The 57,671-nt window shown below is 57.2% G+C and carries 52 protein-coding genes (2 of these 52 cut by a window edge); 18 read left to right on the top strand and 34 right to left on the bottom strand.

Going from position 1 to position 57,671, the window contains the following annotated elements; genetic code table 11:
- From EDB95_RS17700 to EDB95_RS17690, 3 genes are all read left to right on the top strand, one after another.
- Positions 1-1,486, top strand: the end of a protein-coding gene (locus EDB95_RS17700; protein WP_133995436.1) for a VPS10 domain-containing protein. Its footprint begins 2,231 nt before the window's first position; 1,486 of the gene's 3,717 nt are visible here — the last part of the coding sequence; its start codon lies off the left edge, out of view; the stop codon is at positions 1,484-1,486.
- Positions 1,483-1,974, top strand: coding sequence for a hypothetical protein (locus tag EDB95_RS17695; protein WP_133995434.1), 492 nt, complete (start codon positions 1,483-1,485; stop codon positions 1,972-1,974). The genes EDB95_RS17700 and EDB95_RS17695 overlap by 4 nt, the downstream gene beginning before the upstream one ends.
- A 70-nt stretch (positions 1,975-2,044) precedes the next feature.
- Positions 2,045-4,540 (top strand): TonB-dependent receptor, encoded by a 2,496-nt coding sequence (locus EDB95_RS17690; protein ID WP_162852663.1) that lies wholly within the window; start codon positions 2,045-2,047, stop codon positions 4,538-4,540.
- Positions 4,541-4,745: 205 nt separating this feature from the next.
- Here EDB95_RS17690 and EDB95_RS17685 read toward each other — a convergent pair whose 3' ends face one another.
- The 4 genes from EDB95_RS17685 to EDB95_RS17670 form a co-directional block, all read right to left on the bottom strand.
- Positions 4,746-5,042 carry a hypothetical protein gene (locus EDB95_RS17685; protein ID WP_162852662.1) on the bottom strand — a complete coding sequence of 99 codons (297 nt, stop codon included), beginning with the start codon at positions 5,040-5,042 and terminating at the stop codon, positions 4,746-4,748.
- Positions 5,043-5,114: 72 nt separating this feature from the next.
- Positions 5,115-5,945 (bottom strand): orotidine-5'-phosphate decarboxylase, encoded by an 831-nt coding sequence (gene pyrF / locus EDB95_RS17680; protein WP_133995428.1) that lies wholly within the window; start codon positions 5,943-5,945, stop codon positions 5,115-5,117.
- 12 nt (positions 5,946-5,957) lie between these two features.
- Positions 5,958-6,578, bottom strand: a complete 621-nt coding sequence (locus EDB95_RS17675; protein WP_162852661.1) for an FMN-binding negative transcriptional regulator — start codon at positions 6,576-6,578, stop codon at positions 5,958-5,960.
- 4 nt (positions 6,579-6,582) lie between these two features.
- Complete coding sequence (locus EDB95_RS17670) at positions 6,583-7,680, bottom strand: Mrp/NBP35 family ATP-binding protein (protein WP_133995425.1); 1,098 nt, start codon at positions 7,678-7,680, stop codon at positions 6,583-6,585.
- A gap of 117 nt (positions 7,681-7,797) precedes the next feature.
- Between EDB95_RS17670 and EDB95_RS17665 the strand changes: the two genes are divergently transcribed.
- From EDB95_RS17665 to EDB95_RS17655, 3 genes are read left to right on the top strand one after another with little or no spacing between them, the layout of a single operon-like run.
- The gene (locus EDB95_RS17665) at positions 7,798-8,460 is read left to right on the top strand and encodes a carboxypeptidase-like regulatory domain-containing protein (protein ID WP_133995423.1); all 663 of its coding nucleotides are present in this window, start codon (positions 7,798-7,800) and stop codon (positions 8,458-8,460) included.
- A gap of 7 nt (positions 8,461-8,467) precedes the next feature.
- Positions 8,468-9,364, top strand: coding sequence for a 3-hydroxybutyryl-CoA dehydrogenase (locus EDB95_RS17660; RefSeq protein WP_133995421.1), 897 nt, complete (start codon positions 8,468-8,470; stop codon positions 9,362-9,364).
- Positions 9,361-10,419, top strand: a complete 1,059-nt coding sequence (locus EDB95_RS17655) for a carbohydrate-binding family 9-like protein (RefSeq protein WP_133995419.1) — start codon at positions 9,361-9,363, stop codon at positions 10,417-10,419. The genes EDB95_RS17660 and EDB95_RS17655 overlap by 4 nt, the downstream gene beginning before the upstream one ends.
- A gap of 33 nt (positions 10,420-10,452) precedes the next feature.
- Here the strand turns inward: EDB95_RS17655 and EDB95_RS17650 are convergent, their stop codons facing one another.
- Positions 10,453-11,061, bottom strand: coding sequence for an IMPACT family protein (locus tag EDB95_RS17650; protein ID WP_133995417.1), 609 nt, complete (start codon positions 11,059-11,061; stop codon positions 10,453-10,455).
- Positions 11,045-12,088: a bifunctional diaminohydroxyphosphoribosylaminopyrimidine deaminase/5-amino-6-(5-phosphoribosylamino)uracil reductase RibD gene (gene ribD, locus EDB95_RS17645; RefSeq protein WP_133995415.1), complete on the bottom strand. Its 1,044-nt coding sequence runs from the start codon at positions 12,086-12,088 to the stop codon at positions 11,045-11,047. Before ribD ends, EDB95_RS17650 begins: the two co-directional genes overlap by 17 nt.
- Positions 12,089-12,114: 26 nt before the next feature.
- On the opposite strand from ribD, the gene prmC reads away from it, so the two are divergent.
- Positions 12,115-12,951 (top strand): peptide chain release factor N(5)-glutamine methyltransferase, encoded by an 837-nt coding sequence (gene prmC, locus EDB95_RS17640; RefSeq protein WP_133995413.1) that lies wholly within the window; start codon positions 12,115-12,117, stop codon positions 12,949-12,951.
- On the opposite strand, the gene EDB95_RS17635 is transcribed toward prmC, so the two are convergent.
- The 5 genes from EDB95_RS17635 to EDB95_RS17615 all read right to left on the bottom strand — a co-directional run bounded on the left by EDB95_RS17635 (position 12,952) and on the right by EDB95_RS17615 (position 16,779).
- Complete coding sequence (locus tag EDB95_RS17635; RefSeq protein ID WP_133995411.1) at positions 12,952-13,353, bottom strand: ExbD/TolR family protein; 402 nt, start codon at positions 13,351-13,353, stop codon at positions 12,952-12,954.
- A gap of 5 nt (positions 13,354-13,358) precedes the next feature.
- Positions 13,359-14,069: a MotA/TolQ/ExbB proton channel family protein gene (locus EDB95_RS17630; protein WP_133995410.1), complete on the bottom strand. Its 711-nt coding sequence runs from the start codon at positions 14,067-14,069 to the stop codon at positions 13,359-13,361.
- 61 nt (positions 14,070-14,130) lie between these two features.
- Positions 14,131-15,084, bottom strand: a complete 954-nt coding sequence (locus EDB95_RS17625) for an SPFH domain-containing protein (protein ID WP_133995408.1) — start codon at positions 15,082-15,084, stop codon at positions 14,131-14,133.
- Between the two features lie 13 nt (positions 15,085-15,097).
- Entirely contained in the window at positions 15,098-16,351 is a 1,254-nt protein-coding gene (gene pepT / locus EDB95_RS17620) for a peptidase T (RefSeq protein WP_133995406.1), read from the bottom strand.
- Positions 16,351-16,779 carry an FKBP-type peptidyl-prolyl cis-trans isomerase gene (locus tag EDB95_RS17615; protein WP_133995404.1) on the bottom strand — a complete coding sequence of 143 codons (429 nt, stop codon included), beginning with the start codon at positions 16,777-16,779 and terminating at the stop codon, positions 16,351-16,353. The genes pepT and EDB95_RS17615 overlap by 1 nt, the downstream gene beginning before the upstream one ends.
- Before the next feature lie 61 nt (positions 16,780-16,840).
- Here EDB95_RS17615 and EDB95_RS17610 point away from each other — a divergent pair, with 61 nt between their 5' ends.
- A complete protein-coding gene (locus EDB95_RS17610) occupies positions 16,841-18,001 on the top strand; it encodes an exo-beta-N-acetylmuramidase NamZ family protein (protein ID WP_211352157.1) in 1,161 nt (386 codons plus the stop codon).
- A gap of 48 nt (positions 18,002-18,049) precedes the next feature.
- Positions 18,050-18,997, top strand: coding sequence for a methionyl-tRNA formyltransferase (gene fmt / locus EDB95_RS17605; RefSeq protein ID WP_246073732.1), 948 nt, complete (start codon positions 18,050-18,052; stop codon positions 18,995-18,997).
- Between the two features lie 6 nt (positions 18,998-19,003).
- On the opposite strand, the gene EDB95_RS17600 is transcribed toward fmt, so the two are convergent.
- Entirely contained in the window at positions 19,004-20,080 is a 1,077-nt protein-coding gene (locus EDB95_RS17600) for a LysM peptidoglycan-binding domain-containing protein (protein ID WP_133995400.1), read from the bottom strand.
- A 113-nt stretch (positions 20,081-20,193) separates the two neighbouring features.
- Between EDB95_RS17600 and EDB95_RS17595 the strand changes: the two genes are divergently transcribed.
- Positions 20,194-20,835 carry a ribonuclease H1 domain-containing protein gene (locus EDB95_RS17595; RefSeq protein WP_133995399.1) on the top strand — a complete coding sequence of 214 codons (642 nt, stop codon included), beginning with the start codon at positions 20,194-20,196 and terminating at the stop codon, positions 20,833-20,835.
- Between the two features lie 7 nt (positions 20,836-20,842).
- Here the strand turns inward: EDB95_RS17595 and EDB95_RS17590 are convergent, their stop codons facing one another.
- The 4 genes from EDB95_RS17590 to EDB95_RS17575 form a co-directional block, all read right to left on the bottom strand.
- Positions 20,843-22,183 carry a methyltransferase RsmF C-terminal domain-like protein gene (locus EDB95_RS17590; RefSeq protein WP_133995397.1) on the bottom strand — a complete coding sequence of 447 codons (1,341 nt, stop codon included), beginning with the start codon at positions 22,181-22,183 and terminating at the stop codon, positions 20,843-20,845.
- 1 nt (position 22,184) lies between these two features.
- Positions 22,185-23,168: a GlxA family transcriptional regulator gene (locus EDB95_RS17585; protein WP_133995395.1), complete on the bottom strand. Its 984-nt coding sequence runs from the start codon at positions 23,166-23,168 to the stop codon at positions 22,185-22,187.
- Positions 23,169-23,311: 143 nt separating this feature from the next.
- Positions 23,312-24,922 (bottom strand): ammonium transporter, encoded by a 1,611-nt coding sequence (locus tag EDB95_RS17580; RefSeq protein WP_133995393.1) that lies wholly within the window; start codon positions 24,920-24,922, stop codon positions 23,312-23,314.
- Between the two features lie 59 nt (positions 24,923-24,981).
- On the bottom strand, positions 24,982-26,115 hold the full coding sequence (locus tag EDB95_RS17575; protein ID WP_133995391.1) for an outer membrane beta-barrel protein: 1,134 nt from the start codon (positions 26,113-26,115) through the stop codon (positions 24,982-24,984).
- 515 nt (positions 26,116-26,630) lie between these two features.
- Here EDB95_RS17575 and EDB95_RS17570 point away from each other — a divergent pair.
- Positions 26,631-27,149: a hypothetical protein gene (locus EDB95_RS17570; protein WP_133995389.1), complete on the top strand. Its 519-nt coding sequence runs from the start codon at positions 26,631-26,633 to the stop codon at positions 27,147-27,149.
- A gap of 303 nt (positions 27,150-27,452) precedes the next feature.
- Here the strand turns inward: EDB95_RS17570 and EDB95_RS17565 are convergent, their stop codons facing one another.
- From EDB95_RS17565 to hemH, 6 genes are all read right to left on the bottom strand, one after another.
- Positions 27,453-29,642 carry a glutamine synthetase III family protein gene (locus EDB95_RS17565; RefSeq protein ID WP_133995387.1) on the bottom strand — a complete coding sequence of 730 codons (2,190 nt, stop codon included), beginning with the start codon at positions 29,640-29,642 and terminating at the stop codon, positions 27,453-27,455.
- A gap of 135 nt (positions 29,643-29,777) precedes the next feature.
- Entirely contained in the window at positions 29,778-31,145 is a 1,368-nt protein-coding gene (locus EDB95_RS17560; protein WP_211352156.1) for an NAD(P)(+) transhydrogenase (Re/Si-specific) subunit beta, read from the bottom strand.
- The gene (locus tag EDB95_RS17555) at positions 31,145-31,459 is read right to left on the bottom strand and encodes an NAD(P) transhydrogenase subunit alpha (RefSeq protein ID WP_133995383.1); all 315 of its coding nucleotides are present in this window, start codon (positions 31,457-31,459) and stop codon (positions 31,145-31,147) included. The genes EDB95_RS17560 and EDB95_RS17555 overlap by 1 nt, the downstream gene beginning before the upstream one ends.
- A 1-nt stretch (position 31,460) precedes the next feature.
- On the bottom strand, positions 31,461-32,576 hold the full coding sequence (locus tag EDB95_RS17550) for an NAD(P) transhydrogenase subunit alpha (RefSeq protein WP_133995381.1): 1,116 nt from the start codon (positions 32,574-32,576) through the stop codon (positions 31,461-31,463).
- The gene (gene hemG, locus EDB95_RS17545) at positions 32,573-33,838 is read right to left on the bottom strand and encodes a protoporphyrinogen oxidase (protein ID WP_133995379.1); all 1,266 of its coding nucleotides are present in this window, start codon (positions 33,836-33,838) and stop codon (positions 32,573-32,575) included. Before hemG ends, EDB95_RS17550 begins: the two co-directional genes overlap by 4 nt.
- Positions 33,835-34,905, bottom strand: a complete 1,071-nt coding sequence (gene hemH, locus EDB95_RS17540) for a ferrochelatase (RefSeq protein ID WP_133995377.1) — start codon at positions 34,903-34,905, stop codon at positions 33,835-33,837. Before hemH ends, hemG begins: the two co-directional genes overlap by 4 nt.
- A gap of 145 nt (positions 34,906-35,050) precedes the next feature.
- Here hemH and hemA point away from each other — a divergent pair, with 145 nt between their 5' ends.
- From hemA to hemL, 7 genes are read left to right on the top strand one after another with little or no spacing between them, the layout of a single operon-like run.
- Positions 35,051-36,277: a glutamyl-tRNA reductase gene (hemA, locus tag EDB95_RS17535; RefSeq protein WP_133995375.1), complete on the top strand. Its 1,227-nt coding sequence runs from the start codon at positions 35,051-35,053 to the stop codon at positions 36,275-36,277.
- 15 nt (positions 36,278-36,292) lie between these two features.
- The gene (gene hemC / locus EDB95_RS17530; protein WP_133995373.1) at positions 36,293-37,279 is read left to right on the top strand and encodes a hydroxymethylbilane synthase; all 987 of its coding nucleotides are present in this window, start codon (positions 36,293-36,295) and stop codon (positions 37,277-37,279) included.
- A complete protein-coding gene (locus tag EDB95_RS17525; protein WP_133995371.1) occupies positions 37,279-37,986 on the top strand; it encodes a uroporphyrinogen-III synthase in 708 nt (235 codons plus the stop codon). The genes hemC and EDB95_RS17525 overlap by 1 nt, the downstream gene beginning before the upstream one ends.
- Positions 37,983-39,014, top strand: a complete 1,032-nt coding sequence (gene hemE / locus EDB95_RS17520) for a uroporphyrinogen decarboxylase (RefSeq protein ID WP_133995369.1) — start codon at positions 37,983-37,985, stop codon at positions 39,012-39,014. The genes EDB95_RS17525 and hemE overlap by 4 nt, the downstream gene beginning before the upstream one ends.
- A complete protein-coding gene (gene hemF / locus EDB95_RS17515) occupies positions 39,002-39,904 on the top strand; it encodes an oxygen-dependent coproporphyrinogen oxidase (RefSeq protein WP_211352155.1) in 903 nt (300 codons plus the stop codon). The genes hemE and hemF overlap by 13 nt, the downstream gene beginning before the upstream one ends.
- A 12-nt stretch (positions 39,905-39,916) precedes the next feature.
- Positions 39,917-40,894, top strand: coding sequence for a porphobilinogen synthase (gene hemB / locus EDB95_RS17510; protein ID WP_133995367.1), 978 nt, complete (start codon positions 39,917-39,919; stop codon positions 40,892-40,894).
- A gap of 3 nt (positions 40,895-40,897) precedes the next feature.
- On the top strand, positions 40,898-42,184 hold the full coding sequence (gene hemL, locus EDB95_RS17505) for a glutamate-1-semialdehyde 2,1-aminomutase (RefSeq protein ID WP_133995365.1): 1,287 nt from the start codon (positions 40,898-40,900) through the stop codon (positions 42,182-42,184).
- On the opposite strand, the gene EDB95_RS17500 is transcribed toward hemL, so the two are convergent.
- The 12 genes from EDB95_RS17500 to EDB95_RS17445 form a co-directional block, all read right to left on the bottom strand.
- Positions 42,181-42,936, bottom strand: a complete 756-nt coding sequence (locus EDB95_RS17500) for an O-methyltransferase (protein ID WP_246073730.1) — start codon at positions 42,934-42,936, stop codon at positions 42,181-42,183. The two genes, hemL and EDB95_RS17500, sit on opposite strands and share 4 nt — an antisense overlap.
- A 47-nt stretch (positions 42,937-42,983) precedes the next feature.
- The gene (locus tag EDB95_RS17495) at positions 42,984-43,487 is read right to left on the bottom strand and encodes a dihydrofolate reductase (RefSeq protein ID WP_133995362.1); all 504 of its coding nucleotides are present in this window, start codon (positions 43,485-43,487) and stop codon (positions 42,984-42,986) included.
- The gene (locus tag EDB95_RS17490) at positions 43,484-44,278 is read right to left on the bottom strand and encodes a thymidylate synthase (RefSeq protein ID WP_133995360.1); all 795 of its coding nucleotides are present in this window, start codon (positions 44,276-44,278) and stop codon (positions 43,484-43,486) included. Before EDB95_RS17490 ends, EDB95_RS17495 begins: the two co-directional genes overlap by 4 nt.
- Positions 44,279-44,334: 56 nt before the next feature.
- A complete protein-coding gene (locus tag EDB95_RS17485) occupies positions 44,335-45,546 on the bottom strand; it encodes a proline dehydrogenase family protein (RefSeq protein ID WP_133995358.1) in 1,212 nt (403 codons plus the stop codon).
- 9 nt (positions 45,547-45,555) lie between these two features.
- The gene (locus EDB95_RS17480) at positions 45,556-46,875 is read right to left on the bottom strand and encodes an aspartate kinase (protein WP_133995356.1); all 1,320 of its coding nucleotides are present in this window, start codon (positions 46,873-46,875) and stop codon (positions 45,556-45,558) included.
- An 81-nt stretch (positions 46,876-46,956) separates the two neighbouring features.
- Positions 46,957-48,048: an Ldh family oxidoreductase gene (locus EDB95_RS17475; RefSeq protein ID WP_211352154.1), complete on the bottom strand. Its 1,092-nt coding sequence runs from the start codon at positions 48,046-48,048 to the stop codon at positions 46,957-46,959.
- A gap of 2 nt (positions 48,049-48,050) precedes the next feature.
- Positions 48,051-48,368, bottom strand: coding sequence for a DUF3467 domain-containing protein (locus EDB95_RS17470; RefSeq protein ID WP_133995354.1), 318 nt, complete (start codon positions 48,366-48,368; stop codon positions 48,051-48,053).
- A 283-nt stretch (positions 48,369-48,651) separates the two neighbouring features.
- Positions 48,652-49,614, bottom strand: a complete 963-nt coding sequence (locus EDB95_RS17465; protein WP_133995352.1) for a DUF1735 domain-containing protein — start codon at positions 49,612-49,614, stop codon at positions 48,652-48,654.
- 11 nt (positions 49,615-49,625) lie between these two features.
- Complete coding sequence (locus EDB95_RS17460; protein ID WP_133995350.1) at positions 49,626-51,215, bottom strand: SusD/RagB family nutrient-binding outer membrane lipoprotein; 1,590 nt, start codon at positions 51,213-51,215, stop codon at positions 49,626-49,628.
- Positions 51,216-51,226: 11 nt separating this feature from the next.
- Positions 51,227-54,394, bottom strand: coding sequence for a SusC/RagA family TonB-linked outer membrane protein (locus tag EDB95_RS17455; protein ID WP_133995348.1), 3,168 nt, complete (start codon positions 54,392-54,394; stop codon positions 51,227-51,229).
- 151 nt (positions 54,395-54,545) lie between these two features.
- Positions 54,546-56,015 (bottom strand): SusD/RagB family nutrient-binding outer membrane lipoprotein, encoded by a 1,470-nt coding sequence (locus EDB95_RS17450; RefSeq protein ID WP_133995346.1) that lies wholly within the window; start codon positions 56,013-56,015, stop codon positions 54,546-54,548.
- Between the two features lie 12 nt (positions 56,016-56,027).
- Positions 56,028-57,671, bottom strand: the 3' portion of a protein-coding gene (locus EDB95_RS17445; protein ID WP_133995344.1) for a SusC/RagA family TonB-linked outer membrane protein. Its footprint extends 1,608 nt past the window's final position; 1,644 of the gene's 3,252 nt are visible here — the last part of the coding sequence; the start codon falls outside the window, past its right edge; the stop codon is at positions 56,028-56,030.

The raw sequence follows: 57,671 nt of genomic DNA, 5'->3' as shown, positions 1-57,671 counted from the left end.
GTTCACCTTCGACGGGTGTACGCTGTATGCCATGGCCGAGTCCCCCCTCAAAGACGGTCTCTTATGGACAGGGAGCAACGACGGGCTCGTCCACGTCACAAAGGACGGTGGCGCCCACTGGGACGACGTGACCGCACACATCCCGGGGCTGCCCAAATGGGCGACGATCCGGTCGATCGATGCCTCCAATTTTCACGAAGGAACCGCTTATATTTCGGTGGATGCCCAGTTTATCGGGGACTTCCGCCCTTATATCTACAAAACCACCGACTACGGCCAGACCTGGACCTCCGTCAGCGGAGACCTGCCGCCCTCCAATTCTTCGTTTGTCCACGCCATCAAGGAAGACCCGGACAAAGAAGGCCTGTTGTGGGCGGGAACGGACAACGGGCTGTACTTCTCGCCCGATGACGGGAGCCACTGGGTACACCTTAAAAACAACCTTCCCCCCGTACCCGTCTACGGGATCGCCGTCCAGTCCAACTTCAGGGACCTGGTGCTCGGCACTTACGGCCGCGGCTTTTACATCCTGGATGACCTTACGCCCATCCGCGATTTTTCGGCAGACGTACAACGTTCGGAAGCCTATCTTTTCCCACTGAGAAAAGCGTATCGCTTTCGCGAAAAACCCGGCATCCATGGTGAGCGTTCGATGACCACCGGCCAAAACCCGCCCTATGGCGCCAGTATCAACTACTACCTCAAAGACAGCGCAACCGATACCGTCAAAGTCATCATCCTGGACGGGGAAGGCCGGCACCTCCAACAGATCGAGGGCACCAATAAACCGGGCGTCAACCGGGTGTGGTGGGACCTCGGCCTCCAACCCTACCGCCTCCCGCCGCTCCGCACCCGTCCCGAAGATGCCGACTGGGTAAAACTCGACTCCACCGGCGAACGCGCCATGGTGATCTATGACCTCGACATCGGCCCCGGTCTCCAGGCACCCAAAGTACTGCCGGGTACGTATACGGTCGTCCTTAAAATCGGGCAGAAGGAATGGAAACAACCGCTTGACGTCCTGAGAGATCCGCACACGCAAGGGTCGGACCAGGACATTGCGGACCAATACGCCTTTGGCCAGAAGATCTATACCTCCATCCAAAGCACCCTTCACATGATCGATACCCTGGAGACCCTACGGTCTAAACTGCTGGCCGCCGCGGAAAAAACGACCGACAAAAAGCAAAAGGCAAGGTTGTTGAAAAAAGAAAACGAGCTGTATCTTGTGGAAAGCCTCCTCCACGACGTCCACCAGACGGGCGCGCGGGAGGATATCTTCCGGAATCCCGCCCAGATTCTGGAACGTTTCCTGACCATCAGCAAGGAAAGCATCAACGGCGGATCGGACTTTGGGCCCACCGACCAACACCAGGAAGTATACAACCTGCTGGACGGGCGTCTGAAGGCCGCCACCGCTCAATACCGGAAGGCGCTGGAAGGCAGTCTTCCCATAGACAAGATCGAACCTCCAAAACATAGTTGAAGAAAATCTGCACCATATTATTCCTGCTGGTCTATTTCTACACCCAGATCGGCTACTTCTGGCAGTTCCTGGTTTATCAGCAACTTCTCCGCGAAAGGGCCAGGGAGGCCTGGCTGAGCACCTTACCCGACGCACAGTTCCGCAGGCTGGGCCTTGACGAGGTGAATGCGTCGGGCAAGTGGCAGGACGGGGGCAGGGAATGCTGGTACAAAGAACACCTCTACGACGTCATCCGGCAACGGACCATCGGCGGCAAAACCTACCTGTTCTGCATGGATGACCGGAACGAAGCCCGGCTGATCAAAAAGTCCGGGGAAACAAAGCCGAGCCCCGGATTTCCGGGTAAGCTAAACGTCGTCCTGCTCCCGCAATGTGCCGGCGACAATATAACCACCCCGGCCGCTGTCGATGACCGCGGCGGATCACTCCCCTGTAATGCGCTGCCGGTGCGATACAGGGAGGTTGTCTTCCCTCCGCCCCGGGCCTGACCTTCCTCCTCCTTATCTTAGGCCCCCCGTTGGGGCCCACCCGTATTTACACCAATCAATAAAGCTGTGTATGAGAGGCAAGCATATTGTCCTTTGTTTAATGGCTATTGCCCCCGTGGCATGTATGGCGCAACAGGAACTAAAAGGTTTGATCAAGGATATACGCACCGGGACTCCTTTGCCCGGGGCGGTGGTATATATACCCGACCTGAAGTCGGGCGCCGTATCGGATTCATCCGGAAACTACCGGCTGAAGAATATTCCCCCTGGGACCTTCCTGGTGGACATCTCCAAAACCGGGTACGCCCGTCACCTGGAAACCATCACCATAAAGGGGGTTAGCCATCTGGATTACGCCATGATCCCTTCCCTTATGGAGTTGAATGAGATCACCATTACCGGTGTCACCTCGGCCACCGATCAGAACAAAAGCCCCGTTACCGTGGCTACAGTAGATGATACCTATCTTATGGAAAATACGTCCACCAACGTCATCGACGCGGTGGCGAAAGTACCCGGGGTTTCCGCCATGACCGACGGTCAAAGTATATCCAAACCCGTCATCAGGGGTTTGGGATACAACAGGGTGCTGACGATCAATGACGGCGTGGAACAGGTGGACCAGGCATGGTTTGATGAATTCGGTATCGAGGCCGATCCGGATGCGGTCAACCGGTACGAGATCCTGAAAGGCCCCGCCTCCCTTTCTTATGGTTCCGATGCCATCGCCGGCGTGGTCAACCTCATACCAGAGCAGCCGCTGCCGGAAGGACAGACCAAAGGTAAAATCCTGTTCGACTACCAGACCAACAATGGCCTGATCAACAACATGGTTTCCCTGGCGGGCACCAGGGGCGGCATCGCCTGGAGCGCCCGGATAGACAACATCATGGCGCATGCTTACCAGGATCCTTATGACGGGTACGCCCTGAATTCCCAATTCAGCAACGTCAATGCCGATGGAACGATCGGTGTTCACCGCAAGTGGGGTTATACCCAACTGCACGGCAGTTATTTCGATATGAAGACGGGGATCGTGGACGGCACCAGGGATTCGGCAACGGGTTTGATGGAAAGACAAGTCTCTTACCCCGACCTGAACAATGGACAACCCACCTATGTGATCCCCACAGAACAGGAACAAAAATCGTATACGCCCTTTTGCATCAACCAACGGATCAGGCATACGAAACTGGTTTGGGACAACAGCATAGCGATTGGCCAGGGCCGCGTTACCGGGATATTCTCCTGGCAGAAAAACCAGCGGCAGGAGACCAATGATCCCACGATGCCCAATACGCCCGACATCTATTATTTTTCCAACGCAGCGACGTATGACATCCGTTACCTGTCCCGGCAGATCGGAGGGTTCAACTATACCGCCGGGGTGAATGGTGTCTATCAATCTTCCCAAAGCCTGGGTACCCTGATGCTGATCCCCAATTATAACTTTTTTCAGATCGGCGGCTTTGCCATCGTCAACCAGGCGATCGGAAAACTACACCTGAGCGGTGGGCTTAGGTACGATACCCGCACCTTCCACGGCGTGGATCACTGGGTTGATTCCACGACACAAGCCCCCGTGGCACCCGATGCCCCAAACGGCTTTCATGAATTCCAGGGATTCACGTCCAGGTTCAGCGGTCTCTCCTTTAGCGCAGGCGTCACCTACGACCTCACCAGCCACCTCTATGTAAAGGCCAATATAGCCCGCGGCTGGAGAGCACCCAATGTCGCCGAATGCGGCGCCAACGGCGTACACGACGGCACCGTGGTCTATGAGATCGGCGACCCGGCACTCAAACCCGAGACCAGCCTGGAAGAAGACCTGGTGTTTGGCGTCCGCTCCAAAGACGTACAAGTCGAGCTGGACCTGTTCAACAACAGTATCCATGACTTCATATACGCGCAGGGGTTGCAAAGTGTATTCGGGGGTGATTCCATCAACAACTCCCTCAATGCCGCCGGGCTGGGTGATGCACCCGTCTACAAATACACCCAGGGCAAAGCCCAACTGTATGGTGGAGAGCTCAGCCTGGACATCCACCCTTCCGGACTCCGCTGGGTAGAACTGCAGTCGGGACTAAGTGTTGTCTATGGCAGTTTGCTCCATGCGCCTGACTCGGTCAAATACCTGCCCTTTGTACCCCCCACCCGTATTACTGCCGACCTGAAGTTCAACGTCCTTCCTTCGGCCAAAGGGGTAAAGAACGCCTATCTGAAAATAGGTGTGCTGGATTGTTTTGAGCAAAAGGACGTCTACCAGCAATACGCGATTTACAACGGCCTGAACACCGCCCTTACCCCCTTTGAATACGCTGCCAGCCGTTCCGCCACGAAGGGTTATGTCCTTTTCAATGCAGGCCTCGGCGGGGATATCCCATCCAGGGGGCGCACCGCCTGCCAGGTCTTCATTCAATGCACCAATCTGTTCAACACCGCCTACATGGACTATATGAGCCGGTTCAAATACTATCCCGTAAACTATACCACCGACCGCGTCGGCGTATTCAATATGGGCCGGAACCTCTCCGTCAAGTTGTTGATTCCGCTGTACTTTCGTTAAAACGCGGGGGGGCGTGCCCCCCCGCATTAAAAATCCGGGAATATTGCCTAAACTTGTGGCAAATAGAAACGGCCTGTAGAAACAGGCCGTAATCCTCTTTAAAAGCCAATGGCTTGTTAAGTCGGATGCAAGTAATATAAATGAGTTGGAAAAACGGCGTTGCCGAATGTACGGCGCCGTCATTGCATCCCTCCGGTGCGGAGGGTCAAATCAATAAAATCTCTTTGTGGGAAGCGCCCAACCGGGGCAGATATTGCTGGGGCAGGGGTACCGCCAGCGGCTTTACGCCCACATAAGCGAGCGGCAACACCGTCCGGCGTCCATGCGGGACGGGTACGCAATCAGAGACTTCGCGAATCGTAAACGAGCACCCCGGTGCCAGGCACATGGAGGTGGAAAACCGTTGTACGTCGATAAAGGAAGCCCTGCTTTTATGCAGCTTGACGTGTCCGAAGGCCTCGACTACGTCGATATGGGCGCGGTTGCCCCAGGCAAAAGTCATCGGTCCGAGAAAAATCCTCACGGAAAACAGCAGGAGTAATATCGTGACCCTTGACAACAAGTCGCCCTAAAATTATTTAATAATTTTTACCCGCAAAATTTTATCCACGTACGGTTGCATTTCCTGCTGGTATGCTTGTGCCGCGGCCCGTGCGGCGGATGCAAAGTCCTCACCCTTACCTGCATAGGTAATACCCCGGGAAACATTCACCAGGAGACCCAGGTCACTGTTGGCGGCTTTTTCGGAAATTTCCCGGAGGCTGCCGCCTTGTGCACCCACCCCGGGAACCAGGAGAAAATGGTCCGGTACCAGTTTGCGGATCCGGACAAACGCGGAGGCCTGTGTGGCGCCTACGACAAACATCAGGTTGTCCGGATGGCCCCATCCGCTGACGGTCGATAACACCCGTTCGTAGAGCGGCATGCCTCCTGCCTCCTGGAGCTCGAAGTCCGCGGCGCCCGGGTTCGACGTCAGCCCGAGAACGATGGCCCACTTCCCGTCAAAAGCAAGGAAGGGTTTGACGCTATCGGCGCCCATGTAAGGCGCTACCGTCACCGCGTCAAACGGCAGGCGTTCAAAAAAGGCCTTGGCGTATTGGGTGGACGTATTCCCGATGTCCCCCCTTTTGGCGTCGGCGATCAGGAAGTGGTCCTGACCGATATGGGAAACCGTACGCTCCAGCGCCCGCCAGCCCTCCACGCCATAACATTCGTAAAAGGCGGTGTTGAGCTTGTAGGCCACGCAAAGATCGCGCGTGGCATCGATGATCTCTTTATTGAAGGCGAAAATAGGATCTTCTTCTCCGAGCAGATGGGCGGGTACCTTGTCCAGGTCCGGGTCCAACCCCACGCAAAGATAAGAGCCGCGTTCCCGGATCGATTGTATCAGTTGGATGCGTGTCATGCGCTCACAAAATTACGAAATATCCCGGCGCTTTCTCATTTCCGCGGCGACGTCGCGGGCAGAGGCATCGCCGGACTGGTCCAGTTCACGGGCGACATTGTGGTAACTTTCGTCATCCCGGTTCTGGCTCAGCTTTGCCACGGCCTGGAGTTCCGTCACGCGGATACGGAAACCGACGATGCCGCGGAGGTCATCTTGAAATGACTTCTCCGGTATTTCCGATACGTGCACCGGCCGCGGCATCCCATGCTCGTAATGGTCGACCATAGCGGTGACGGCTGCCGCGAGCGCTTCTCCTTCCATCAGCTCCACGGTACCATAGGCGTGTACCGACAGGTAGTTCCAGGTCGGCACCATCATTTTGGTATACCAGCGGGGTGACACATAGGCGTGCGGACCCGGAAAAATCGCCAGCACCGTGGCGCCTTCCACCAGTGCGTGTTTTTGCTCGTTCCCACGGCTGATATGGCCGACAAGGAAAAGCGTATCGCCCTCCTCCACCGTCAACAAGGGGATGTGCGTACCAATGGGCCTGCCCTCCATGACGGAGACCAGGATCGCAAAGGAATGGGTCCGCAGGTGGTCGAGGATCGATGCCCTGTCTTTTTCTTCGTATCGTCTAGGTATATACATGATCTTATGCATTGACGACGCTGGCCGCCTTCGCTGCGTCGAGGTGCGCATTCCGCATGGCAATGCTGCGCACCGCCGCTCCGGCGACGTCCAGGAAAGCCTTCCGGCTGACCGCGTCGTCTCCCATCATGGCCGGCACACCCTGGTCGCCCCCTTCGCGGATCCCCTGGACCAGGGGTATCTGCCCCAGGAACGGAACGTCAAATTCTTCAGCGAGACGCCTGCCTCCTTCTTTTCCAAATATGTAATACGTATGATCGGGCAATTCCGCGGGTACGAAATAGCTCATATTTTCCACCACCCCGATGATGGGCACGTTGAGCTGCGCCTGTCCGAACATGGCGATCCCCTTGCGGGCATCCGCCAGGGCCACCTTTTGCGGCGTTGTTACGATCACCACGCCCGTCACCGGTACCGTTTGCAACAGGGTGAGGTGGATGTCCCCCGTTCCCGGCGGCATGTCGATGACCAGGTAGTCGAGCTCGCCCCAGTACACGTCTGTCACGAACTGGCGGATCGCCGTGGAGACCATGGGTCCTCTCCACACCACCGCTTGTTTTTCATCCACCAGAAGACCAATGCTCATCAATTGGATGCCATATTGTTCCAGCGGGGCGATCATATTTTTCCCATTCACCGTCGTCATCAGCGGACGTTCGCCGCGGACACCAAACATGATGGGCACGCTCGGCCCATAGATGTCTGCATCCATCAGCCCCACGGAAGCGCCTCCCTTGGCCAGTGCGAGGGCCAGGTTGGCCGCCACGGTGGACTTCCCTACGCCACCTTTTCCAGACACCACCGCGATGATGTTCCGGACCTTGGGTAGTAATTGCTTGCTATCCAGCCTATTAGAGCTAACATTTGCCGTAAAGTGTACGTCGACCTCGGCCTCCTTGTCCACCAACAGATGGATCGCGTTCACACAGGCATTGTGGATCATATCCTTGAGCGGGCAGGCCGGGGTGGTCAGGACCACCGTGAAGCGGACTTTCCTGCCTTCGATATGAATATCTTTTACCATATCCAGGGTCACGATATCCTTCCCGAGGTCCGGTTCCTGGACGTTTCCAAGCGCCTTCAATACTTGCTGTTCCGTCATCTTTTATACATTTGTTAAAATAGTTTCCCTCCCGCAAAATTAACCATTGATCACCTTACTTTGCTTGAATCTGGTAAAATGGGGGTATCTTGCCCGTTGACGGAGTATTTACACTTTATGAAGAGATTGCTGAAAATTTGTCTGCTTGGGGTGATCGGCATTTTACCCGCATCAAGGACCTTTGCTCAATTTGAGAATTTCAAGGACTCGGTCGTGCAGTTGGTTGGTGTGGTCATGTCCTCTGACAGCCTTAAGGCCCTTCCCGGCGCCACCATCATGGTCAAAGGGGAGAGGAGGGGCGCCGTAGCCAACGAGCAGGGGGTGTTTTCGATCGTCGTACTCAAGGGAGACGTCCTGCAATTCACCTTCGTCGGTTATACCCCGGTGGAGAAAAAGGTCCCCACCGATATCGTGGGCAATCAATACAGCCTCGTTGCCCTGATGTCCGCAGACACCAGCAAGTATATGACCACGGTCGTGCTCCGGCCCCGGCCCACCCGGGAACAGTTCGAGCGGGACTTTGTGACGATGGAGTTCAAGGACGACGCCATGGCCACCGCCACCAAGAACATGGACCCGAAGCAAAGGGCGCGTCTCCTCAGGACCCTGCCCAGGGACGCCCGGGAAATGACCAACTACCAATTGACGCAACAGGCCCGGAGCATGTATTATACCGGGCAGGCCCCCCCACAGAACATCTTCAACCCCTTTGCCTGGAGCGAGTTTATCAAAGCATGGAAAAGGGGTGACTTCAAAAACAATTCCGACGACAATTATTAGTTCCGTCATGGCTGAACAAACGGTTGCAGTGATCGGGGCGGGTACCATGGGTAATGGAATCGCGCATACTTTCGCCCAGTACGGCTACCCGGTGACCCTTGTAGACGTTTCCACAGAGCGCCTGGACAAAGCCCTGCACACCATCGCGGCCAACCTCGACCGCCAGGTGGCAAAGGGAAGCATCCCTGAGACGCTAAAAGACGCCACCCTGGCCCGCATCCGGACCGTGACCACGATCCAGGAGGGCGTACGCGACGCGGACCTCGTTGTCGAGGCCGCCACCGAAGACGTGACGCTCAAACTCCAGATCTTTGGCAGCATCGACCAGGCGGCACCGGAACACGCCATCCTGGCCACCAATACATCCTCCATCAGCATCTCCCGGATCGCCGCGGCCACGCGCCGGCCGGGTCAGGTGATCGGCATGCACTTCATGAATCCGGTACCCGTGATGAAACTCGTCGAAGTCATCAACGGGTACGCCACCCAGTCTACTGTGACCGACACCGTGGTCGCCCTTTCCCAACGGCTGGAAAAGGTGCCGTGCGTGGTCAACGATTACCCGGGTTTTATCGCCAACCGCATCCTCATGCCGATGATCAACGAGGCCATCTTCAGCCTCTATGAAGGCGTGGCGGGCGTGGAAGCCATCGATACCGTAATGAAGCTCGGCATGGCCCACCCGATGGGCCCGCTCCAGCTCGCCGACTTCATCGGCCTGGACGTTTGCCTGTCCATCCTGCGCGTCCTCCACGACGGCTTTGGCCAGCCCAAATACGCCCCCTGTCCCCTCCTGGTCAATATGGTAACCGCCGGCCGCCTGGGGATTAAAAGCGGCGAAGGATTTTACGACTATACGGGTGGCCCCAAAAATGCGCGGCCCAGCGCCCGCTTCCGCGTATGAAACCCCTCTTTTTCCTCCTGCTCCTGTCCGCCCTTCGCGCCACCGCCCAGGACGACAGCGCCCTTCTTACCCGGCTGACCCGGATGCCCCTGCACTATGTCGTTCAAAAAACGTCCGTGCCCCCGCACATCGACGGCCGGCTGGACGACGCCGCCTGGCAAACGGCCCCCTGGACCGGGGACTTTTCCGATATTGAAGGTGATATCCGTCCCCGCCCGCGCTTTCGCACCCGGGCAAAGATGCTGTGGGACGAACACTATCTCTATATCGCCGCCCAGCTCGAAGAACCCGATGTATGGGCAACACTGAACCATCACGACGACATCATCTTCCACGACAACGACTTCGAGGTCTTTGTCAACCCCGATAACAACGCCAGGCACTATTTCGAAATGGAGATCAACGCCCTGGGCACCCTCTTCGATCTTTACCTGCCCGAACCCTACCGGGTCGGCGGGAACGCGTTGATCTCCTGGGACGCCACCGGTCTCCAAAAGGCCGTACACATCGACGGTACCCTCAATCATCCCGGGGACACCGACCGCGGCTGGACCGTGGAAATGGCCGTCCCCATCGCCGCCATCAGCATGGGTAACGGCACAGAAACGCCCGCCCCCGGGTCCCTGTGGCGCATCAATTTCTCCCGTGTCGAATGGGACACCGACGTACAGGACGGCCATTATGTAAAACGCCAAAACGTACCCGAGCACAACTGGGTGTGGTCCCCGCAAGGCGTCATCAACATGCACTTTCCAGAGCGTTGGGGGTACCTCTTGTTTGCAGACCACGATACGGCGTTCACGCTTCCCTTCTCCGAGTCGCTAAAAAACCGTCTTTGGGAAGTGGCCTACAGGGAAATGATGTATCACGGTACGCACGGCACCTATACGGATGCCGCCGGGCTTGGCCTGGCCGCGGAAAGCGCGATCGATGGACATAGCACGGCGCTCACCATCGAAGCCACCGCCCATACCTTCATTGCGATGCTGACCGCCCCGGACACCCATGAAACGTGGACCATCGATCCGAACGGGAATATCGGGCGGCAGCATTGAGAAATCCGCGCAGGGTGCGCGGCCGCAAAAGCGTCAGACTTTTTTGACCTCCACCGTATACAACTCCCCAAGCTTGTACAACGCCTCCGTCAGCCGCACCTTGGGTATCCCCACGACCATGCGGCAAAACAGTTGCAAGTCCTGTTCGATCACACGGCACTGTTGTTGACGCACCACCTGCATCACGTCGTTGAGTTGTGTATAGTCGAAGTGCAGCTCGTACGGCACCTCCACCGGTTTGGAGACGATCGGCACCACCTGGAGCGCCAGCGCCGTTGCGGTTTTATACGCATTGATCAGCCCCGGTACGCCTAAAAGCGTTCCCCCGAAATAGCGCACCACGATCACCGCGGTATTGGTCAGTTCTTTGGAATCAAGCTGTCCGAGGATCGGCCGCCCCGCACTGCCCGCGGGTTCCCCATCGTCCCCCGAACGGAACTGAAGACCATCCACGCCCAGACGATAGGCGAAACAATGGTGGTCCGCCTTGGGGTGTTCTTTTTTTACCTTCTGCAAACATTCTTTGAAATCGGCCTGGGTGAGAATAGGATAGGCAAAAGCAATAAACCGGCTGCCCCGGTCCTTGAATTCAGCCACCGACGGCTTGTCGATGGTATAATAAACGTCAGCCCCAATATCCATGCGTCACAAAACTACTATAAATGAACACACGGTCGTCCCCCAACGCAAAAGACCGCTGAAGCGGTACCACCGGCATAACGGGGGCGGGTATCCCGCCCGGCAGGTGCACCGTTTCCGACCGGATCACCCGGATTTCGTCAAAAAGCCCCCCGGCGATAAAGGAGGTTAACAAACGGGCGCCCCCTTCCACCAGCACGCTTTGGGCTGATCGCCGGTGCAGGTCCGACAAGACTTCGCGAAGGTCCCGGGTCGGATACACCACCGTCGGCGCCTCTCCGTCCAGCACCTTCATACCCGGGGTCAGCACCCCATCCGGATCCAACACCAACCGGAGCGGACTGGGTCCCGGCCAGTACCGGTTCGTCAGTGCCGGATCGTCCACCCTTGCCGTATGCCCCCCCACAAGGATCGAGGCCTCCTCACTCCGCCAGCGATGGACAAGCCGTTTCGACCAGGCATTGGACACCGCGATCCGCTGTCCCTCCCGGCCAATACACCCATCCGCGCTTTGCGCCCACTTCAGGATGATATAGGGCCGGTGCTTTGTATGAAAAGTGAAAAAACGCCTGTTGAGCGCCATGCAGTCCTCCTCCAACACTGGACAAATCACTTCGATCCCCGCCCGGAGCAGTTTGTCGATGCCTTTACCATTCACTTCCGGAAATGGATCACGCACCCCCACGACCACGCGCCGGATGCCTTTCGCCACCACCAGGTCCGCACAGGGGGGCGTTTTCCCATGATGAGCGCAAGGCTCCAGCGACACATACAAGGTCGACGCCGCCAGCAAAGCCCCCGCGTCGGCAAAACCTAAGTTCGCCCACTGCCCCGCCGCAAACCGTTCCTCCGCATCCCTGATGCAATGGACTTCCGCATGCGCCTGTCCATAGCGCTGGTGATACCCCTCACCGATCACCAGGTCGCGGTACACCAACACCGCACCGACCATGGGGTTGGGCGCCACGCTCCCCGCCCCCAGGGCCGCCAGTTGCAGACAACGCCGCATATACCTTTCGTGCGTGCTCATGCTGCAAAAGTACTACGTTTGCAGCCATGACGACCGGCGCCGCCTACGAATACCTCACCCGCTCCCTCCTGGCGGTCTACGACCCTCGCGAGGCCGCTTCCGTGGCCGACCTCGTCCTGGAAAGCCGCCTGGGTCTGCGACGCATGGACCGCATCCTCCGCAAGACCGATCCCCTGGCCCCCGGGCAGGCCGCCCAACTTGAAGCCGACCTCGCCCAGCTCCTGCGCCAGCGGCCTGTCCAGTATGTGCTTGGGGAGGCTTGGTTCGATGGGCTCCTTTTCCATGTCAACGAAGACGTCCTGATCCCGCGGCCCGAAACGGAAGAGCTTGTACACTGGATCGTCGAAGACGCCCGCAGCGGCGCCCCGCGCATCCTCGACATCGGCACCGGCAGCGGCTGCATCCCCATCGCCCTTCAAAAACACCTCCCCAACGCCGCGATCCACGCCCTGGATGTCTCCCCCGGCGCGTTAACCATAGCCCGCGCCAACGCCGAACGCCACCACGCACCGGTCCGCTTCATCCAGGCGGACTTCCTGGACAAATCCACCTGGACAACGCTTCCGGCGGTCGACATCCTGGTAAGTAACCCTCCTTATATCGCAGAAAAAGAAAAGGCCGCGATGCACGACCGCGTCCTCACCCAGGAACCGCACCTGGCACTGTTCGTACCCGACGACGACGCACTTGTATTCTATAGAAAGCTCGCCCGCGTCACAAATGCGGGGACCGTACTATACGTAGAGATCAACGAATCCCTCGGCCCCCAAACAGCCGCGCTCTTCGAAAGTGAAGGCCTGAACGAAGTCACCCTAAAAAAGGATATGCAGGGCAAAGACCGGATGATCCGGGCAAGACGATAATTATTTGTTATCCACCGACAACACCGTCCTCGCATTCAACTCCCGGGCAATCCGCATCACCGCAACGGCATAGTCGATAGGCACTGTCTTGTCGGAGTTGATGACGATGGTCGGCTCCCCGTTTTCCTTCGCCAGAACCGGTATCAAGGCCGCCTTGAGCTGGTCGATCGTCACCTTGTCCGATCCGACATAATACTGTTTGTTGGCGTCTATAGAAACGACGACCGATTGTTTGGCCTTGGTGTCGGCTTTTGATTTTGGCTGAGTGACCTTGATCACGTTCGGGTTGGCCAGCGTAGAGACAATCAGGAAGAACATCACCAGGATAAACAGGATGTCATTCAGCGCATCCGTGCTTACTTCGGCATCATGGGCCCTCATTCGTCTGGATCGCAGTTGCATACGGTTTATCGGGTGGGTTCTTGTAAAATATCGATAAAGTCGGAGCTGGCGCGCTCCATCTTATTGGCGCATTTGTCGATCTGCGTATGGAGAAAGCTGTAGCCCACAAATGCCAGCAGGCCGATGATCAGACCGGAGGCGCTGGTGATCATTTTGACATAAATACCACCGGCAATGGTGGTCAGGTCGTATACCCCTGTCGATGTAATCTCGTAAAACAATTGGATCATCCCGACGATCGTCCCCAGAAATCCAAACATCGGTGCGATCCGGGCGATGACGCTCAGGATGCCGAGGTTTTGTTCCATCTTGTAGATCTCCAGGTTCCCGATATTCTCCATGCTGTTCTCGATCGCGTCGATGGGTTTTCCGATCCGCTGTATCCCCTTGTCGATCACCCGCGCGACCGGGTTTGCCGTATTTTTGGCGAGGCTGCGCGCCGCCTGGACGTTCCCGTTGATGATGTGGTCGCGGATGATGTTCATGAAATTGTCGTCCGACTTGGACACCTTGCGGATATAGAAATACCGCTCGAAGAAAACGAATACCGCTATAAGGCTCAAAAGACCCAGGGGCACCATCATCCATCCGCCCTTGATCAGCAGGTCGATCACGTTCATCGTTTGGGCAGGGGCAGCGGTCGCCTGGGCGTGGGCAAGGGAATCGGTTATTTTACGGACAGAATCACCGGTCAATTGAAGCAAAATAGGGGTCATTCCTGTTAGGATTTATGGGCAAAAGTAAATTTTTCAGGTACCTAAGTAACGCAAAATAGTGTTAATTAGTATTCGACCCCTTGGAATCTGCCTTGGTCGTCAGGTTCATCTGCAGGAACGCCATGATTTGCCCCATGGTCTTCTGCATGCCTTCGCTGGAGCCGTCCAGGAAAATGACGTTCCCCTTCCCCACTTCCGCGAAGTTCTTGAGGGCTTCCGTCCACATGCTGAACAGGATGACGTTGGTATCCAGGTTCGCTTGTTTCATCTCTTCGGCGGCGTGGCTAAGCCCCTTGGCGACTTCTTCCCGGAAAAGGGCCACCCCTTGTCCCCGGAGCATGGCAGCCTCCCGCTCCGCTGCTGCCGAGATCTTGATGGCGTTCCCTTCCGCTTCGGCGGCCTTGGTCTTGGTGATCAGGAGGGCCTGCCCCTCGTTCTCGGCGGCCGCCTTTAGGTTATTGGACGCGACCACACGGCTCATGGAGTCGATGATGGCCTTGTCGAAAGTAATGTCGTTGATCTGAAGGTCCATGAGGTGATAACCCCATTCTTCCAGCGCATGGTCGAGCTGTGCCTTTACGTATTCAACGATCTCCCTGCGCAGACCCAGGATCTCTGCCTGCTTTTTGGTCGCCACGAAGCCGCGGATGGTCCCCTCTATGGTACGCACCAGGGCCTGCATAAAGTCCCGTTCGCTGATAAATTTAAACGCCACCTTTTTGATCGTCTCCTCGTCGGCGTTCTGAACGGCATACAGGAGCATGGCCTTGAAATAGACGTTGGCCTGGTCCACGGTCACCGCCTGGAATTCCAGCTCCACCGAACGGTTCTGGATGCTGATCTTCCGGTAGATCTGCTCCAGGATAGGGATCTTGAAATTGAGCCCCGGCCGGAGGATCCGCCGGTAGCTGCCAAACAGGGTCACGACGGCCACGTTTCCCTGGGCCACGGTCACCAGACCGGAAAAAATCAGGATCACCAGGATAAAGAGTCCTATAAAGGGAATATAGTTCATATCGATATGTGGTTTATTCTTCGCTATGTTCCGCCCACACCTGAACCAGGTGCACCAGGGTCTCCACCGCGGCTTCCATATCCGACACCCCGATCCATTCCCGGCGCGAATGGATCCCCTGCATCCCTGTAAACAGGTTGGGACAAGGCAGCCCCATATAGCTAAGCCGGCTGCCGTCCGTGCCACCCCTGATGCTTTCCGCGCGAACCTTGAGCCCCGTACGGCGGATCGCTTCCTGCGCATACAACGTCACCTTCGGGTGCTGCTCAAGGATATTCTTCATATTGCGGTATTGTTCCGTCACGTCAAATGAAAGCTCCGCGCCCGGGTGAGCGCTCACGACCTTCCTGGCCAGCTCGTACAAGGTACGCTCGTGGTCCTTTAGTCCTTCTACCGTAAAATCCCGGACGATAAACTCCACGGTCGCTTTTTCCGCCATGCCTTCGCAACGGACCGGGTGGACAAAGCCCTCCCGTTTGTCCGTCACCTCGGGCGCCAGCTTGTCTTTTGGCAAGGCCGCCAGCAATTCCCCGGCGACCTTTAGCGCGTTGACCATTTTACCCTTCGCATAACCCGGGTGGGCACTGATGCCCGTAATATCGATCTGAACGGCGTCCGCGTTAAAGGTCTCGTCTTCCAGCGACCCCGCCTCGCCCCCGTCCAGCGTATAGCCATAGTCGGCGCCCAGCCTCGCCAGGTCCACCTTGGCAGTCCCCCTGCCCACTTCCTCATCCGGGGTAAAAAGTATCCGGATGGTGCCGTGCTGTACTTCCGGATGCAGGCTCAGGTAATGCGCCAGGTCCATGATGATGGACACCCCCGCCTTGTCGTCCCCCCCGAGAAGGGTCGTCCCGCTGGCCGTGATGATGTCCAGGCCGATGTGCTCTTTCAGGTAGGGAAAGTCCTCTACGCGCAGCACCTGCGACGGATCGTCGGGGAGTACGATGTCCTCTCCGTCAAAGTGCCGGTGCAACAGGGGCCGGACCCCCGTTCCGCTGCAATCCGGTGCGGTATCGACGTGTGCGCAAAAACACAACACGGGGAGCGCTTTGCCGGTATTGGCGGGGATCGTCGCGTATACGTAACCGTAGTCATCCATCACCGCGTCGCTTACGCCTATGTCGTGAAGCTCCCGGACAAGTATCCCGGAAAGGTCCTTTTGCTTTTCCGTCGAGGGATGGGTGGACGACTGCGGATCGCTTTGCGTATCCACCCGTACATAGCGCATAAACCGTTCGCTGACCGTAAAGGCGTAGTCCAGCGGCATCAGACTATTTCAGCAAGGGTAATGTCGAAAACCAGCTCTTTCCCCGCCAGGAAATGGTTCCTGTCCAGCACCACCACGTCCTCTTTGACGGCTGCGATGGTCACCGGGATCTGCTGCCCCGCCCCGTTCGTCATCGTCAGTTGCATCCCGACTTCCGGCGTTAGCCCCTTCGGAAACTGGTCCCGGGGAAACTCCATGAGCAGGTCCGCTTCGTATTCTCCATAAGCCTCTGCGGCCGGTATATTGACGGTTTTCTTTTCTCCCAAAGTCATCCCCACCACGGCGGCGTCGAAACCTTTGATCATCATACCCGCCCCGACGATGAATTCAAGGGGGGCCCTTCCTTCAGACGAATCGAAGGTTTCTCCATTGGTCAGCTTTCCATGATAGTGCACACGAACCTTGTCCCCCTTTTTTACTTGTTGCATAATTTCAGATTTTTAAAGTATGCTTGCAAGTTAGCATCTTTGACCTCTCAAAACGATGCTAATGATAAAAATATGGTGGCTCCTGTGGATAAGCCTGGCGGCGGCCCCCTGCGCGGCGCAAATCGTCCCCGGCGCGGAGCACATGGCCCAATACCTCAAGCTCCTGGAAGGCAAACGGGTGGCGGTTTTCGCCAACCAGACCTCCCGGGTCGGGCCCACCCACCTGGTAGACACCCTCCTCGCCCGGGGCATCCGGGTCGTCCGGATCTTTTCCCCTGAACACGGTTTCCGGGGCAACGCCGACGCCGGCGAAGCGGTGGGCGGTGGCCGGGATTCCGCCACCGGTCTGGACATCGTGTCCCTCTACGGCAAACACCTGGCGCCCAACCCCGCCGAGCTCCAGGACGTCGACGTCCTCGTTTTTGACATCCAGGACGTGGGCGTCCGCTGGTACACCTATATCTCTTCTCTTCAATATTTCCTGGAAGCCGCGATGACCAATGGAAAGCCGTTGATCCTTCTTGACCGGCCGAACCCCAACGGTTTTTACGTAGATGGCCCTGTTCTTGATCCCCGTTTTAAGTCCTTTGTCGGTATGCAGCCGATCCCCGTCGTCTACGGGATGACCCTGGGTGAGTACGCGCACCTGCTCATCGGCCAGCATTGGATCGACGCATCGGCGGCGCCCGGCTTCCGCCTCACGGTCATCCCCTGTACAGGGTACACACATCACAGTCACTACAGGCTTCCTGTAAAGCCCTCCCCCAACCTCCCCAACATGCAAAGCGTCTACCTCTACCCGGACCTTTGTCTTTTCGAGGGCACCGCCGTCAGCGTCGGGCGGGGGACGGACTTCCCGTTTCAATGCTTTGGCCACCCCTCGCTCCCGGACCGCGGTTTTAGTTTTACCCCGCGTAGCGTCCCCGGGGCCAAAAATCCGCCCCTGAAAGACAAAACCTGTTATGGCACCGACCTCAGCGGTCTTTCCCTCCCCGGCGCCCTCGAAGGCCGATTCCAGCTCCGCTGGCTCCTGGAAGCCTATCGCGATTTCCCCGCAAAGGATAGTTTTTTCAATGCCTTTTTTACCCGGCTGGCCGGTTCCGGTCAGTTGGAAGCCCAACTTAAGGCAGGTCTTTCCGAGGCCGCCATCCGCGCCAGCTGGGCACCCGGGATAGCAGCTTTTAAAGCCATCCGCACCAAATACCTGATCTATCCCGAATAGCGCGCGGCTGCCCGTTTTGCCGTGAGCGAACATTTGTTACCTTCGCGGATGCGCAAAAAATGGCAGGACCTCAGGATCGTCTTTATGGGCACCCCCGAATTCGCGGTAGCTTCCTTAGACGCACTCGTACAAGCCGGCGCCACCATCGCCGGCGTCATCACCGCCCCTGACAAACCCGCCGGGCGGGGGCTTCAATTGTCTGAAAGCCCCGTCAAACGATATGCAAAAGACAAAAATCTGCTCCTCCTTCAGCCCGAAAAGCTCAAAGACCCCCAATTCCTGGAAACACTGGCTGCTTTAAAAGCCGACGTCCAGGTGGTCGTCGCTTTCCGGATGCTCCCCGAGGCTGTTTGGAACATGCCTCCACTCGGGACCATCAACGTCCACGCCAGCCTGCTCCCGCAATACCGCGGCGCCGCACCCATCAACTGGGCCATCATCAATGGCGAAACCGAGACCGGCGTCACGACGTTCCGGCTCCAACACGCCATCGATACCGGGAATATCCTGTTACAGGCGTCCGTCCCCATCGGGGAAAACACCACCCTGGGGGAACTCTATAACGATCTGAAAGTAAAAGGGGCGGACCTCCTAATCGACACCCTCGACCAGTTGGGTGAGGGCACCCTGGAGGAAAAGCCCCAACAGGTCGCCGATCCGCGCCAGCTCCGCGTCGCGCCGAAGATCACCAGCGAGACCTGCCTGATCAACTGGTTCCAGCCCGTAAACAAGATCTACAACCAGATCCGGGGACTCAACCCCTACCCGGCCGCCTGGACCCAGATGGAGGGAAGGACCCTGAAAATTTTTGGGTGTGAGAAAGAAATCGTCCCGCCCGCCCGCATGGCGGAACCCGGTTCCTATCAAACCAACGGCAAGACGTTTCTGAAATTTGCCGCCATCGACGGCTATATCGTCGTCAGGGAACTCCAGTTGGAGGGCAAAAAAAGGATGGCAATAGAAGACTTCCTCCGGGGGTTCAAACCCCGGCCCTGAACTGGACTACTTCGCGTAGCTTAAGGAGGCCGTAAACCGGTCGGTACTGGCGCCCAGTTGATTCACCGCGGCGTCACTCAGGACGATCAGCATCCCCGTATTTTGTTTGATATCGGCAATGTCGCCTAATACCTTTACAAAAACAACCTTGTTGTTGCTCAGGTTGGTCACCTTGACCACCGTTCCCCTTTCCACCCCCTTCATCAGGGCATAAAACTTCCCGTTGTCCCAGCCGCTGGTGCTTTTAAAGACGCCAGCCAGCCCATTCTCGTTGCGGGTCTTGCGTCCCTCGTCGGTCTGGGTCAGGTAATCCGGATGAAAAGCGCCTTCGCCGTTATAGTGGGATGAGCCCGGCGTGGTCACCGGGGCCGGCGTCACGGGCGCTGTCGCTGCCGTCGTTTCGGGTGCCGGCGCGGTAACCGGGGGAGCCGCCACCGGCTTTTTCTTTTTCTTGACGACGGGTTTTACAGGCTGGTCCGCCGGCGCCGCCAGGGGGTCCGTGGTGGCGGGAGCCGTCGTTTGGGCGGCCCCGTCATCCGCGGGCTTTGTGCTCATCGGTGCCGGATCTTGTTTCGCCGGTGCCGTTCCCTCCTGCCCGGTGGGCACCTCCTGCTTTGCCGGGGCCGGCTTTGCGACAGCCACCGCGGGAGCCTCCTCCGGAACACCGGCAGGCTTAGACACCGCCGGGCCTCCGGCCGCCAGGGGAGATTCTCCCTTATTGACCTTCAGGAACCCCGCCAGGACCTTCTGCCCCGCACTCAACCGGTACAAGGGCACCAGGACCTCCGTGGGCGCGTCTTTCTTTTTGACCGCCGTGTAGTTCTGTTCTTTCAGCGGGATCTTGATCACCTGGCCTATGCTCAAACCCCCGTTCAGGGCAAGCCCGTTAAACGGCGCGATCACCTTCGGGCTGATATTGAAAAGCCGGCCTATGCTGTAAAAATTCTCTTTGGGTGCCACCTGGTGGTTCAGGTAAAGTCCGCCTGCGTCGCGTTGTACGATCAGGTCCCCCGTCTGTGCCCTGACCACGGCAGTCCCACACAGTACTGCCACCCCCACCAACACCCCGCGAAACTGCTTCATCGATAGCATGATTTTAAGGTTAAACTTGGGTGCAATAATATCCATTTTGTAAACTTCGGGCAATATTTTCGATAATTCTTCCTCCGGAGAACGTAACATTGCGGTCCTTCCGTATGGCAAAAGAGAAAAAATTTTACGTGGTTTGGCAGGGCCGTAAACCCGGCGTGTACGACAATTGGGCCGACTGCAAAGCCCAGATCGACGGTTTTCCCGACGCCCGGTACAAGGGTTTTCCCAGCGCGGCGGAGGCACAAACCGCTTTCCGCGGCAACAGTGCGGCCTATGTCTTCAAAGGCGCAGGGACCAAGGCGGGTGCCAAAACCAACGCCCCCCGGGGAACCGTCGGCTCTCCCCTGAAAGAAAGCCTTTGCGTCGACGCCGCCTGGAATACGGCCACCGGCGATATGGAATACCAGGGTGTCTACTACAAGACCGGAGACCTGGTTTTCCGCCAGGGCCCCTACGCCGACGGAACCAACAACATCGGCGAGTTCCTTGCCATCGTCCATGCCCTCGCTTATTGCAAACAGAAAGGGCTTCTCCTGCCCATTTACAGCGACAGCCGCAACGCCATCGGCTGGGTTCAGCAGAAAAAAGCCAACACGAAACTGGAACGAACCCATCGCAACGCCGTCCTTTTCGACCTCATCGCCCGGGGCGAGCAGTGGCTAAAAGACAACACCTACAAAAACCCCATCCTAAAATGGGAGACAAAAGCCTGGGGGGAGAATCCGGCGGATTTCGGAAGGAAGTAAGGAAACCTTACTTTTTAAGCACCCGCCATTGTTTTGGATAGTAATTATTAATCCGGCCTTCCAGGACCTTTACCCAACCAAGTCCATACCCCCCATGGGTCACAAGGGCCCATCCTTTGGGCGCGTCATCGAGACTCAGCTCCTCTTTCCGGAGGAAGGCCAGCGCCTGCTCCAGGTCGAGCGCCACACGGGGAATGCCGGTTGATAATATGGAAGACAGCGCCAGTGCCGGATCGGGCACGACGTCCTTGCGCATGATCTGACCGATGGCCACCCCTGCTTCCCGGACGGGGAGCACGGACGACAAATGCGCAATGTCCGCTGTCAGGCCGGAAGGAAGGACGCGCACCGTTTCCCCGGTCAGCAGGTAAGTATAGTCATCGGGGGAAGCCACCCACGGCGCCACCAGTTCCTTCTCGCGTTTTCCCAACAGGCTAACACCAGGCCGGAACGTTCCCCGATAAGACGAAGACACGCCGTTGCGCTTCCGCAGACAGGCCAGAAACAGCCCTTCCCCTTCCAGCCGGTTCGGGTAAAACCGGTACCCATACTTCCCCGACTCGACTACGCCCCAGACCGGATCCAATGCCAGGGGCAGCGCTTCGAACCCGAGTTGCTCCACTAGCCAATCCACCACGACTTCGTCCTCCCGGGGTGAAAAGGCGCAGGTCGAATAGATCAGGAGTCCACCTTCCGTCAATGCCCCCGAAAGATCCGACAGGATCCGTTGCTGACGGGCGCCACACAGCTCGACCTGTTCGGGAGACCACTCCCGTATGGCCTCGGGTTCCCTCCGGAAAAGACCCGAACCGCTACAGGGCGCGTCCACCAACACCACATCAAAAAAACCAGGGAGCCCCGCGAATTCACGGGGATCGGCCGAGGTCACCACCCCGTTTGATCCCCCCCAGCGCTGGAGGTTTTCTGAAAGGATGCCCACCCGGGTCCGGATCACTTCATTGCTCACCAACAGGCCCCCGGGACCGATCAGGGATTGCAGGTGGGTGCTCTTCCCGCCCGGTGCGGCGCAGGCGTCCAATACGCGGAGGGCGCCCGGTGCCTGTTGGCGGAACGCCTGTTCCACGAACATGCTCGATGCTTCCTGTACGTAATATCGCCCGGCGTGCCAGGCGGGGTCGGTGATAAACGAAGGTCTGGAGGAAAGGTAGCGGCCGGTGTCGCACCAGGGGACGGGGCGCTGCGGCACATCCGGCAAAAAGCCGGCTTTCGCGGGATTGAGCCGTATCGACACCGGCGGCTCTCCCCGCTCGTGCACGGCCAAAAAGGCTTCTTCATCAAATCCCGGCACGCCCCTCAGGGAGGCAATAAGTTCTGGAGGAAGGGTCATATCAGTTCAGCACCGGCAAGGTCCGGGAATATTTCTTTCGATACTCGATAGGGGTAAGCCCCGTGATGCGTTTGAATACCTTACGGAAGGTCTTGATATCCTGGTACCCCGAATCGTACATCAGGGAGGTGATGGTTGGATTGCCTGCTTCCAAGGCTTTTTTGGCCGCCTCGATCCGGACCCGCTGCAGGTATTCCAGGGGTGTATTCTGGGTGGCGGTCTTAAACCGGCGGATAAAATTACGCAGGCTCATATTGATCTGCAGCGCCATTTGTTCTACCGATAACGGCTCGTTGTAATTCTTGTCAATATACTCCTGGGCGGTGAGGATCTGTTCATCCTGATGCCGGAACTGCCCCTGAAAAACCGCAAAATACGCCTGGCTTTCCCGGTCCATGTCCAGTGAGAACATCTTGGAAGCCCAGATGCCCATGTCGCGTCCGCAATATTTCTCGATCAGGTACAACACCAGGTGAAAAGCCGAAAACGCTCCCCCGCTGGTATATAATCCATCCTGATCCGTCATGACCATCCGGGACAAAAAGCGCGTATCCGGATAACGCCGTTTCAGGTCTTCTATGTCCCTCCAGTGTGCCGTGCAACACCGCCCTTCCAGCAACCCTGCTTCCGCAAGAAAATACGCCCCCGAGCAAAGGCTTGCTATCTCGTTCCCCTCGTCGTGCATGCGCCTTAGCCAGTCCAGAAGACTACGATGCCCCGCAAAGACGTCGTCCGGCTGCCCAAAAAAGGCCGGTACGATGATCAGGTCGGCCGACGCCAGGTCCGTATACCGGCAATAATGGATATAAGGAGCCGCCACCGGCAAAAGGTCATTGGAAGCGCTTTCGCCCACCAGGGTCACCGAAAATGCCCTCGGTTTCCCCGACGCTTCCAGGTAACGGTTGGTATGCTCCAACATGTCCAGTGTTCCGGAAATGGTCGATAAGACCACATCTTTATGGATCAGCAAAGCGATTTCTTTCATGACCAAGGGTTTTGCTTAGGTCAAAGATAGCCAAACCACCTGGCGCAAACACACCCGCGGACGCCAAAATGGAGGGGCGGAAGCGCCAAAAAAAAGGGGCCCCCGGATGGGAGGCCCCTTGGACAGACTATTGCAAATTATTCTTAGGAAAGCTCAAGTACGAGTTCACCATCCTTTACCCCTATGCTACCCGGGATACCACTGCCGGTTTCGGCGTCGTTGTAAGCGGAAGCACCGTGTTCGAAGGCATCCAGGCCACCAGGCCCGGTTTCGCCATGTTCTTCCACGCGCAGGTTCCAGGGATGCGGCAACAGGCGGATGACCCACATCATGGCGTAGGACACCGCGAAGGTCGCTAACACGATCGTCGCACTTCCGATCACCTGGGCCTTGAGGATGGCGGTGCCGCCACCATAGAACAGCCCTGCAAGGGGAGCGGAATTGTCAGCCCCGGTGGGTCCGGTGGCGCCGTATTGGCCGGAGGCGAAGAAACCCAGGGAAATGGTACCCCAGATACCCGCGAGGCCGTGTACGGAAACAGCGCCGACGGGATCATCGATGCGGAACCATTCGAAGAGGTATACACCGGCGAAGACCACAAACCCGGCCACAAAGCCCAACAGGACGGCGCCCAGGGGGCTCACCCAGTAGCAAGGACAGGTGATCGCCACCAGACCGGCCAGCATCCCGTTGATGGAGAAGGCCGTGTCAAACTTGCCCTTGGTGGGACCCCACCAGAGCGCCGCGAGCATGGCGCCCAGGCCTCCGGTACAAGCCGCCAGGGTCGTGTTGGCAGCGATACGGCCAATACCCTGAGCGTCCATCGCGGAGAGGGAGCTTCCGGGGTTGAAACCGTACCAGCCGAACCACAGCAGGAAGCCGCCTACGGCTGCCAGGGGCAGGTTATGTGCGGGAGGCAGACCTCCTTTTGCTTTATTGTCCCGGGCAAAGATGCGGCCCAGGCGAGGTCCGAGCACCATGGCGCCCGCCAGGGATACGACACCCCCGATCGTGTGGACGACCGTGGAACCGGCAAAGTCATGGAAGGGTTGACCCAGGGAAGGCAGGAAGAAGCCGGCGCTGCCCATGGTGGCCAGGAAGCCATCAGGACCCCAGGCCCAGTGACCGATGATGGGATAAATGAAACCGGTAACACCGATGCTATAAAGGATATCACCGCGGAAGCTCGTACGACCGATCATGGCGCCGGAAGTAACGGTAGAGCAGGTGTCGGCAAAAGCGAATTGGAAGATCCAGTGAGCCAGCAGAGGAATACCTGTAGTTTCATAGGAATCCGGCGCGCCCATCAGGAAGAACCAATGGTAGCCGATAAAACCGTTCCCATGGCTGAACATGAAGGCATAACCGATCGACCAGAACAGCACGCCGCAAAGACAGGTATCCAGGATACACTCCATAAGGACGTTGACCGTCTCCCGGGTGCGGGCAAAACCCGCCTCCAGCATCACAAAACCCGCCTGCATCCCAAACACGAGGAAGGCGGCCACCAGGGTCCATACCGTATTGATGGAATTCATGATGTTCGTCTCATGGGCGGTAAAGGTTTCCGCTGCATAAGATTTGGTCACCAACATACCGGGCAGCACCTTCATGGCAAACAACACCGCCAGGAGGCCGAGGATTTTCCCCGCGAAGACGGTGAGACCAAACTTCCACTTTTCCGCCTTTGTCAGGGCTACATACGGCACATCGGCGCGCCGGTGCCTGGAAGGAATCAATTTTCTTAACAACATGATCTACGTTTTTTTGCTACTAAAAAATTTGGTTGCTTATATATACAATTGTGAATACCCTAGAAGGAATATATAGCCGCGACCAGGAAACTGCCCGCCGTTTTTGTCGGCGTGCCGTTTGACTTGACGAAAATATTTTCACTCGCCGCGTCCACCCGTACTTCGGGAATAAAGATGAACCCGTCCACCTTCAGGTTGGCCGACAGCGTGCTGCCGAAAACCGAACCGCCTTTGCCATACCCGCTATAGACCGTCAGCTGGTCCTGGTCGTCGTGGTACTCTTCCCGGAGCGACAGCCCGAATTTGCTGGTCGGATCATAGTTCAGGTAAAGGGCCGAACCCCACCAATCTTCCGTGGAACTGTAGGTGCCCTTCCCTTCGTAGACCTTTGCCACCTTTACCGTACCGTTGTAGCCACCCGAGAACTTGCTGTTCAACTTGAAGTTGATGACACAATCGAACTGGTTGCTTTTCGTGGTGTCCACGTTCTGACCACCCACATAGTTGAGGTACAGCTTGAAATTGTCGCTGGGCGCATAGCTGTACTGCGCGATGAGAAACTTCTTGTTGATCACACCCGTTGGGACATATCTGTAGTCCGTGGGATTAGCCACGCCGACCATAAAACCGGACTTCCCGAAGGTAAAGTCCGCCCGGACACCCGTATGGGAGAACGGGCCGTAGGTAAACATATAGGACATGCTGTAGTTCCGGTTGGCATAAGCGTCGACCAACTCATATCCTACGTGCGTTGCCCAGGTGCCCGCCGTCAGTTTGAGCCAGGCGTTGGGAGAATAGCTGATGTAGAGTTGTTTGATCGCTTGCAGGATCCCGTTGTCGTTGTACGCGAACTCCTCGGCCCTTTTGCCAAACCCCAGATCGGCCACCATGTCGACCTTATCGGTCTTGTGTTCCAGTTTAACTGTTGCCATACCCAATTCGAAGGTGTTGTGAGAATGAGTAAAGCTGGTGAAGTCATTGGCCTTGTTTTGCCCGAAGTCATACCGGTAATACAGGTCGGCAGACCCCGTAATAGACAGTACCGGGGGCGCCGGTGTTTTCACAGCGGTGTCCGCCGTTGCACTGGCGGTGGCGACGGCTGTCGTCGCGGTGGTTGCCGGGGCCGTTTGGGCCTCCGCAGCGACGACACCCTCACACAAGGTTAGAACAGTAAAGAACCATTTTCTAAGCATACGATTAAGTTGGTTTTGGTGAAGAAAGAGCAAACAAGTTCCAGGGCGGCCGTGGGCGCCACCAAATATTACAATAAAATAAAATATCAACTTTTGATAAGAAATCGCGGCCTCATGGGTGGATTTTCGGACGGATATTGGCTTCTCTCTGGTGGTGATGTCAAATGTAATTAACAATTACATCACTTTGTCTTTACTCTAATGAAAGTACACGATTTTTAATGAAAATCGAATAAAACATAAACATATTTAAAATTTATATGCAAAAATATGACACAAGCCTTTCCATTTTGAAAAGGTTCATTTTCATTATGATAGTCTGGCACGGTGCTGCCCTTCCTGCTGGACAGACTGCGCCATATTCACATAATTAATTGTAAATAAATAGATTATAAATAAGAACGACGATCGGGAGCGCTCTGGTATGTGTTTGGGATTATATACATAGACAGGATCTATTAAGAAATAAAATAATGTTTATGTTTATCCGATTTGCTCTTTTACCGATTTTAACCTTGACGCAAGCTTTTACGAATCCGGATACAAAGGGCATATACCGCACACAGGCAGATTTCGACCAGCACCACCTCGAATTTTCGGCCCCCGCCTCCAGCCGCAAAGTGATCATCAGGACCCATGAGTTTCTCGGCGCCCCCCACGTCACCATCGATTCCGGTGGTCAGAAATACTATATCCTCAAGGTCGAGCTCTTTGGGTATAGCGACGGCAAAAAGAACTTCCGCTTTTTCGAAGACCAGGCCTACGAGATTATCGACACCGCCGGCTTCTACCTATACGCCAAAAGCGCCCTCCCCAAAGAAAAGGGCTCCATCGTCAAAACCGAATACTTTTTCAGCACCTCAGGTTCGGACGCCATTCAACCATTAACCATTGAAAACCTCAAAGCCGCCTACCCCGCCAAAACGGCCTTCCGCTACGCCCTCGACGTCCAATTCGGCCGCGACAGCCACCTCCTCGATTACGACAATCAACTGAAAACCTACAAACTAAAAGCGATCTTCCAGGGATTCTAACACTCCCCACTCCGGTAAGGTCCTTGCGTCCTAACCCCAAGCTCGCCTCGCGTGCCGCGACGGGGTATGTCCATTTTACTCTTTTCCGCAGAAGATTCTAACGATGGGCGGTCGCTTCGGTTCTCTGCGGAAAAGAGTAAAATGGACATACCCCGTCGCGGCACTTCAGCACGCCCGTGGAACCTAGGACTAAGGCTGGTTGGTTTTTTAACCGAGAAAAGGCAAAAAAACGGAAGGCCGCCCTCGATGGTTGGGGCGGCCTTTCCGGTTTCTCTCATGTCGATGGGAATTACCCGATAAAAACTATCTTAAAAACAACATTTCACGATACTTGGGCAGCGTCCAGAATTGGTCGTCCACCAGTTGCTCCAGCTTGTCAACGTGGTAGCGGATCTCGTCGAAATACGGGTCCTTCACTTCGGACTGGTAGGCGATGGCCTTGGTCCGGGTGTTGGTCATATTGTTGGCGATCTTCCTTTTTTCTACCATTTCTTCGACCTTGGTGTCGATCACGGTGATGTGGCCGGAGATTTCCTTCAGGATGCGCAGCTGGCTGGCGTACTCGGACTCGGACAGGCCGGCTTCCTTGAGGCTCTTGATATTGGAGGCCAGGACATGCTGGTATTTCACCGCGGAGGGGATGATGTGGTTCAGGGCCAGGTCACCGATGATACGGGCTTCGATCTGTACCTTCTTGATGTATTTTTCCAGCTCGATCTCGTGACGGGCTTCCAGCTCGGAGTGGGTGTAGACGCCGTTGTGTTCGTAAAGCGCCTTTGCTTTTTCGGTGACCATCGCGTCGAGGGCCAGGGGGGTGGTCTTTACGTTGGGCAGTTTGCGGCGGTGGGCTTCTTTTTCCCACTCTTCGCTATACCCGTCGCCTTCGAACAGGACCGACTTGCTCTCGGTGATGTACTTGCGGATGACGTGCAGGATGGCGACTTCTTTTTTATCACCCTTTTCGATCAGGGCGTCGACGTCTTTCTTAAAGCCTTTGAGGGTTTCGGCCATGACGACGTTGAGGACGGTCATCGGGCTGGCGCAGTTGGCGCTCGACCCTACGGCGCGGAACTCGAATTTGTTACCCGTGAAGGCGAACGGAGAGGTCCGGTTGCGGTCGGTATTGTCCAGCAGCAATTCCGGGATGCTCCGGTGCAGGTCCAGTTTGAGGACGGCTTCGTCCTGCTCGTCGAACTTGTCGCCTACTTTGGACTCGATATCGGCCAGTACTTTGGCCAGGTATTGACCGACGAAAACGGAGATGATGGCGGGAGGTGCTTCGTTGGCGCCCAGACGGTGGTCGTTGGGGGCGGAAGCGATCGACGCGCGGAGCAGGTCGGCGTAGTCATGAACCGCCTTGATCGTGTTGACGAAGAAGGTCAGGAACATGAGGTTGTTCTTCGGCGTACGGCCGGGACCCAGGAGGTTGACACCGGTGTCGGTGGCCATGCTCCAGTTGTTGTGTTTCCCGTTCCCGTTGATACCGGCGAAGGGTTTTTCGTGCAGCAGGACAACCAGGCCATGACGTTTGGCGACACGGGTCATGATATCCATGAGCAGGATGTTATGGTCGACGGCGATGTTCACTTCTTCGAAGATCGGGGCAACCTCGAACTGGGAAGGGGCCACTTCGTTGTGCCGCGTTTTCAGGGGGATACCCAGCTTGTACGATTCATTTTCGAAATCACGCATGAAGGCGTAGACCCTTTCAGGGATGGAACCGAAGTAGTGGTCTTCCAGTTGCTGGCCGCGGGCGGGACCGGCGCCGAAGACGGTGCGGCCGCTCAGGACGAGGTCGGGGCGGGCGTTGGCCAGACCGGCGTCGATGACGAAATATTCCTGTTCCCAGCCCAGGGTGGCGGTCACCTTGGACACGTTCCGGTCGAAATAGTGGCAAACGTCGACGGCTGCCTTGTTCAGGGCTTCGAGGGCCTTGAGCAGGGGCGCCTTATAGTCCAGGGATTCCCCGGTATAGGAGACGAAGATCGTCGGGATGCAAAGCGTTTTGCCTTCCCCGGTTTCCATGATAAAGGCGGGGCTGGAGGGATCCCAGCCGGTATAGCCACGGGCCTCGAAAGTGGCGCGGAGACCACCGGAGGGGAAGGAGGACGCGTCGGGTTCCTGCTGGATCAGCGCGGCCCCGTCAAATTCTTCCAGGGCGGTGCCGTCGCTCTTCAGCGTAAAAAACGAGTCGTGTTTTTCGGCCGTCAGACCTGTCAGGGGTTGGAACCAGTGGGTAAAGTGGGTAACACCCTTTGTTTCGGCCCAGGCGCGGATACCGTTGGCGATCTGGCCGGCGACGGCGCGATCGATCTTTTTACCTTCTTTAATACTATGAACCAGGCTCTTATACCCTTCGTCACTCAAAAATTGGCGTGCGGTCTTGAGGGTGAATACGTTGTCGCCAAAAAGGTCGGTGATGCGTGCGTTGCTCTCCGCGGGCGCTGCGGCGTCCTTGGTGAGGTTGTTGATAGCCTGGAATCTGAGAGACATAGCGAAGATAGTTTTGAATTGAAATATTTAATAATGAGTACCCGTTTCTTAGAAGTTGTCAAAATTAGGGACATTTAATTTAAAAATCAGCGCAAAAATCTCAAAAAATTACACATTCACTTTTCCTACCATATCTTACCCGATTGTCTTGATTTCCGCGATCAACTGCTGAAGAACCCCTTTGGCGTCCCCGAAAAGCATGGATGTTTTGGGCTGGAAAAATAATTGATTCTCGATCCCGGCGTACCCCGGTTTCATGCTTCTTTTATTGACGATGACCAGTTTTGCCTTTTCTACTTCCAGGATCGGCATCCCATATATCGGCGAGGACGGATCCACTTTGGCGGCGGGGTTGACGACGTCGTTGGCGCCCAGCACCAGGACGACGTCGGTATGGGAAAAAAGATCGTTGGCCGCCTCCATTTCCAGGAGACGGTCATAAGAAACATCCGCTTCCGCCAAAAGGACGTTCATGTGCCCCGGCATACGCCCCGCCACGGGGTGGATCGCGTACTGGACATTCACCCCCTTGGCGCTTAGGAGTCTTTCCAATTCATGACAGGCGTGTTGCGCCTGGGCGACCGCCAGCCCGTACCCGGGCACCACCATGACCTCCCGGGCATAAGTCAGCACCACCGCGGCGTCGGACAGGCTGATCTCCCGGTAAGTCCCGGCTCCGCCGGCACCGCCTGAGCCGGAACCCGAGCCTCCAAAGGACCCGATCAACACATTCAGGAGGGACCGGTTCATGGCCTTGCACATCAGGATCGTCAGGATGGTACCCGCCGATCCGACAAGAATTCCTCCCGTCAGCATCACCGGGTTGTGGTACAAAAACCCGCCACAGGCCGCCGCCACGCCGGTAAAAGAATTGAGCAGCGAGATCACCACCGGCATATCGGCCCCGCCGATGGGCAATACGAAAAGAACCCCGTACACCAATGCCCCTGCCGTAATCCCGTATATCAGCAACGGAACCTGGGCAATGCCCATATAGATCGAGGCGCCTAAGAGCACCAGGAACAAAAGGATATTGACGAAGTGCTGTCCCCGGAAGGCAAAGTCCCTGACAGAACCATTTAATTTCCCCCACGCCACCATACTCCCGGCAAAAGAAACGCTTCCGATCACCAACCCTGCCAGGGTAAAAGGCGCCGCCATGCCCTCGTGCCGGAATTCCGACAGGGAAATCAGCGCCGCGCAGGCGCCCCCCATTCCATTAAACAAACTGACCATTTCGGGCATGGCCGTCATCCGTACCTTCCGTGCGGCCACGACGCCCAAAACACCCCCGGCCAAAAGCCCCGAAGCGATCCAGCCGAAATTGTGCAACCCCTTACCTCCGTCCCGGTACAGGAAAAGGGTACCCGCTATAGCCACGGCCATACCACTGGCGGCCACCAGGTTCCCCCTCCGGGCAGTGGAAGGGTGAGACATCATTTTCAACCCTACGATGAAGGTGACGGAACCAAGGATATAACACAGGGGAAGCAGCGAGACCATCAGCCTTTCTTTTTGTGCTTGAACATTTCCAGCATGCGATCCGTCACGACGAACCCGCCCACGACATTCAACGTCCCCAGCAGGACGGCAAAAAATCCCAAAAGGAGCGCGGAATAATTATCCGGATCCGCCTCGCCCATGACGATGATGGCTCCGATGATGACCACCCCGTGGATGGCGTTGGCCCCGCTCATCAGGGGGGTATGGAGGACGCTGGGAACCCGTCCGATGACTTCCACCCCCAGGAATATCGATAGCAAGACGATATAGATCATCTGCTGGTTGTCGCCGATCCAGGTTAATAAGGATTCCATATTACAAAAGTGCTTTCATCCGTTCATGAACGACCTCTCCCCCGTGGGTGATACAACAACCCGCCACCAGGTCGTCCTCAAAATTCAGGGTCAGCGCCCCGTCTTTGCCCCGAAGAAGGGCCAGGAACTGGAGGACGTTTTTTCCATAAAGACGGCTGGCGTCCAGGGGCATCCCGGACGCCAAAGAAGAATCCCCGACGATCCGCACCCCCTTATATGTTTCGGTGCGTCCGTCTTTGGTCACCTCCGTATTCCCTCCCGTGGCGGCCGCCAGGTCGATGATCACCGAACCCTCCCGCATCCCGTCCAGCATGGCGTTCGTCACCAGGATGGGCGCGGGTTTGCCGGGGATCTGGGCGGTCGTGATGACCACATCCGCCCCTGCGATCGCCGCGGCGATCCTTTCCTGTTGTTTTTTATGAAAAGCTTCGCTTTGTTCTACGGCATACCCGCCCGCCCCGGAGGCGTCGGCCGCACCCTCCACTTCCACGAATCGCGCCCCCAGGCTCATCACCTCTTCCCTCACGCTGGGACGGGTGTCGAACACCTCTACTACGGCGCCCAGGCGCCTGGCGGTGGCCACGGCCTGGAGACCGGCCACCCCTGCGCCCAAGACCAAAACCCGGGCAGGCGGAACACTACCCGCCGCCGTCATCATCATGGGGAAATACCGGGGCAGCATAGCCGCCGCCAGCAACACGGCCCTGTATCCCGCGACACTCGCCTGGGAGCTGAGGATATCCATGCTTTGCGCCCGCGTGGTGCGGGGGATCATATCGAGACTGAAAACGGTGGCCCCGGCCTTCGCCAGTTCATACATCCGGGCCGGTTCATATAAAGGACGGTAAAAACCCACCAGCACTTTGGAGGCCAGCAATTCCATCTCGGCAGGAGCGGGTAAATGAAGACCCAGAATAAGCGCGCAATTGAAAACCGACGCTCTGCCGGCAATAGTCGCCCCGGCTTTTTCATAAACCGCGTCTCCGGTAAATGCACCGGTACCGGCGCCCTGCTCTACCCACACTGCCGCGCCCTTGGCAGCAAGGGTACTTACCTGTTCCGGCAAGACAGACACACGATTTTCACCGGGGGGTTCTTTGAGGACGCCAATCGTCATACTATGGAATGTACGACTTTCGCCGCATATTCCATAGTGTCTCCTACAGATACGCCGCTGACGGCGCTTCCTGCGAAATAAAATCCCGGATGTGCGTCCTCGTAAGCCTTGAGGGTCGCAAGCACCTGCGCGTGACCGAGGTTCTTTTGAGGGATGGCTGAACGCCACGTTTGGCCATGGAGCACGCGGAGTGTTCCGCGTACGCGGAGAATGGCCTTCAGGTCGTCCAACGCCCGTTCCTGCAGGTCCTCCACCTGCTCCCCGGCATGGTGTGCCCCGCCGGTCATCAGGGTCAGCAGCGCCTGCCCTTCGGGGGCCTTGGAAGGAAAAATCGAGGAAGTGAATATGCAACCCATCAGGGCCAATCGCTCCCGGCTGGGGACAAGAAACCCAAAACCCGGTGGAAGGTCCAGGGCGTCCTCTGGAACGGTCACGTGCAGGGTCCGGACGGATGCATAGTCCACGGGAACGCCCGCCAGGACACCCGGCGGTCCTGTATAGATGACGCGGTCCGCCTCCAATATGCCACCGGAATGGGTCACCAGGAAACGGTCTCCTTCAAAACGGATGTCGCTGACCGCGACCCCTGTATGGATGTTCCCGGCCAGGGGCGCGGCCAGCGCATCCGTCAACCGCTGCAGCCCCCCTTTGAAGTTGATGATCTTGCGTCCGCCCTTTAGCGTTTCTTTTTCCTTCATCATTCCCTTGATCACCGAGCCATACGTTTGCTCCCAACGACCGGCCACAGGCAATACCTGTTCCAGGGAGAGGCGTGCGATATCGCCCGCATAGATGCCGCTGAAGATCGGATCAACGACCGCTTCGGTGATTTCGCGGCCGAAACGCCGCGCAAAAAAAGCGCCGACGCTTTCGTCTCCCCCGCCCCCTTTTGCACGGAAGCGCTCGGTAAAGATGCGGGACTTGGCGCCCCAGGACAAGTAAGGTGACTTCAACAGTTTAACCGGGTGGGGGGACAAGGCGTACAGGGTCCTGTCTTTGACCAGGTAACGGTTTTTGGACACGGAAGCGGCTTCCAGTACGTCCTGTCCAAGCCCCAGGGCATCGATACGCGCCTGAAGCGCGGGTGTGCAGACAAGCGAATTAGGCCCCAGGTCCAGGTCGAAACCTCCCATGGTTTTGCTGGCAATGACACCACCCACGCGGGGGGATGATTCCAGCACCACCACCTGCCGGCCCGCCTTGTGCAACTCGAATGCTGCTGTCAGACCCGCGGCGCCACCGCCAACAACGACGATCTTCATAACGCAACTTTTCTTTGACCGGCCGGGGCCTTCCACTGCGGATGCTCTTCTCCTGCCGCGCGAACCCAACCTGCCAGTGCGCGGACCCAGTCCGGATGTATGTTTAAACACGGGATGGCGGTGAAAGAAGTCCCACCCGCTTCCATGAACGTGTGCTTTCCCTCGACGGCGATTTCCTCCAGCGTTTCGAGACAGTCGCTGACAAAAGCCGGGCAGACCACCAGCAACCGTTTCATCCCCTTGGAGGGCAAGGTCGCCAGCTCTCCCGCCGTATACGGGCTGATCCACTCATCCCTGCCCAGCCTCGATTGAAAGGAAACGCTGTACTGGTCCGGTGTCAAACCCAAGGCTTGAGCCACCTGCCGCGTCGTGGCGTATACCTGGTGCCGGTAGCAAAAACGGTGTGCGTCCGAATGCACCCAGCAGCAGTCCTCCGACTGCAGACAATGATGCCCCGTGATGTCGCCTTTTTTTATGTGGCGTACCGGTACGCCGTGATAGCTAAAAAGAATATAATCCACCTCTTCCTTCAGGTAAGGCCGGATGCTCTCCGCCAGCGCGCCGACATACGCCGGTTCCTGGAAATAAGGCTGGAGGACCCGGATCCGGAACGGATATTTTTGTTTTCGGTGAACCGCCACCGCATGTTCTACCGCCGTTTCGTATGAAGACATCGCATAGTGCGGGTACAGGGGTATCAGCAAAACCTCCTCCAGGTCCTTGTGCGCTGCCGCCAGTTTGTCATACGCCGCCTTCATGGACGGGTTACCATACCGCATCGATATTTCCACCGGCAGGTCCAGCTCCGCCTGGAGGGCCGATTGTAATTTTTTTGTCAAAACAATCAGCGGGGAGCCCTCCGGCCACCAGATCGAACGATACGCCCGGGCCGATTTGGGCGCCCTGAAACGCGTGATGATGCCGTCCACCAGGAATTTCCGGAACAGGTAAGGATAGTCGATCACCCGTTTGTCCATTAAAAATTCGTGTAAATATTTTCTTACATCTTTTACTTCGGTTGAATCCGGGGACCCCAGGTTCATCAGAATGACAGCGGTGGAAGACATATATGTCAAAGGTATGACAAACGTTCATACGCGCTTTACGTATGTACTTGCTGATGCGGTCCACCACTACCATAAAAGGTAAATATGACATTTCAATGACCGGTTATTTTTTACCGATCCGTCATCCAAAACTAGCTTTGCAGCCATGAGCGACGATTACTCATCCGAATCCAGTAAAACCATTGACCAGTTTTTCATCGCAGGGATCAGTTACAAAAAGACCGATGCGGATATAAGGAGTTTATTCGCCATCAACCAGGAGCAATATGGTCAGCTCATCTCCACCGGTCGCGCCCAGGGTCTTCATGAATTATTCGTCCTTTCCACCTGCAACCGGACCGAGATCTATGGTTTCGCTCCCGACCCGGATCACCTGATCGGCTTGTTGTGCAGGTTTACCAAAGGAGACGAAGAAACCTTCCGTAAGAACGCTTTTTGTCTCCAGGGTTTGCAGGCCGTGCGTCACCTTTGCCAGGTGAGTTCGGGTCTGGATTCCCAGATACTGGGCGACTATGAGATCAACGGCCAGATCAAGGTCGCCTCTAAATTTTCCAAAGAACGGGACTGCCTGGGTCCCTTCACCGAAAGGCTCATCAATACAGCCCTCCAGCTGTCCAAAAGCATCAAGAACAACACGGCCCTCAGCAGCGGCACTGTTTCCGTTGCGTTTGCGGCCATACAATACCTGAAGAACCACCTGGCCCCCGGACCTTCCCGCAAGATCGTCCTGGTGGGTGTGGGAAAAATCGGGCGCAGCACGTGTAAGAATGTCCTGGCATACTTAGATACCCGCAACATCGTCGTCCTCAACCGGACCCTCGACGTGGCCCGGGAATTCGCCCTGGAGCAAGGTATCCGCTACGCGTCGATGGACAACCTGCGCGAAGAACTTTCAGACGCCGACGCCGTCATCGTGGCTACCAATGCCCAGGCACCCACCGTCGTCGCCGCCGACATCCAAGGCACCGGCGTTCACCTGGTCCTGGATCTTTCCATTCCGTTCAATGCCGAACCCGCCATCGCCCGTTTGCCGGGGGTGACGCTCATCAATGTCGACCACCTGTCCAAGGAAACCGACGCCACGATCAGCCGCCGCAAGCTGGAGGTCCCCAAAGCGGAAGCCATCGTCGGTGAGTTCGTGGATGAATTCAAGGCCTGGTACAACATGCGCCAGCAGCTCGGCATGATCCGCGCCGTTCGTCATACCCTCCGCCAGATCCCTTCCGACCACGTCCCCGAAACCGTCGAAGGCGCCTACGAAGAACGCATGCAAAAAGTCATCAACAATCTGGCCGCCAAAATACGCCGCAACAGCCCCAAGGGTTGTTGCTACCTGGAAGCGCTACACGATTATATTACCCCGGGCGAATAACCGCCCATCCGCATCATGCAGCAAACAATCCGCATAGGAACCCGCGATAGCCAGTTGGCGGTATGGCAAGCAACGCTTGTCCGGGACCAATTGGTCGCCGGCGGTCATTCCGCAGAACTCGTATACATCAAAAGCGAGGGCGACATCGACCTCGTCACCCCCCTTTACGCCATAGGCGTACAGGGCGTTTTTACACGAACCCTCGACGCCGCCCTTCTCAGCGGGCGCATCGACATGGCCGTCCACTCCATGAAGGACGTCCCCGTCCAACTCGCCCAGGGGCTGGCCGCCGCCGCCGTGTTGACCCGCGCCAACCCCGGTGACCTTTTTGTCTATAAGGGCGACGCCGCTTTTCTCGACGACCCCGAAAGCATCGCCACCATCGCCACGAGCAGCCTCCGCCGCCGTGCCCAATGGCTGCACCGTTACCCGCACCACAGGATCGACAACCTGAGGGGAAACGTCAATACCCGTCTCGCCAAAGTAGCCTCCAGCGACTGGCAGGGCGCCCTCTTCGCCGCCGCCGGTCTCGAACGCATCGGCCTGAGACCGGCCAACAGCATTCCGCTGGACTGGATGCTCCCCGCCCCTGCCCAGGGCGCCATCCTGGTCGCCTGCCGTGAAGACGACACCCGCATACGCTCCGTCTGCGCCCCTCTTCACCACGAGCCGACCGCACTGTGCGTCGATATGGAAAGGACGTTTTTATCCGCCTTGATGGGCGGGTGTTCCACCCCCATCGGCGCCCTCGCCGAAATCGCCGGTGACCATCTCCGTTTTCGCGGCAATGCCTGCAGCCTGGATGGGAAGACTTGTTTGTCTGTGGAAAAAAAGGTGCCCCTCCCGGCGGAACTTTCCGCCCAGGCCCCAACGGGCGAAAGCCTCGCCCAGGCCTCCCTCGGCGAAAGCCGACGGGCCGCCACCGCGGATCTTGCCCGCGCCGCCGCCGGCGAGCTACTCGCCCGGGGCGCCACCACCCTCATTCAAAAAGTCACCACCTGATGGGGGCGACGCACTCCATATTGAGCACAAAGATCCTCGACGACCGCGCGCGCTCGTTCGCCCGCTCCCGCGGGTGGTCCCTGAGGGAAGAAGAATTTATCACGACCCGGCCGCTCCCCTGGGACCCGCCGCCTATGGACACCCGCACCGTCGCCATCTTCACCAGCGCCGCCGGCGTGGTGCGGCTCGGCGACCCTGCTGCCGTGATGCCGCCCGGCGGCGCGGCCCCGGCCGTCGCCTGTCTCTCTGGCAAAACCCTGGACACTGTCGTGAAACGCCTGCCTTCGGCAAAGCTGGTATGCACTGCCGCCAATTCGGCTGCCCTTGCCCACGCCCTGGTCGCCGACGGGCGGTTTACAAAGGCCGTTTTCTTTTGCGCCCGCGCACACCGGCCGGAGCTGCCACAAATCCTCCAGAAAGCCGGTATCGACGTGACCGAGGTCCCCGTCTATGAAACTACCGGCGTCTCCATAACGATCGATACCCCTTACGACGCTGTTCTTTTTTTTAGTCCCAGCGGCGTCGACAGTTTTTTTCAAGCCAACCGTCTGCACACCGGCGTCGCCTGTTTCGCCATCGGCGAGACGACGGCCATCAGCATAAAGAACCATACGGACACACGCATCGTCGTCAGTGAGGCGCCTACCCAGGAAGCCCTCCTGACCTGTGTCCGGTCTTATTTTGATCACCAGCAATGTTACGAATGAGCACACCGAACAATGACCTGATCCTGCGTACCCTGCGCGGGGAATCCGTGGAACGCCCTCCTGTCTGGATGATGCGCCAGGCGGGAAGATACCTTCCCGATTACATGAAGTTGAAAGACAAGTATTCCTTTTTCGAACGCGTGCAAACCCCTGAACTGGCCACCGCGATTACGTTACAGCCGGTCGACCAGGTGGGTGTCGACGCCGCCATTCTTTTCTCCGACATCCTCGTCGTCCCCCAGGCGATGGGGCTGGAAGTCCAACTGATAGAACACAAGGGCCCCCTTCTTCCCGATCCCATACAAAATGCTACAGACCTCCGGCGGCTCCACGTTCCCGAGCCCACGGAAGAACTAGGCTACGTCATGGACGCCCTGCGGATGATCAAAAGCGAACTCGCGGGCAGGGTTCCCCTGATTGGTTTTGCGGGCGCCCCCTGGACGCTCTTGTGCTACATGGTCCAAGGCAAAGGATCGAAGACCTTTGACGAAGCAAAGATCTTTTGTTATACCCAGCCGGAGCTCGCCCATACGTTGCTCGACATGATTACCGACACGACGATCGCCTACCTCCGCGCACAGGCGGCCGCCGGGGCGGACCTGGTCCAGATCTTCGACTCCTGGGGAGGCCTGCTCAGCCCGGAAGATTTCCATACCTGGTCCCTTCCCTATATCCGGCGGATCGTGTCCGCGATCAAGGACACCTGCCCCGTCATCATTTTTGCCAAGGGCGCCTGGCATTCCCTGGACGCCATGGCCGCCACCGGGGCCCACGGCCTGGGGATCGACTGGTGTATTCCCCCCGCCATGGCCCGTCAACTCGCCGGTGACAAGGTCGTTCTCCAGGGGAACTATGACCCGGCCCACCTCCTGAACCCCATACCCGTCATCCAGAAAGAAGTCAGGGCCATGCTCACCGCCTTTGGCGGCCATGCCCATATCGCTAACCTGGGCCACGGCATCCTCCCCAACGTTCCCGTCGATCATGCCAAAGCCTTTGTAGAAACCGTGAAGACATGGACAGCATAAAAGACCGTTTCATCACCCACATCCACGCCCTCCAGGACCAGATCTGCACCGCCCTCGAACAAACCGACGGGCGCGCCGTTTTCCGGGAGGACCGCTGGGAACGCCCCGGCGGGGGTGGTGGCATCACCCGGGTCATCGCCGACGGCGCCGTGTTCGAAAAAGGAGGTGTCAATACGTCCGTCGTATCCGGCGAACTTCCCCCGGCCATGAAAGAACACCTCAAGGCGGCCCACAACCGTTTTATGGCCGCCGGTCTTTCCCTGGTCCTCCACCCCGTCAACCCCTACGTCCCGACCGTCCACGCCAATTGGCGCTTCTTCGAGCTGTACGATGCCGAAGGCCGTACCGCCGACGCTTGGTTTGGAGGCGGAAGCGACCTCACGCCTTACTATATTTTCCCCGAGGATGGGGAACACTTCCATCGGACGCTTAAAGAGGCGATGGATCCATTTGATAAGGAGTACTATCCAATGTTCAAAAAACATTGCGATGAGTACTTTATCAATCGCCATCGCGGCGACGAAGCGCGCGGCATCGGAGGCGTATTTTATGACTACCTTCGAGGCGACCTCGCGCACCTCCTCTCCTTCCAACTCGCGAACGGCCACGCCTTCCTCCCCGCCTACCTCCCCATCGTAGAGAAGCGCAAAAACCTCCCCTACGGAGAGCGCGAGCAATGGTGGCAGGAATACCGCAGGGGCCGCTACGTCGAGTTCAACCTTGTCCACGACCGGGGCACCCTCTTCGGACTAAAGACCAACGGGCGGATCGAGTCCATCCTGATGAGCCTGCCCCCCAGGGCGCGCTGGGCGTATGACTACCAGCCGGAAACCGGGAGCCCCGAGGCCCTGCTCCTCGAATACCTGAAGCCAAGACAATGGATACCATAAATCTTTCTATATATGTTTCAGATTAAAAGGAACCGGATACTGAGGACCACGCCTTCCCTGCGGGCCCTCGTCGCAGAAACCACCCTTACCCCCAACGACTTTATCGTTCCTCTTTTTATCGATGAGGGTGAAGGGCAGGAAGTCGAAATCCCTTCCATGCCCAACTACTACCGGCGCTCCCTGGACAAAACCGTCCGGGAAGTCGAAGCACTATGGAGCATCGGCATCAAAAGTGTCCTGCTGTTCATCAAGTGCACCGACGACCGGAAAGACAACCTTGGCACCGAGGCCCTCAACCCCAACGGTCTTATGCAACGCAGCATCCGCGCCATCAAGGCCGCCGTCCCCGGGATGATCGTGATGACGGATGTGGCCCTGGACCCTTATTCCACCTACGGACACGACGGGATCGTGGAGAACGGCGAGATCGTCAACGATCCTACGGTCGAAGTCCTCGCCAACATGTCCCTCAGCCACGCCCAGGCCGGTGCAGACATCGTGGCCCCCAGCGACATGATGGACGGACGCATCGGGGCGATCCGGAAAACCCTGGAGGAAAACGGGTTTACAAAAACCGGTATCCTGGCCTACAGCGCCAAATATGCTTCCTGTTTCTATGGACCCTTCCGGGACGCCCTGGACAGCGCCCCCGGTTTTGGGGACAAAAAGACCTACCAGATGGACTACGCCAACCGGCGCGAGGCCATCAAAGAAACCCTGATGGACGTGGAAGAAGGCGCCGACATCGTCATGGTCAAACCCGCGATGGCCTACCTGGACATCATCCGGGAAGTAAGAGACGCAGTGACCGTCCCCGTCAGTGCGTACCACGTCAGCGGGGAATATTCCATGATCAAGGCCGCCGCCCGTATGGGATGGCTCAACGAGGACAAGGCGATCCTGGAAAGCCTTTGTTCCATCAAACGCGCCGGGGCCGACCTGATCGCCACCTATTTTGCCAAGGACGCCGTAAAATTGCTCAACGCATAGACCATGTACGAAGCCAGCCAACAATTGTTCGATCGCGCGAAAGCGTCTATCCCCGGGGGTGTAAACTCCCCTGTACGCGCCTTTAAAAGCGTCGGCGGTACACCCCTGTTTATAAAAAACGCCCGGGGCGCCTACCTCTACGACGCCGACGGCAACCGGTATATCGACTATATCGCCTCCTGGGGTCCCATGATCCTGGGGCACGCCTACGGGCCCATCGTGGAAGCGATCCGGGAACAGGCCCTTCATTCCACATCTTATGGCGCGCCGACCGAACTGGAAATCGACATGGCCGAGCTCATCCGGAGCATGACCCCCAACGTGGACCTCATCCGGATGGTCAGCAGCGGCACCGAAGCCTGCATGAGCGCTGTCCGTCTGGCCAGGGGATACACGGGCCGTAACAAAATCATCAAATTTGAAGGATGTTACCACGGACACGCCGACGCCTTTCTTGTCAAGGCCGGCAGCGGCGTCGCCACTTTTAATATCCAAACCGTCCCCGGTGTCACCGCCGGCGTATCGGCTGATACCCTTACCGCGCCCTATAACGACCTGGAGGCCGTAAAAACCCTGGCTCGTGAACATAAAGGCCAGATCGCCTGTATCATCATCGAACCCGTCGCCGGAAACATGGGTTGCATCCTTCCCCTCCCCGGCTTCCTCGAAGGGCTCCGGCAATTGTGCGACGAAGAAGGGATCATCTTTATCATGGACGAGGTGATGACGGGTTTCCGTCTCGCCCCCGGCGGCGCCCAACAACGCCTGGGTGTCAACGCCGACCTTGTCACTTATGGCAAAGTGATCGGCGCGGGCATGCCCGTCGGCGCCTTTGGTGGGAAAAGGGCCATCATGGAACACATCGCCCCCCTCGGCAACGTCTACCAGGCGGGGACCCTCAGCGGAAACCCCATCGCCATGATCGCAGGCTTTACCATGCTCCGCCTCTTGCGCGACCAACCGGACATCTATACCCGTCTCGAAGAAAAGACCCTTTACCTCCGTTCCGGTCTGGATCGTGTCCTCGCCGCCAGCGGTCTCCCCTACCGGATCAACCAACTGGGCTCGATGATCAGCGTCCACTTCAGCGAAGCACCCGTCACCGACTTCGCCAGCGCGGCCGCGTCCGACATCGAGCGTTTCAAACGGTTCTTCCACGCGCTGCTGCGCCGCGGTGTCTACCTGCCGCCTTCCGCGTATGAAAGCTGGTTCCTTAATGATGCGCTGACGATGGCGGATCTCGACGCGACCATCGCGGCCGCGGAGGAGAGCTTGCGTGAGGTGCTTTAGAATCTTATCGTAAAATGCTGCGGCGTATGAAACTCGCGCCGAAAAAACACGAGCCCGATAAAGAACAAATCCACCGTACACGTGACCATCGGATCGGCTTTGACGGCCGCCCAGGCCTCTTCCATCTCCAGGCTCCAGTGGATGTCGTCGAAGACGAGGATGCTCTCATTGTGCAGCCGGGGTTGCATCTGCCGGTAATACCGGAGCGTTGGTTCCAGCCGATGGTTGCCGTCAATGTACGCGAAGTCGAGCGATGACAGCGCCGAAAGCACGGAGCCAAGCGTGTCATCGAAATTGCCTTCCACGAGCCGTATCCGCGAAAGCCCCAGCGTGTCAAACGTACGACGGGCCACAGAAGCAATAGCCGGCGCGCCCTCGCAGGTGACGACCGAGGCGGAGGGATTACCCGAGGCCAGGTAGGCCGTCGTGATCCCGAGCGAAGTCCCCAATTCCAGGATCGTCGAAGGTTTGTAGTATTGCGCGAGCCGGAAAAAGAGTTGTCCGAACTTCGGCGGCTTCAGCGCCGTACGGGCGATGGAGGAAAGCCGCCGTTGTTGGGTGGCGGCGCCGCCGGTCCCCGCACCGAGGTCGTCGATGACGATCGTTGTATCCCGATCGGCGGAAAGATGCCGTCGCAAGGACTCGATCGCCCCATACGCTGGGTATACCTTTTTGTCGCCAAAGACACGCGTCACCATGTCAAACACGAAGGGCGAATGGATACCATGCCCCTTTCCATTGGCGGCCGTCATAAGATACCGCCCATATTTTGGAGCGAGCTGTAAGGGAGAATAGGCCATCAACGTTTTCTTTCCCAGGTTTCAAAAGTATACGCATACGCGTGCCGGGCATCTGCCTCGAAACGCCGGGCCTGCCGGAGATCCCATGAAGTCCAGTCCGGCTCCGGGAAAAAAGTATCGGCCTCGGGCCTGCCGTGTACCCGGGTCAGGTAAATTCGGTCGGTCCTATCCATAAAGGCGGCGTATATCTTGGCACCGCCGATGATAAATATTTCTTTGCAGTCCATCCCCGCCGCCAGCGCAAGCGCCTCTTCCAGGTTGGACGCCCTCCATACCTCCGGATCCTTGATCTCCAGGGTAGGCTGGGTGCTCAACACGATGTTGAAACGTCCCGGCAGCCGTTTGTGCCCCAAAGAATCCCAGGAACCACGGCCCATGATCACGGGCATCCCCCAGGTCGTGTACTTGTAAAACTTCATGTCGTTGGGTAACCGCCACGGCAGGTCGTTCTTTAGCCCGATGGCGCTGTTTTCGGCGGCGGCGACGATGGCGCTGATGATCATACGGCGACGGGGGCTTTGATGGCCGGGTGGCTTTGGTAGTTCTCCAGTGTAAAGTCTTCAAACGTAAAGCCGAAGATGTCTTTGATCGCTGGGTTGAGTACCATCCTTGGCAAAGGGAATGGCGAACGGGTCAATTGTAATTTGGCTTGTTCGACATGGTTCGAATACAAATGCACATCCCCAAAGGTATGGACAAACTCACCGGGCTCCAGGCCGCAAACCTGGGCCATCATCAGGGTGAGCAACGCATAGCTGGCGATGTTAAAGGGTACACCGAGAAAAACGTCGGCGCTTCTTTGGTACAGCTGGCACGACAACCGGCCACCGGCCACGTAAAACTGGAAAAGACAATGACAAGGCGCCAGCGCCATTTTGGGTACGTCGGCCACATTCCATGCACTCACGATCATACGGCGGCTGTCCGGTGAGGTTTTGATCTGACGGACCACGTCCGTGATCTGGTCGATCGTCTTGCCGTCGGCGCCTTCCCAGCTCCGCCATTGTTTGCCGTATACCGGTCCGAGGTCACCGTCCGCATCGGCCCATTCGTCCCATATCGACACACCATGCTGTTTCAGATACGCGATATTGGTATCGCCCCGGAGAAACCAAAGCAATTCGTAGATGATACTCTTCAGGTGGAGCTTTTTGGTCGTCACCAGCGGAAAACCGGCACTCAGGTCAAACCGCAGCTGGGGTCCGAAGCAACTGATCGTGCCCGTGCCCGTCCGGTCGGTTTTGACCGTCCCCTTGTCAAGAATGGTCGCTAGTAGGTCGAGATAGGACTGCATAGTGCAAAATAACGCAAAATCCGACAGAGCACCGCGTTTGCAAAGCCATGTCAAAGCTACCCCTTCCGGCGCTCCAGCTCCTTATGTATGAGACTCAATTCCCTGCCGGTTTGACCCGAGACCGAGCTGTTCTCCTGGGCGCGGCGCATCAGGTAGGGAATGACGTCCCCGATCGGTCCGAAGGGAAGGTATTTGCTGACCGGGCAACCCGCGGCGGCCAGGTTGAAGGAAATATTATCGCTCATCCCATACAGCTGGGAGAAATGGATATGCGGATGGTCCAGGGGAAGGTGCCGTTCCTGGAGCAGGCGTACCGCGAGCAGGTTGCTGTTCTCGTTGTGCGAAGCAACGATCAGGGAGATATCCTCGATATGCCGGATACAGAATTCCACGCCCAGGTTATAGTCCCTGTCGGTGGCTTCCTTGGTGGGCTGGATGGGAGAAGGATAGTGCTGTTCGGCGGCCCTTTTCCTTTCCTTTTCCATATACGCCCCGCGTACCAGCTTGGCCCCTAAGAGAAAACCCCGCTCGTGTGCAACCTCATAGCTCCCCTTCAGAAAAGCCAGGCGGTCGTGCCGGTACAACTGAACCGTATTGAACACAACCGCCCTGCCGTCCCGGTTAAACCGTTCCATCATCAGCGTGGTAAGCGCATCCACCGGATCCTGGATCCAGGTTTCCTCCGCATCCACCAGGACGCCCACCTTTGCCGAAGCGGCCGCCTCGCAGATCCGCGTCATGCGCGCGACGACCCTTTCCCATTCGGCTTTTTCGGAAGCCCCCAGTGAGTCCGTGTGGACGATCCCCTTGTACCCGTCATCGGGGCCGGACAAACTGTCCAGCTTCTCCAAAAGTCCGAAACGGGCAAACCCGGTGACCTTTACGCTGATCAGCGGGATGTTGGGCCGGGACCCCGCATAACGGATGACCCGGACAAATTCTTCGGTCGCATGGTCGAAGTTCTCTTCTCCCTCTTTGCCTTCCACCCCGTAATCGAGAATGACACCCACTCCAAAACGGGCCAGCGTTGCCGCAACACCGGAGGTTTCCTCCAGGGTTTCTCCACCCACGAATTGTTCGAAGATGGTCCCCCGGATCAAACCTTTCACGGGCAGGTTCAGCCGCATGGCCAAAGGCGTCATCCGCGTACCCCATTTCACCAGCAGGGGATACCCCATCGAGCTAAACAGGAGACGCGCTTTCCTGAGCGCCTTGTCTGATTTGTAGGCGAATGCGTTCTCGGTATTGTCAAAAGAAATCTCCCTCATGTGTTTGCTTTACAACCCGAACAACCCTTTATTCAGTAATTGAAGGGTCTTTTTCTTGTGCTCGGCCGGTACCAGGAGGGATACGTTGTGCGGGCTGCCCCCAAAGGAGACCATTCGGACCGGTATGCCGTCCAGGGCGTCGAAAAGACGCGTCAGCGTTGCCTTTTCCTCGGCAAGCTCGTGTCCGACCACGGATACGATGGTTTGTTCCTCGTCCACCTCGACCGTTCCAAAAGGCTCCAGTTCCTTGATGATCTCCGCAAGGTGGGCCTTGGTGTCGATGGTCAGGGAAACCGCCACTTCGGAAGTGGTCACCATATCGATGGGGGTCCGGTATTTTTCGAACACTTCGAATATTTTCCTCAGGAAGCCATACGCCAGGAGCATGCGGCTGCTTTTGATCTTGATGGCGATGATGCCGTCTTTTGCGGCAACCGCTTTTGCACCCCGGGAAGAAGCTTTTTCCTGGATGATCGTGCCTTTGGCATCGGGCTGCATTGTATTGAGCAGTTTCACCGGTACATTGTAGTGCTGCGCCGGCCAGATGGAGGCGGGGTGGAGGATCTTGGCCCCAAAATAAGCCAGCTCCGCGGCTTCGTCGAAACTAAGGGTTTCGATCGGCAGCGTTTTATCGACGATGCGGGGATCGTTGTTGTGCATGCCGTCGATGTCTGTCCAAATCTCGCACACCGAAGCCTGGATGGCGGCGGCGACCAGGGAAGCCGTATAATCGCTTCCCCCCCTTTTGAGGTTGTCGATCTCGCCTTTGGCGTTACGGCAGATATAGCCCTGGGTGATAAACAAGGGCGTTTCCTTATTTTCTTCGAGGAGCATCCCCAAACGGACCTTGATGGACCCAACCTGGGGTTCGTCATAACTGTCGATGCTCATGAACTCCAGCGCGGGCAGCAGCTTGTGTGTGAGGCCTTCCTGCTGGAGATAACAGGAGAAAAGTTTGGTGCTCAGGAGTTCCCCCTGGGCCAGGATGTCCTTATTGAGGGCTTCGTTAAACGATATCTTCAGGATGATGTTCAGGAACTCGAAGTGCTCCGACACGATCCCGTTCGCCTTATCCCGGGCTGGTCCGGGCTTGAGCAGGTCCTTTACAAAGGACCGGTAGTGCGCCTCCAGCTTATCGATGATGTCCTTGGCGCCGGCCTTCTCGCCCTGGGCGCAGGATTCGCCGATCGATACCAACGTGTTCGTGGTACCCGACAGCGCAGACAAAACGACGATCTTGGGTTCATTGTCCCGGGTGATCAGTTCCCTGACTTGGTGCATCCTTTCGGGCTTCCCGACGGAAGTCCCACCAAACTTCATGATTTTCATTGCTGCTAAATTCTGATTGCGTTACGAAATGGTCTGATGGCGATTTCATAAACGGCTGCAAATATACGGCCTCAGCGGAAATCAGCCCATGGTCGCTGGGAAATTCACCCCCCGCTTTCGCGCAAGGGCCTCCAGGTCAGCCGCCACAGCATCCACCACGGGTATACCGGAAGAACGGCGAATCCCTTCCATTTCCCGCTCCGGATCCCCCGGAATGAGCACCCGTTCCTGCCCCTCCACGGGGCGTGCCGACCGGAAGCGGCGTATCCACTGGTCCATATTTGCCTTGAAATCAGCCGCCGGTCTGAAGGCGTCGACGCGCATCGCGCCAAAGAAGTGTCCGATCCCCTTTCCGGGCAGATCGGGTGCGACCGGCAGAAAAGCCACGAAAGGCGGCACCCAGGGGCCATAATTGGCCCCACTCAGGACGGCGGAGAAAATATCTACGACCGCCCCAAGGGCGTATCCCTTGTGGCTTCCGTGCTCCCTGTCCCCACCCAGCGGCAGCAGGGCGCCCCCCCTGGCCGTCGCGGAAGGATCGTTCGTGCCGCGACCTTCCGCATCCTGTATCCATCCCGAAGGGGCCTCCGCCCCTTTCCGCTGCAGGATTTCCAATTTCCCGTTGGCGGCCGTGGTCGTCGCCAGGTCCGCCACAAAAGGCGGCTCAGCACCGGCCGGTATGGCAACGGCAATCGGGTTGGTCCCCAGGAGGCGTTCTATGGAAAAGGTAGGTGCCACCAAAGGGCTTGCATTGGTCATGGACAAACCGATCATATCGTGCGCCAGCGCCCGCATGGCGTGATACCCTGCGATACCATAATGATTGCTGTTGCAGGTGCTGACCCAGCCCGTTCCCGCGGTAGCCGCCTTTTGGATGGCAACGCCCATGGCAAAGGGCGCGACCACCAGGCCAAGACCGCTATCCCCGTCCACCACCGCGGTGGAGGGTGTTTCGTGGACGATGCGTATCTGCGGACGGGGATTGACCCGCCCGTTTTCCCAAAGACGGACGTAGCCGCTCAAACGCGCCACGCCATGGGAATCCACGCCCCTCAGGTCCGCTGACAACAACGCGTCCGCCGCTGTCAGGGCCTGTTCTTCCGGGCAGCCGATGGAGACAAAAACCTCCAGGGCCAGTTGGTGCAATGATTCGTAGGAAAAAACAGCCATCATGATCAAGCCTGGGCCGTGGGGCCGCCAAAGTTGAAAGGCAATTCTATGGTATCGAGGTCCTGGATCTGGCCGTGCGTCGACTCATACCGGTTGATGTTGTCCGCCAGCGCGTTCATCAGCCGCTTTGCATGATGAGGGGTCAGGATGATCCTGGACTTCACCTTGCTTTTTGGCGTACCCGGCATAACATTGACAAAATCCACCACAAACTCCGTATGAGAATGCGTGATGATCGCCAGGTTCGCATACGTCCCCTCGGCCACCTCTTCGGATATTTCGATATTAAGCTGCTGATTCTGTGCTTGCTCCTGTTGTGCCATACGATGAAAATGCTTTAGCACACAAATATACGCGCAAAACCCCTACACCCGTAAAACCCCAAATCCGGTACCCTTTCCCCGCCCTGCATCGCAACCGGTCCGCGGGACCCGCAAAGGGGTATGTCCATTTAACTCTTTTGCGTAGGATCCAGGCATGCAATGCGCGTTGAAGACCTACGCAAAAGAGTTAAATGGACATACCCCTTTGCTGAGACAGCAGGATGCCCTGTGGCCATACCGTAGGGCTTTTTTGAAGTAGAAAAGGAAAGGAAACATGAGAAAACTATCTTAACCGCGTCATCGTTTCCTGGACGACGGAGGTATCGCCGGAATAAGGGTCTATGAAGCCGTAGCTCAGCGTAAATGCATGTTTGACCGGGTCCCAGGTGGAGCTGCCGCTGATCAGTTTGTAGGTTTGTTTTCCGAAGCCGTAGATGTTGTCATTGGTGACCGTTACGCCGCCCGCGGGGTCGACGGTGAGGTCCATTTGTTCGCCGATGGACAGGTAGACCGTTTGGTCGGCGCAGTTGGCCACGACGGCATTGGGTATGAGGGCGCTGACGTAGGGTCCGTGGGGGTTCGGGTTGGGCGCGGTCGGATACCCTCCCTGGACTACAAAAAAGGCAGACAGGTCATATACCTGTTTCAGGTCGTTGATGATATATACATTTTCGCCCATCACCCGGTTGCCAACGGATTGATACAAACCCATGTATTGGTTGCCCGGGATGATGGCATACATCGTCTTGCCATAGTTGCCGCTGATCGTCTGTCCCTGTGCATCGGTGATGGAGACCGGCAGGATATAGGGTTGGGTGAAGTCGATCTGGTCCGTATGAAAGGTCAGGTAACAGGCCGCGGTACCCTTGCCGGCCTTGATCGTCGCGGTATTCCCGTTGGTCCAGGCATAGGTGCCGGCAGGTAAAAGAGCAAATCCGCCGCCGTTGGCGTTATTAAAAGCGTCAAAAGCCCCGGTGTCTACGCCAAGGGTCACCGTCACATCCTTCCCGATCAGCGGACCGCCCACATCGACGACGACGGAGTCGGAGGCAAGATACGTGCTGTCTACCCTCAGTTGCATAAAATACGAATACAGGTTTGCCTGACCGGCGGTTGTCTGGTTGAGATAGTTGGCCGAATTGAGTTGCTCGATCACGGGTTTGACCGTGCCAAAGTTGACCGTTGAGGACGTGTCCTTGAGACACGCGCTCAGCGTCAGCGGCAGGATATAGAGTAGTTTCTTCATTGCACAGATTTTTATGGCATCCAGAAAATTTTTGGCGAGACCGGGGACACGGTCCCCTCTTTTTCCACATTGTCCTTGTTGGAATCATATTCGCTTTGTGGGTAGATAAACCGGAGAACCCTTGGGTACAAGGCAGCCGGGTCTGTCGACAACGGCAGGTCCCCCGGGAAACCGGTGCGTCGGAAGTCGGTCCAGGCCTCTTCCGCATTGGTAAAACAAAGCGAGATGTACTTCTGGGTGATGATGGCCTGTATCTTGTCCGGGCTGGAGGTCCAGCCCACATTGGCCAGGGCCTGACCGTAATAGGCCGCCGCAAAGGTGGAAGGCGCCGCTGAAACCGTTCCATTCGTGTACACGCTCAGGTAGGTGAAGTGGTCGGTGATCGCCGACTGGTATGCGGCTTCGGCGGCAGCGTCCCCACCCGGCAACAACCCCCTTTCGATCGCTTCGGCCTGTAGGAAAAGACTTTCCCACGAGGACACCAGGATCGACTTCTGGGTCGCGCCTTGCAGGATACCCCAGGTCGCAAGCGATGTGGATACATTGTACGGATAGACGATGCTGTTGGTACTGGCGTTGACCTGGGGGCCGCTCCCGACATACGTTGCCGAGGCATTGGTCGGAATACCGAAAGGGTTGCCGGAGGGCTGACCCGTCGAAGGATCGCAAAGATAAAAGAACCCCACCCGTGGATCATTGTAGCTTGCCAGCTTGGCCATGAAATAGCTATTGGCACTTTGATCCGCATTCGCAAGGGCGCCCGTGATGCTATACCCCATCGTGCTCCAAAGCGGGTTGAGGTGGCTCGCGGCGTCTTTCGCATACCCGGGGTTGACAAAGGCCGTCTGACCCGCGCCCAGACAGCCGTTGGGATCGGCCGCGATTTTAGCGGCCTCCGCCTGTATCGTTGACGCCTGGGAAGACACGGTCACCTCGTGCAGCAGCAGACGAAGCTTGAGCGTGTTCGCGAGTTGCACCCAAGACGCCGGCGACCCCTGGAAAATAATATCCGCGTTCCCCGGGTTATAGGAGCCATTGGCCGTCACGCTGTCGCTCTCAAAGATCGCGATGGCCGAGTCCAGCTTCCCCAGACAGGCATTGTATACCGCCTGCGCGTTGTCGTACGAAGGATTCGTGACGCCCTGCGGCAATTGGAGCGCCTGGGAATAAGGGATATCGCCGTAGCCATCGACGAGCATCTGGTAGTCCAGCGCTTCCATGACCTTGGCCCCCGCGGCTAAAAACGGTTCACCTGAAGCCCCTTCTCCCACCTGCAGGTAGTCGTTCAGGTTATGGTAGATGTCCGTCCATACACCGGCAAAATCGGTGCTGGTATAGTTGTTCCGGGTGATGTTATAGGCCACCTGGTAGTTGCTGCTGAGGGCCTCATAAGACATCGGGTAGTTGAGGTTGAAGAAGTCCCCGAAGCCCGATCCCCCGTTCCCGTTGATGATCGTCGCGGTGAACGCCTCGGCATTGGTGAAAATGAGGGAAGGCGCCCCGCTGCTGGGCGCGTTGGGATTGCTGTTCACATTCAGGAACCCTTTGCTACAGCCGCAGACGACGAACACGAGTCCGAAAAACAAATATCTTGGTGTCATTGTTCAAGTGTTTAGAACGTGATGTTGAGATTCGCCCCATACGTCCGGGTCGGCGGCGCTTCGTTGATGCTGTTGGTGCCCGTGGCGTTCCCCTTGTCTTCGCTGAATTCCGGGTCCTGCCAGGTGTTTAGCTTGGGGAGGAAAAGCAATAGGTTTGACCCCACCACGCCCACCGAAATCGCCTGCACCACTTTCAGGTGGTGCAACACACCCTTGGGCAGGTCATACGTCAGGCTCACGTTGCGCAGGGACCAAAAGGCGCCGCTGGTGATAAACATCGACGGCGGGAAATACCCGAAGTTTCCCCAGAAGCCCACGCCGCCGTCGTTCACCGTGATGTTCGTATTCGGGACATATTTGTCCGGCCCCACCTGGATCACCGAGTTGGGATACACGAAGCGGCTGTGTTGGAACATCGCCGACCGGGCGGAAAGCCCATCCACGTCCAGGAAAGTGCCGGTGCCGTTATACATCACATTCCCGCCCCGGTATTCCGCCACGGCCGTCAGCGTAAAACCCATAAAGGCAAGGGACGTGGTAATGCCCAGCGTGTGTGCCGGATTGGTGGCGCCGAAATTCACCAGCGTGGGATTGACCGAGGGCAACCCGTTATTGGCCCCCACGATAACCCGCCCCAGGCTGTCCTTGTTCCAGTCCGGCACCTGCAAGACGGGATAAGGGTTTCCCTTGACGGCATACGCGTTGCTTTGCCCGTTGCTCGGGATATACAGCGAATTCGTCGGGCCGAGGTCCACGGCTACGTTTTTATAATGGGTATAATGCACGCCAACATCCCAGCGCAGTCCATTGCGCAAACGAAGGATATTGGCCCTCAGGTCCAGCTCCAGGCCGCGGTTGTCCATGCGGCCCACGTTTTCGAGGTAGTTCTGGTACCCGGACGCATCGGATACACTCACCGAAACGGTTTCATCCGTGGTCTTTTCGTAGAAATAGGATCCCTGGAGGTCAAACCGGTTGTGCAAAAAGGCGAGCTCCGCGCCAATTTCGTTGGACGTGGTGAACTCCGGTTTCAGATTGCCGTTGGCGTAGGTAAAAGACGTGGTCAAACCCGTCGTTTGTCCAAAGGGGAAGCCGGGCCCCGCACTCAGGACGTTTTGGACCTGGTAGGGGTTGACATTGAGGTTGCCCGTCTTGGTGATGCCGCCCCTGATCTTCAGGTAAGACACGACACGGCTGTCCTTTACCCCTGGAAGGACGTCGCTCAATACAAGGGACGCGTCCACGCCGGGATAGAAATACGTCCGGTTGGCCGCGTTCAACAACGACGTTTTGTCCTGGCGGCCGCTGCCGTGAATAAAAGCGAAATTCTTATAGTTCAACGTCAGGTCCGCGTAGTTCCCAAAGTTGCGGGTCAGGAAATAATACTGGTTGACGCTGGGTGTACCCGAACGGAAGTTGACGTTATACAAACCCGATATGTTCAACAAGGTGGTGGACCCGTTCATCAGGACATTTTCTTTTTCCTGGTTGACGGTATTGCCAAAGATCAATTGGCCGCCGAAGTCCCCGATGCTTTTGTGCAACGTGGCTCTGAAGTTCGAATAGATCTTCCGGTCGGTGACGTTGTCGGTGGCCACCTGCGGCAGGGCATCGCCCACATAGACCGACTCGTTGCCCGCCAGGGTGGCGCTGGCCAGGTAAAAAGCATAAGGGCTGAAGTTGAGGGCCGCCACCGTTGTTTGTTCATAATAGGAGAAGTTCTCCACCCCTAACTGGTAGTCGAGGGTAAGCCACTTGGTCGCGTCCAGCGAAAGGGCACCGCTGGCCAGCAGGTCCTGCCGGTTTTTGGTATACCTGTCGTTGTCGATGTACCAATAAGGATTTAACGCATACGCATTGTAGTACGTATTGATGTCGCCAAAAAGGGCGTCGGTGTTGGCATAGCTCGTAAAGGGCACCGACGTGGCAATGTTCTGGACCTGGTAATAGGTGTTGTACAGGCTGCCCGCCTGGTTCAGGTTGGATTCCCCATAACTCACGTTCCCCGTGGCCCGGAAAACCCCGTATTTTTTGGACCCGTTAAACCGTACCGTGGTCCGATTGAATTTATCTCCGGGCGTGATCCCCGTTTTTTGGATGTTTTGACCGCTTAAGAAAAAAGAACTGTTGTCATCACCCTGCGCATAGGAAATCCCGTTCTGGTAGGTCGCCCCGGTATTCCAGAATTTCTTGATCTCGTCCGCCAGGGGTTCGTAAGGGATCTTCTGGACTTGGCCGTTGGGACCGGGAAAACCGATGATGACCGAGTCCCCGCCCCAGGGGGACCCGTTGGCGTAGGGAGAAGCAAAACTTTGGTTTTCAAAAGGCACATACCCGTTTTGGTTGTTCGCGGGGTTGGCGTACGAGATGGCATCCGTGGCGCTGTATTCGCTGGAGGCCGGCCCGTTGTAGTACTGCATCTTTGGGAAAAAAGACACCTTGTCAAAGGTGATCGTGGAATTGAACTGTATGGTGGGTTTGTGCGCGCCCATCCGGGTCGTCACCACCATCACTCCGTTGGCCGCCTGGGAACCATACAAAGCGGCGGCCGTCGCCCCTTTCAGGATGTTGACGCTGGCGATGTCCGCGGAATTGATCTGCGCCAGGTAGGAAATGTCTACGGGGACGCCGTCCACGACCAACAGGGGCTCGTTGTTGCCAAGGAAAGACCGGTTGCCCCTCAGCGTGATCCGGACGTTGTCCGGGTCCACCCCGCTGTTGGTCAGGTCCACATTCATGCCGGATACCTTGCCGGTGATCCCGTTTGCAAAATTGACCGGCTGCGAGGCATTCAGGTCCTTGTTGTCGATCTGGGCAGTGGCGTATCCCAGCGACCGGGCTTCCCTTTTAATCCCCAGGGCAGTGACCACCACCGCAGCAAGCTCCTGTGAGGTCTTGGACAGGGTGACCACGAGCGTACCGCCGGCAACCACCGTGGCCTGTCTGGTCTCAAAGCCCGCCGACGACAAGACAAGTATGTCGCCCGCTTTGGCTTTGATGGAGAAGACCCCTTCCGCGTCCGCCACGGTCCCTCCTTTTGACCCTTTTAACTTGATGGAAACGAAGGGCACAGGCCCTCCCGATTCGTCGACCGCCTTTCCTTTCACGGTCAGTGTCTGGGCACAAAGAGTGCTTGCATAGAGGCAAAAAGCCCCTATGAGAAGAAAGATTATTCTCATATCTCCGAAGGTTTAAGCAAAAGTGGAGTATGAGCGTATAAAGTGGCGTATGAATCAAGATAACTATAAGTTTCAATCCTTGCAAGTCCTAACAAAAAAAAGTGCCGCCTGCGGATGCAGGCGGCACTTTTATAAAAGAAGTAAGGTTTGCTTACGGCATGAACCACAGCTTGGCGCTCACGACATCCACTCCACCGGGCAGGGTCGCCTCGGCGGCCTTCCAGTTGACGGAGTTGGTGGTTTGTTCCGCGAGCGGGTAGTAGAACCGCAACGGCAGGTTGCCTTGGGCACCGGTCGGAGGATTGACCACATCGAGGTCAGGATACCCCAGGCGGCGGATCACCGTCCAGGAATCCCAGTTCATGTTATAATCGGCAATCCATTGCTGGTAACCGATCTTTTGCTGCCAGGTCCCGGTCGCTGTAGCGTAGGCCACCGACGGCTGGGCCAGGTAAGTGGCGGCAGCAGCGTCCGCGGCGGTCTGGGTCAGACCGGAAGCGGCATACCAGAACTCTATAGACGCGGTGATGGCGTTGGCATAGTGGCTGGCGGCGGTTCCACCGACGGCGATACCGCGGGCGGCGGCTTCCGCCATCAGGAATTCTGACTGGGTATAGTCCAGGAGGTCGCCGGGGAAAGCAGGCTGCTGGATCGTCAGGCTAAAGTCGGAAGCCGTCTTGTACCCGTTACCCGCGCCGGGTGTACCCCCGGTATAGTTCCCGTTCTTGTCGGTCTGGAAGTACAGCGGCACACGGGGATCAGCCCAACCGTTCATCGTATTGACCAACAGGTTGGTGGTGATGAAGTCGTGGCGCTTGCTGTATACCAGGGCCTGGTACAAGGGGTTTGAATTGCCGGGAGAAGAAGGGTCATACGCCAGCACGGCATTGTCCGCATTCGAAGAGAACACCCCTGTAGCAACGGCGGCCAGCGCTTCCGTGCTCGCCGTGGTCGCGTCTTCGTCGGCGATCAGCATCGCCAGTTTGAGCTTCAGGGTAGCCGCAAACTTGGTCCACGCGGTAAGAGACCCACCGTACACCTGCTCCTCTGAGGAGGTCATGGTTCCACCCGCTACCGCCAGACCGGCGATGGAGCTGTCCAGACGGGTGAATAGGTCTTTTGCGATCGTCTTGGCGTCGTCATACTTCGGGAACGGGATCGTCCGGTTTTCGGCTTGTGAATAAGGCACATTGCCGTAAGTGGCGATCAGCCAGTAGTACGCCTGCACTTCCATGATGTCGGCTATGTCCAGGCTGTGGCGCAGCGTGACGGGATCCGGTACGTCCGTGGGAAAAGCAGCCTTGGCAGCGGTCAGGTTCCCCAGGATTTGCTCATAGATGTTGGCCCACCAGTTGTCCGGGGCGTTATACGCGGAGAAGTTATACTGTGCCTCGTACACGTAGGTATTCTCCGTCCATTCCTGGGACAACACCCGGAAGGGCGCAGAGGACACGCTGGTCGACGTGTAGTTGTCAAACAGGTTCTTTTCCGCGCTCAGGAACAACGAAGCCGAGGGAACGGAAGTCGGGCTTTTGGGGTCCACGGCCAAAAGAGAAGTATTCTTTACGCAAGAGGACGCCAGCACCGATATCGAAAGGAATAAATATGTCAGCTTTTTCATCGTCTTCGGTTTTTAGAGTTTGAGTTTAACGATAGCGGAGAACTGGCGGATCGTCGGATAAGCCCCGTTTTGGAAGCCTATGGAAGCGTTCCCGGAGGCCTGCCCTTGTTCGGGGTCGGCATAGGGTTCGTTCTTGTGGATGATCCACAGGTTGCGTCCTGCTAGTGAAAAGTCAATCCCTTTGATGACCGCCTTACCCGAGAACAGTTTGTGCGGTAGGGTATAGGTCAGGTTTGCTTCCCTCAGCTTGATATAAGAAGCGTCGTATACGAAGTCCCGGTCGGCCTGGCCGTAGGCGGAGCTAAACGTATAGTTGCCGGTGTTGATGTCGGATTCGTCGATACGGACCGTATTGGCCTTGCCGGTGTTTTCGTTCACCCCTTTCAGGATGATCCCGCCGCCTTGCGCCAGCGGGGCGCGTACCTGTTTGCCCTGGTCGTTCAAACCGGCGTTCTGGGGATACAGACCGGAGGAAGAACCATAGTCCATATCCAAAGAGTAGAGGTGACCGCCTTGTTTCACATCCACCAGGAAGCTCAGGGTGAAGTCTTTGTAGGTAAAGGTGTTCGTAACACCCCCCATCCAGTCGGGGGCGATGCCGCCCAAGTCGGTCAGCTGGTTGCTGCTGATCACGTAACGGCCGTTGTTGTCGATTTCCCTTTGGCCGTTCTTATAGACATAGTCCGTACCCCTCATGTTGTAGTAGCTCCCCACTTCGGCCACCAGTTGGAGGGCGTTTTGATAACCGGATATTTCATAAGAAGGCTGACCGCCGTACAGGCTCAGCACCTTGCCCTGGTTCTTGGCCCAGTTGACCGAGATGTTCCAGCTGAAATCCTTGGTCCGGACGGGCGTAGCATTGATGGTCAGCTCGACCCCCTGGTTCTGTAAGGACCCTCCGTTGACATAGAAGTAGGTGAACCCGGTCGATGTAGAGACCTTGTTCGGCTGGATCTGGTCGCTTTGTACCGAGTGATAATAGTCTGCCGTGACACCGAGACGGTTGTGGAAGAAGTTGGTTTCCACACCGATTTCCCAGGTCTTGTTGGTTTCCGGCTTTAAGTTGATGTTGTTGTTGGTCGTACTTTGCGAGTACACCGTACCTCCGTTGAAAGGAGTCCCTGCATTGAAGGTATTGTTGATGGCGTACGAGTTCACGTCGTTACCGACCTGGGCGTAGTTCCCGTACAACTTGCCATACCAGGTCGAATTCGGTACCAGCTTGGAGAAGATGATGTTACCGGACACCGAAGGATAATAGTACGTATTGTTGTTCGTGGGCAGCGCGGAGGACTGGTCACGACGAAGGGTACCCTCAATAGTGTAGGTCTCTTTGTACGTAAAGGCCAGGTCACCGTATTCGCTCGACACCTGTTTGCGGAAATCGGATTCACTCGGAGCGGCGATGCTCTTCGCCGAGTTGGACAAGGCGTACAAACCGGGGACGACCAGCCCGCCGTTGGTGGAGGCGTCGATGGTCGTCGTGTGGTCCCAACGGACGGTACCACCCAACAAGCCCCTCAGGTTCAGCCCGGGTGCGATGTTCTTATCGACGGTGGCGATCAGGTCGTAGTTGGTTTCGTTATAGCCGAGGTTCCTGCGGTCGTAAAAAGACGTCTCCAGGCTGCCGACATTGGCGCGTCGCTCGACCAGCAT

The sequence above is a fragment of the Dinghuibacter silviterrae genome (assembly GCF_004366355.1).
Taxonomy (GTDB): domain Bacteria; phylum Bacteroidota; class Bacteroidia; order Chitinophagales; family Chitinophagaceae; genus Dinghuibacter; species Dinghuibacter silviterrae.
Note: the sequence above shows the minus strand (reverse complement) of the source record. Positions and strands in the feature narration are given on the sequence as shown.

Bases quoted from the DNA above. Each gene is read 5' to 3' on its own strand.
- EDB95_RS17690 (WP_162852663.1), top strand. From the start codon at position 2,045: ATGAGAGGCAAGCATATTGTCCTTTGTTTAATGGCTATTGCCCCCGTG.
- EDB95_RS17685 (WP_162852662.1), bottom strand. From the start codon at position 5,042: ATGACTTTTGCCTGGGGCAACCGCGCCCATATCGACGTAGTCGAGGCC.
- pyrF (WP_133995428.1), bottom strand. From the start codon at position 5,945: ATGACACGCATCCAACTGATACAATCGATCCGGGAACGCGGCTCTTAT.
- EDB95_RS17675 (WP_162852661.1), bottom strand. From the start codon at position 6,578: ATGTATATACCTAGACGATACGAAGAAAAAGACAGGGCATCGATCCTC.
- EDB95_RS17670 (WP_133995425.1), bottom strand. From the start codon at position 7,680: ATGACGGAACAGCAAGTATTGAAGGCGCTTGGAAACGTCCAGGAACCG.
- EDB95_RS17665 (WP_133995423.1), top strand. From the start codon at position 7,798: ATGAAGAGATTGCTGAAAATTTGTCTGCTTGGGGTGATCGGCATTTTA.
- EDB95_RS17660 (WP_133995421.1), top strand. From the start codon at position 8,468: ATGGCTGAACAAACGGTTGCAGTGATCGGGGCGGGTACCATGGGTAAT.
- EDB95_RS17655 (WP_133995419.1), top strand. From the start codon at position 9,361: ATGAAACCCCTCTTTTTCCTCCTGCTCCTGTCCGCCCTTCGCGCCACC.
- EDB95_RS17650 (WP_133995417.1), bottom strand. From the start codon at position 11,061: ATGGATATTGGGGCTGACGTTTATTATACCATCGACAAGCCGTCGGTG.
- ribD (WP_133995415.1), bottom strand. From the start codon at position 12,088: ATGAGCACGCACGAAAGGTATATGCGGCGTTGTCTGCAACTGGCGGCC.
- prmC (WP_133995413.1), top strand. From the start codon at position 12,115: ATGACGACCGGCGCCGCCTACGAATACCTCACCCGCTCCCTCCTGGCG.
- EDB95_RS17635 (WP_133995411.1), bottom strand. From the start codon at position 13,353: ATGCAACTGCGATCCAGACGAATGAGGGCCCATGATGCCGAAGTAAGC.
- EDB95_RS17630 (WP_133995410.1), bottom strand. From the start codon at position 14,069: ATGACCCCTATTTTGCTTCAATTGACCGGTGATTCTGTCCGTAAAATA.
- EDB95_RS17625 (WP_133995408.1), bottom strand. From the start codon at position 15,084: ATGAACTATATTCCCTTTATAGGACTCTTTATCCTGGTGATCCTGATT.
- pepT (WP_133995406.1), bottom strand. From the start codon at position 16,351: ATGCCGCTGGACTACGCCTTTACGGTCAGCGAACGGTTTATGCGCTAT.
- EDB95_RS17615 (WP_133995404.1), bottom strand. From the start codon at position 16,779: ATGCAACAAGTAAAAAAGGGGGACAAGGTTCGTGTGCACTATCATGGA.
- EDB95_RS17610 (WP_211352157.1), top strand. From the start codon at position 16,841: ATGATAAAAATATGGTGGCTCCTGTGGATAAGCCTGGCGGCGGCCCCC.
- fmt (WP_246073732.1), top strand. From the start codon at position 18,050: ATGCGCAAAAAATGGCAGGACCTCAGGATCGTCTTTATGGGCACCCCC.
- EDB95_RS17600 (WP_133995400.1), bottom strand. From the start codon at position 20,080: ATGAAGCAGTTTCGCGGGGTGTTGGTGGGGGTGGCAGTACTGTGTGGG.
- EDB95_RS17595 (WP_133995399.1), top strand. From the start codon at position 20,194: ATGGCAAAAGAGAAAAAATTTTACGTGGTTTGGCAGGGCCGTAAACCC.
- EDB95_RS17590 (WP_133995397.1), bottom strand. From the start codon at position 22,183: ATGACCCTTCCTCCAGAACTTATTGCCTCCCTGAGGGGCGTGCCGGGA.
- EDB95_RS17585 (WP_133995395.1), bottom strand. From the start codon at position 23,168: ATGAAAGAAATCGCTTTGCTGATCCATAAAGATGTGGTCTTATCGACC.
- EDB95_RS17580 (WP_133995393.1), bottom strand. From the start codon at position 24,922: ATGTTGTTAAGAAAATTGATTCCTTCCAGGCACCGGCGCGCCGATGTG.
- EDB95_RS17575 (WP_133995391.1), bottom strand. From the start codon at position 26,115: ATGCTTAGAAAATGGTTCTTTACTGTTCTAACCTTGTGTGAGGGTGTC.
- EDB95_RS17565 (WP_133995387.1), bottom strand. From the start codon at position 29,642: ATGTCTCTCAGATTCCAGGCTATCAACAACCTCACCAAGGACGCCGCA.
- EDB95_RS17560 (WP_211352156.1), bottom strand. From the start codon at position 31,145: ATGGTCTCGCTGCTTCCCCTGTGTTATATCCTTGGTTCCGTCACCTTC.
- EDB95_RS17555 (WP_133995383.1), bottom strand. From the start codon at position 31,459: ATGGAATCCTTATTAACCTGGATCGGCGACAACCAGCAGATGATCTAT.
- EDB95_RS17550 (WP_133995381.1), bottom strand. From the start codon at position 32,576: ATGACGATTGGCGTCCTCAAAGAACCCCCCGGTGAAAATCGTGTGTCT.
- hemG (WP_133995379.1), bottom strand. From the start codon at position 33,838: ATGAAGATCGTCGTTGTTGGCGGTGGCGCCGCGGGTCTGACAGCAGCA.
- hemH (WP_133995377.1), bottom strand. From the start codon at position 34,905: ATGTCTTCCACCGCTGTCATTCTGATGAACCTGGGGTCCCCGGATTCA.
- hemA (WP_133995375.1), top strand. From the start codon at position 35,051: ATGAGCGACGATTACTCATCCGAATCCAGTAAAACCATTGACCAGTTT.
- hemC (WP_133995373.1), top strand. From the start codon at position 36,293: ATGCAGCAAACAATCCGCATAGGAACCCGCGATAGCCAGTTGGCGGTA.
- EDB95_RS17525 (WP_133995371.1), top strand. From the start codon at position 37,279: ATGGGGGCGACGCACTCCATATTGAGCACAAAGATCCTCGACGACCGC.
- hemE (WP_133995369.1), top strand. From the start codon at position 37,983: ATGAGCACACCGAACAATGACCTGATCCTGCGTACCCTGCGCGGGGAA.
- hemF (WP_211352155.1), top strand. From the start codon at position 39,002: ATGGACAGCATAAAAGACCGTTTCATCACCCACATCCACGCCCTCCAG.
- hemB (WP_133995367.1), top strand. From the start codon at position 39,917: ATGTTTCAGATTAAAAGGAACCGGATACTGAGGACCACGCCTTCCCTG.
- hemL (WP_133995365.1), top strand. From the start codon at position 40,898: ATGTACGAAGCCAGCCAACAATTGTTCGATCGCGCGAAAGCGTCTATC.
- EDB95_RS17500 (WP_246073730.1), bottom strand. From the start codon at position 42,936: ATGACGGCCGCCAATGGAAAGGGGCATGGTATCCATTCGCCCTTCGTG.
- EDB95_RS17495 (WP_133995362.1), bottom strand. From the start codon at position 43,487: ATGATCATCAGCGCCATCGTCGCCGCCGCCGAAAACAGCGCCATCGGG.
- EDB95_RS17490 (WP_133995360.1), bottom strand. From the start codon at position 44,278: ATGCAGTCCTATCTCGACCTACTAGCGACCATTCTTGACAAGGGGACG.
- EDB95_RS17485 (WP_133995358.1), bottom strand. From the start codon at position 45,546: ATGAGGGAGATTTCTTTTGACAATACCGAGAACGCATTCGCCTACAAA.
- EDB95_RS17480 (WP_133995356.1), bottom strand. From the start codon at position 46,875: ATGAAAATCATGAAGTTTGGTGGGACTTCCGTCGGGAAGCCCGAAAGG.
- EDB95_RS17475 (WP_211352154.1), bottom strand. From the start codon at position 48,048: ATGATGGCTGTTTTTTCCTACGAATCATTGCACCAACTGGCCCTGGAG.
- EDB95_RS17470 (WP_133995354.1), bottom strand. From the start codon at position 48,368: ATGGCACAACAGGAGCAAGCACAGAATCAGCAGCTTAATATCGAAATA.
- EDB95_RS17465 (WP_133995352.1), bottom strand. From the start codon at position 49,614: ATGAAGAAACTACTCTATATCCTGCCGCTGACGCTGAGCGCGTGTCTC.
- EDB95_RS17460 (WP_133995350.1), bottom strand. From the start codon at position 51,215: ATGACACCAAGATATTTGTTTTTCGGACTCGTGTTCGTCGTCTGCGGC.
- EDB95_RS17455 (WP_133995348.1), bottom strand. From the start codon at position 54,394: ATGAGAATAATCTTTCTTCTCATAGGGGCTTTTTGCCTCTATGCAAGC.
- EDB95_RS17450 (WP_133995346.1), bottom strand. From the start codon at position 56,015: ATGAAAAAGCTGACATATTTATTCCTTTCGATATCGGTGCTGGCGTCC.